Below are 57,671 nucleotides of genomic sequence, written 5' to 3'. Positions count from 1 at the left end.
CGCCACCGCCGCTGAAACCAAGGCCAACGGATCACCTTCGTCGTCACTGACATAGGCGGTGCGCAACACCTCATGACGGCGGATCACCTCGGCAAGGCTGGCGCGCAATAACGGCACGTGCAATTCGCCTTGCAAGCGCAAGGCCAGTGGCATCCCATAAGCACCACTGCCGCCGGACAGTTGCTCGACGACCCACAAGCGTCGCTGGGCCAACGACAGGATGGTCTCAGGTTGCTCACCCTGAGCCACCAGCACGGGCAATGCCGGCGCCGGCAGCTGTGTCGACTGCGCCTGCAAGCGCTGGGCGAAAGCATCCAGACGGGGGTGATCGAACAGGTCACGCAAGCCGATCCGCACGGCCAGTTGTGCTTGCAGGCGCGACACCACCTGAGTAGCCAGCAGCGAATGCCCGCCCAGTTCAAAGAAGTGGTCGGCCAGGCCCACCCGTTCAACCTCCAGCACCTGCTGCCAGACCTCAGCGATCTGCTGTTCGAGGGCACTACGCGGCGCGGCGAAGGCCACGCTGGCGGGCTGTTGATCGGCTGCCGGCAAGGCCTTGCGATCCAGCTTGCCGTTCGGCGTCAATGGCAGGCTCGGCAGGAACACCACAAACGCCGGCACCATGTAACCCGGCAGTTGCTCGCCCAGACGCGCCTTGATGTCGGCGCGCAAGGCGGCCTGATCATCAACCTGGTCAGTGTGTTGATGCGCGGCCACGTAGGCGACCAATTGCGCGCCCCCCTGGTACTCGACCGCCAGCACCGCCGCCTCGCGCACGGGCGCCAGGTTCAACAGGCGCGCCTCGATTTCGCCGAGCTCGATACGAAAGCCACGAATCTTCACCTGATGGTCAATACGCCCGAGGTACTCGATGACACCCTCGGGGCGATAGCGGGTCAGGTCACTGGTGCGGTACAAACGCTCGCCCAGCGTTGAGAACGGATGGGGCACGAAGCGCTCGGCAGTCAGCGCCGCACGCCCCAGGTAACCGCGGGTCAGACCAGCGCCCGACAGGTACAGCTCAGCCGCCACACCCTGCGGGGCCGGCTGCAGACTGGCGTCAAGCAGGTAACTGCCGGTCCCGGGCAGCGGCCGGCCGATACTCGCCGTACCACCGGCTTCGCGGCGGGTCCAGGTGGAATAGGTGGTGTCTTCCGACGGGCCATAGAGGTCGTTGACCTGAACCACGCCCGGCAGTTGATAAAGCTGGTCAACCAGTGCCTGCTTCAGCGGTTCGCCCGCGAGGTTGATGATCCGTACGCTGGCTGGAATCTGCCCGGCCCGCAACAAGGCGGCAATTGCCGAAGGCACGGTGTTGATCAGCCGCACCTGGTCACGGGCGGCCAGTTCGGGCAACGCCAGGGCATTGCGCGCCAGCACCAGCGAACCGCCACTGGCGAGGGTAACGAAGATCTCCCAGACCGACAGGTCGAAGCACACCGAGGTAGAGGCCAGCACCCCTTGCATGTCCTCACGGCTATAGGTTTGCTGCGACCAATCGATCAGCGCCTGAACGTTGCCATGGGTGATGGCCACGCCCTTGGGCTTGCCGGTGGAGCCGGAGGTGTAGATCACATAGGCCAGGTTGTCGGCGTGGATCTGCACCGGAGGCGCTGTGTCAGGCTGCCCAGCCAGCACATCGCCGCCCGCCGGCATCAGCAGCACCTGGGTGTTCGCTGCCGGTGTCAGCCCCTCAAGCACCGCTGCCTGGGTGATCAACACCTGGGCGCGGCTGTCTTCAAGCATATAGGCCAGGCGCTCAGCCGGGTAATCCGGGTCCAGTGGCACATAGGCCCCCCCAGCCTTGAGCACCGCCAGCAAGGCCACGATCAGTTCGCTGGAGCGCTGCAGGGCAATACCGACCCGCACTTCGGCACCGACGCCAAGGCTGACCAGTTTGTGCGCCAGGCGGTTGGCCTGCTGGTCGAGCTGGCGATAGCTCAGGCGCTGCTGCTGATCGACCAGTGCCAGTTGCTCGGGATCGGCCTGCACCTGCCGGGCAATCAATTCAGCGATGCTCGACGCTGGCGTCAGTGGCCGTGGGCTGGCATTCCAGTCATGCAGCAGGCGTTGCCGTTCGCCTGTGTCGAGCATGACCAGTTCGCCCAGCGCCGTCGGTGAAGCCAGCATGCCCTGGAGCAATTCGAGCAGATGGGCCCCCATGCGCTGCACCTGCGCTGCGGTGAAATGCTCGCAGGTGTACTGGAACTGCAAGGTCAGCGTGTCTTCCAACGCAACCAACAGGGTCAGCGGGTAACTGGTCTGCTCACGGGTCTGCACCTGGGCAAAGCGCAGGCCTTGCGGCGCTCCCTGCTGCAAAGTTTCAGACACGGGATAGTTCTCGAACACCAGCAGCGAATCAAACAGCCCCTCACCGCCCTGCCCCGCCCAACGCTGGATATCGAACAGCGGCGTGTGCTCGTGGTCGCGCAGGGCTAGGTTCTGCGCCTGCAACTTGTGCAACAGCTGCGCCAGCGGTTGCTCAGCGCTCAGGCTGACAACGACCGGCAAGGTATTGATGAACAGGCCGATCTGCGCCTCGATGGCCGGCAATGGTGCCGAACGACCGGCGACGGTGGCGCCAAAAACGACTGTCGACTGGCCGCTATAACGCTGCAACAGCAACGCCCAGGCCGCCTGGATCAAGGTGTTCAAGGTGACTTTGTGCTGGCTGGCGAAGGCTTTCAGACGCTGGGTGGCGGCCGGGTCGAGCCGTTGCTTGAACTCAGCGTAGCCGCTGTGCCCTTGTGCATTGTCAGGCAGCACCGCAGCCATCCGCGTTGGAGTGTCCACGTGTTGGAGCTGAGCCTTCCAGAAGCGCTCATCGGCCAGCGGGTCCTGCCTGGTGAGCCATTCGATGTAGTCACGATAGCGTCCTGGTGGGTTCAGCACAGCAGCGCCGCTGTAGCGCTGCAGCACTTCGGCCAACAGTTGCGCATTGCTCCAACCATCCATGAGGATGTGGTGACTGGTGTAAATCAGTTGATGGCGTTGCTCGTCCAGGCGCAGCACCTGCAAATCCAGCAATGGCGCCCGCTCCAGAGCAAAGCCGTTGCGCCGCAGCGTCGCTGCCCGAGCGTCGATGGCTGCCGCTTGATCCGGCTGTTCGCGCCAATCCTCGTAGCTGAACGGCACCTGCACGGCACGCTGCACCCTTTGCAACGGCTGGCTCAGGTTAGCGCCGGTGAGGAACGCCGTGCGCAGGATATCGTGGGCATCCACGCAGGCTTGCCAGGCGGCGCAAAAGCGCTCGGGGTCCAAGCCTTCGACCGCGACCGAGAGCTGGTTGATGTATTGGCCTTCGGCCTGCGCATAAAGGCTGTGAAAGAGCATCCCCTGTTGCATCGGCGACAAGGGGTAGAGGTCCTGCACGCCGCGTGGATCAAGGCCCAGTTGATCAAGACCTTGCTGATCGAGACCGGCCAGCGGCACGTCGGAGGGGGTCAGTGCGCCCTGGCCGAGCGTGCAACAGTGTTCAATCAGCTCAGCCAACGCCTGCGCATAGGCATCGGCCAATTGCTGCAAGGTCGCCACGTCGAACATCTGCGCGCTGAACTGCCAGTCCACCAGCAGTTCGCCGCCATAGACCTGGCCGTTGAGGGTGATCCAGTTGGGCAGCGGCGCGTCGTCATCCTGCTCTTGCCCACGCGGTTGCGCACTCGGTACGAACAGGCCGTTGGCCTGATCGAAGCCGGCATCGAGCTGACCGAGGTAGTTGAAGGTAATGCGCGCTGGCGCAAGTTCGGCAAGCACCTGACGCGAGGCATCGCTGCCAAGATAGCGCAAGGCGCCGTAGCCCATGCCCTGATCCGGCACGGCGCGCAGTTGCTCCTTGATCTGCTTGATCGACTCGGCCAAGCCCTGGGCCGGAGTGAGTTTGAGCGGGTAGAAGCTGGTGAACCAGCCCACACTGCGGGTCAGGTCGAGCGCCTGGGACAGTGGTTCGCGACCATGCCCTTCCATCAACACCGCGACGGACGCGTGGCCACTCCAGTGAGCGATGACGCGCGCCAAGGCGGTCAGCAACAGGTCATTGACGCGGGTGCGATAGGTCGCGGGCGCGTCCTGCAGCAAGCGTCGGGTCAACTGCGCATCCAGACGAGTTTGTACATGGCGAGCATCACGATTGAGCAGGCGCGTTGCGGGACGCTCACAGGGCAACTCACCCGGCACTTGCTGGGCCTGCCAGAACGACAACTGGCCCTCCAGCGCGGGGCTGCGGGCATCGGCTTGCACCTGCTCGGCCCAGGCTTTGACCGAATGGGTCTTGGCCGGCAAACGTGGCGCCTGCCCGGCCAACTGCTGCTGGTACGCCGACTGCAGGTCTTCAAGCAGAATCCGCCAGGACACACCGTCCACCGCCAGGTGGTGGATCACCAGCAACAGGCGCTGGCTGCCATCGGCCAGGGTCGCCAGCAAGGCACGCAGCAATGGCCCCTGCTCTAGATTAAGGCTGCGCTGCACGCGGTCGGCGACGTCTTGCAACTGCGCGTCATCGGCCACCGTCTGCTGCCACAACAGTAGGCTGTCATCAGCCTCGGCGAACCGCGCCTTCCAACCTTCAATTCCGGCCTGGAAACGCAAGCGCAATGCGTCGTGATGATCGGCAACAGTGGCCAGCGCCGACGCCAGCGCCTCAGCTGACAAGGGCTCGCGCGGTGTCAGCAGCAATGATTGGTTCCAGTGCTGGTGATTGTCCGTCAGGGTGTCGAAGAACCAGTGCTGGAATGGCAGCAGCAGTGCTTCACCGTGCACCGGCCCCTGGTCGATGGCTTGCACCGCGTCGCCGACTTCGGCCACTGCCGCCAGGCGCTGTACCGTCTGATGCTGGAACAGGTCCTTGGGGGTAAAGCGGATACCGGCCTGGCGGGCACGGCTGACCACCTGGATGGAGATGATCGAGTCGCCACCAAGTTCAAAGAAGTTGTCGGCCAGACCGATCTGCGCAACCTTCAGCACGTCTTGCCAGATCGCGGCGATCTGCTGTTCCAGCGCCGTACGCGGCGCCACGTAGGCTTTCTGCACACGGTTGGCATCAGGCTTGGGCAGGGCCTTGCGCTCCAGCTTGCCGTTGGGGCTCAGTGGCATCTGTTCGATGAACAGCAGCTGCGCCGGCACCATGTAGTCCGGCAGTGTCTGGCGCAGAGGTTCACGGATCGCTTCGCGCAGGACCTCCTGAGCATCCGGCGCCCACTCGCCAGGCACGACGTAGGCAACCAGGGCGCCTTCGATGGCCAACACCACCGCCTCACGCACCACGTCCTGTTCCATCAGGCGCGCCTCGATCTCGCCCAACTCGATGCGCAGGCCACGGATTTTCACCTGGTGGTCGATACGTCCACGGTAGTCGATAACGCCGTCAGCCCGCTGGCTGGCCAGGTCACCGGTGCGGTACAGGCGCTCGCCTTGGCCGAACGGGCTGGTGACGAAGCGCTCGGCGGTCAGCGCTGGGCGACGGTGGTAACCGCGCGCCAGACCAGTACCGCCCAGGTACAGCTCGCCGACCACGCCCACCGGCACGGCTTGCAGTTCGGCGTCGAGGACGTAGGTCTGCAGGTTGGCGATCGGCAGGCCAATCGGCACGCTGTCGCGGCCTTCCTCGCGGCAGGTCCAGTGAGTAACGTCGATCGCCGCTTCGGTTGGGCCATAGAGGTTGTACAACCCGGCGGTCGGCAGCTTGGCCAGGACCTGGGTCTGAGCATCCACCGGCAATGCCTCGCCACTGCAGATGATTCGGCGTAAGCCGGTGCAACCGGTGACCTGTTCGTCGAGCAGGAACATCTGCAGCATCGACGGTACAAAATGCAAGGTGGTGACCTGGTGGGCGTGGATCAGCTCGACCAGGCGCCGCGGGTCGCGGTGATCGCCGGGGCCGGCCATGGCCAGGCGCGCGCCGGTCATCAGCGGCCAGAAAAACTCCCAGACCGAGACATCGAAGCTGAACGGGGTTTTCTGCAACACCGTGTCGCCCGCGCCGAGGCCGTAGGCTTGCTGCATCCAGCACAGGCGGTTGGTCAGGGCTTTATGGTGATTGCCAGCGCCCTTGGGCTTGCCGGTGGAACCGGAGGTGTAGATCACGTAAGCCAGCTGCTCGGGGTCCAGGGTCAACGCCGGGGCGTGCACAGGGAAATCTTCTAGCGCCAAACGGTCCAGGGCCAGCACGGGCAGTTCGGCTGGGCATGGCAGTCGCAGGTGCGACTGAGTCAGGAGCAAGGCAATGCGGCTGTCCTCGATCATGTAGGCCAGTCGTTCTTCAGGGTATTCCGGGTCCAGCGGCACATAAGCACCGCCGGCCTTGAGGATCGCCAGCAGGCCGATGACCATTTCCAGGCTGCGCTCGACGGCGATGCCGACCAATACCTCAGGACCGACGCCCAAGGCGATCAGTTGGTGAGCCAGTTGGTTGGCGCGCTGATCCAGTTCGCGGTAGCTCAGTTGCTGCTCGCCCATGCACAGGGCTGGGGCATCGGGGGTGGCACGCACTTGCTGTTCGATCAGCCGGTGCACGGGAGTGTCCAACGGGTATGTGGCGGCGGTGGCGTTCCACTGCGCAACGATCTGCCGTTGCTCCTCGCCATCGAGCAACGGCAGACCGGCAATCGTGGCCTGCGGATCGGCGACGATACCCTGCAGCAGGTTCAGCCAATGGCGCGCCATGCGCTCGATACTGCGGTGCTCGAACAGGTCACTGGCGTAGATCAGTGCCGCTGACAGCCCGTGGCCGCTGTCCTGGGTTTCCAGGGTCAGGTCCAGTTGCGCAGTGCCAGCATCCCACTCCAGTGCTTCGACCGTAAGGCCTGGCAGGGCCAGGGAGCCGGCTTGGCGCACCCCATCCTGATGGTTGTGCATGACCTGGAACAACGGGTTGTGGCTAAGGCTACGGGCGACACCCAAGGCCTCGACCAGATGCTCGAACGGCAGGTCCTGATGGGCCTGGGCGTCTTGCACCTGCTGACCAATGCGCTGCAACAACGCCGTGAAACCTTCATCGCCGCGCAACTGCGCCGCCAGCACTTGAGTGTTGACGAACAGCCCAATCAGACGCTCGGTCTCCAGGCGGTTGCGATTAGCCACCGGCACGCCGACACGGATATCAGCCTGACCACTGTAGCGGTGCAACAACACCTGGAACGAGGCCAGCAACAGCACAAACAGGCTGACCCCCTGCTCTTGCGCCAGCTGACGCAAGGCGCCAACCAGTGCCGACGGCACAGCGATGCCCAGACGGGCACCGCGGTCGCTCATGGTCGCCGGGCGTGGGTGGTCGCAAGGCAGCTCGAGCACCTCCTCGGTTGCACCCAACTGGCGCTTCCAGTACGCCAGCTGACGCTCGCCTTCCCCCGACGCCATCCACTGACGCTGCCAGCCAGCAAAGTCGGCATATTGAATCGCCAGCGCCGCCAGCTTCGGTGCCTGGCCTTGCGAGTACGCCGCATAGCAAGCCATCAGCTCTTCGACCATCAGGCTCATCGACCAGCCATCGGTGACAATGTGATGCAGCACCAGCACCAGTAGGTGCTCGTCCTCGGCCAAACGCACCAGGCGCACCCGTAGCAACGGCCCGTGCTGCAGGTCGAACGGCTGCGCACTCAGCTCGGCGACGCAGGCACGCAGCAGCGCGTCGCGCTCTGGCCCCTGCGCCAGCAGGCTGGTGTGCTCGATGGCAATCGGCGCCGGGGCATCGACGACCTGACTCACCTGGCCATCGCTTTCGACGAAGCGGGTGCGCAGGCAGGCATGGCGCTCGGCCAGGGTCGCAAAGCTCTTTTCCAGGTCCGCAACGTTGACCGCACCCCGCAGTATCAGCGCGGCGGGGATGTGATAGGCACTGCTGTGCGGCTCCAGCTGCCAGAGAAACCACTGGCGTTGTTGGGCATAAGACAGTGGCGCTTGCTCCTCGGCACGGCCGGGGACGATGGGCAGCTTGGCGACATCGATACCCATCTGCGCAAGCTTGGCGAACATCTGCTGGCGCTTGTCCGCCGACAAGCCCTTGATGCGCTCGACCAACTGCTGGTTGCGACCTGATTGCTCAAACATTTTCCGTCTCCAGTTCATCCAGCACGCCGAAGATCTGATCCAGCTCGGCGTCTTGCGATTGCACCGATACATCCTGTTCCAGGTACGCCGCCAATTCGCCAAGGGTGCGTAAGCCGTGGAAATCCCTGATTTTCAGCTCCACGCCAAGCTCGCTGCGGATGCGCGACAGCAGCATCACCAGTTGCAGGGAGTGCCCACCGAGGGCGAAAAAATCGTCATTGCGGCCGACGCGATCAAGGCTCAGCACGTCCTGCCAGATCTGCGCCAGACGCTGTTCAAGGTCGCTTTTTGGCGCCACGTAGTCCTGCTGCAGCAAGTTGGCATCTGGCGCAGGCAGCGCCTTGCGATCGAGCTTGCCGTTGGTGGTCAGTGGCAGTTCGCTGAGCAACAGCAGGTGCGCCGGGACCATGTACTCCGGCAGCTCAATGCGCAGCGCACGCTTGAGGTGTTCGCGCAGCTGCGCCTGCACTTCGCTGCTGGCTGTGACCAGCGCCGCATCGCGGGGCACCAGGTAAGCCACCAATTGCAAGGCCTCGCCTTCACCCCACGGCAGTACCGCGACGCTACCCACGGCGTCATCGGCCAACAGGCGCGCTTCGATTTCACCCAGCTCGACGCGGAAGCCGCGGATCTTCAGCTGATGGTCGATGCGACCGATGTACTCGATCACGCCATCCGCCTGATAGCGCGCCAGGTCGCCGGTGCGGTACAGGCGACCGCCCTCGGCGCCGAACGGGTCAGGCACAAAACGCGTCGCCGTAAGTTCGCCGCGCTTGAGGTAGCCCCGCGCAAGTCCGGCGCGGCCAACGTAGAGCTCACCGACGCACCCCTTGGGCACCGGGTTCAGGTCGCCATCGAGCAGGTACCAGGACAGGTCGGCAATCGGCTCGCCAATCGGACTGCTCGCCTCCCGCTCAAGGTCGGCCATCGACAGCGGCCGGTAGGTCACGTGCACGGTGGTTTCGGTGATGCCGTACATGTTCACCAACTGTGGTGCTCGATCACCGAAGCGTTCGAACCAGGGGCGCAGGCTCTTCACGTCCAATGCCTCGCCGCCAAAGATCACCTGACGCAGCGCCTGTTTGCCGGGTTCGCTACAGGCCACGTGCATCAGCGCCTTGAACGCCGACGGGGTCTGGTTCAACACCGTTACCCCTTCGGCGCACAGCAATTGATAGAACTCACGTGGTGAACGACTGATCTCGTGGGGCACCACCAGCAGGCGGCCGCCGTACAGCAGTGCGCCGAAAATTTCCCAGACCGAAAAGTCGAAGCCATAGGAATGGAACAGGCTCCAGACATCCTGCGGACCGAAGTTGAACCAACGATCGGTGGCGGCGAACAGGCGCAGCACGTTGCGGTGTGGCAGCAACGTGCCCTTGGGCTTGCCGGTAGAGCCGGAGGTGTAGATCACATAGGCGAGGTTGTCCGGGGTCACCGTGGTCTGCGGGTCGTCCTCGCGCAACGTCTGCGCCCCCTCCTCCAGCAGCAACACCGGCAAATCCGCAGGCACCGGCAATTGCCCATGCAAGGCGGGCTGGGTCAGCAACAGGGCAATGCCGCTGTCCTCGATCATGTAGGCCAGGCGCTCGCGCGGGTAGGCCGGGTCCAACGGTACATAGGCGCCGCCGGCCTTGAGGATCGCCAGCAGGCCGATGACCATCTCCAGGCTGCGCTCCACCGCCAGGCCGACCAGCACATCCGGGCCGACGCCACGGGCAATCAGGGTATGGGCCAAGGCGTTGGCGCGGCCGTTGAGCTGGGCGTAGGTCAGCTGCTGCGCACCGCAGGTCACGGCCACCGCCGTGGCCGAGGCGCGCGCGCGTTGGGCAATCCGTTGGTGCAGGCAGTGCTCGACCGGGTAGTCGGTCACGGTCTGGTTCCAGTCATCAATCGTCGCCTGGTGCTCGTCAGCATCAAGCATCGGCAGTGCCGCGATACGTTGCTGCGGGGCCTCCACCATGGCCTGCAGCAGCGCTTGCCAATGGCCGGCCAGGCGCTCGATGGTCGATGCTTCGAACAGGTCGCTGGCGTAGGTGAACAGCGCTTCGATACCTTCCGTGGAGTCAAAGGTGTCGAGCATCAGATCGAACTGCGAAGTCTTGCTGGCCAGGGCCAAGCCTTCCAGGCTCAATGCGCCGAGCTGCTTAGGCAGCGCCGCCTGACGTGCTTGGGCCTGATGGTTGAACAGCACCTGGAACAGCGGGTGGTGGCTGACATCACGTTGCGGTTGCAAGGCTTCAACCAGTTGCTCGAACGGCAGATCCTGGTTCGCCTGTGCCTCCAGCGCCGATTGCCTGACCTGTTGCAGCAATGTCGACACCGCCATGTGCGAATCGATGCGTGCCTGCATGACCTGAGTATTGACGAAGAAGCCGATCAGGCCCTCAGTCTCCAACTGATGACGGTTGGCCACTGGCACACCCACACGAATCGTCGATTGCCGGCTGTAGCGATGCAGGACGATCTGCAGGGACGTCAGCAAGACCATATATAACGTGGCGCCTTCGGCCTGGGCCAGCGCTTTGAGCTGCGCACTCAGTACGGGTGTCAAGCACACGCCCAGGGTCGCGCCGCGGGTACTGGCCTGGGCCGGACGCAGATGATCAAGCGGCAGCTCCAGCACCGGGTGCTCGTTGCCCAACTGCGCCGTCCAGTAGGCCAACTGCCGTTCGCGCTCGCCGCTGGCCATTTGTGCCCGCTGCCATTGCGCGTAGTCGGCATACTGCACCGCCAGTGCAGGCAAATGCACCGGCTGTCCCTGACTGAAACCGTTATAAAACTGCAGCAGCTCCTCGACCATGCGTTGCATCGACCAGGCATCAGAGACGATATGGTGCTGGGTCAGCGACAACACATGGTCATCTGCCGCCAGGCGCAACACGCCGACACGCAGCAACGGTCCCTGTTCCAGGTCGAACAGGCGGCTGGACTGAGTCTCGATCCATGCGCTGATTTGCCCGCCGCCCTCGCCGTGACCACTCAGCGACTCTACCTCGATGGGCAGCGAGGCCGTTGGCGCAATCGACTGCAGCAACTGCCCGTCCCGCTCGATAAAGGTGGTGCGCAGGGTTTCGTGGCGGGCGACCATGGCATCGAAGGCGCGCTGCAGCGCTGCCACATCCAGCGGGCCGCGCAGGCGCAGAGCGGTGGGAATATGGTAGGCGTTGCTCTGCGGGTTCAGTTGCCAAAGGTACCACTGGCGCTCCTGGGCGTAAGACAGCAACAACGGTTGGCCACGATCGGCTGGCAGCAAGGGCGCCTGGCGAGCCGGCGCCTGCTCTTGCAAGCTGGCGGCAAAGGCACGCAAGGTGGCGTGCTCGAACAGACGCTTGAGCGGTACCTGCAGGTCCAGTGCCTGACGCAAGCGGGACACCACCTGAGTCGCCAGCAACGAGTGCCCGCCCAAGGCGAAGAAATCATCCTCAGCCCCCACCTGCGGCAGTTGCAGGACATCAGCCCAGATGCGCGCGACGGTTTCCTCAATCTGTCCTTGCGGTGCCACGTAGTCCTGCTGCAACAGGCTGGCATCCGGTGCGGGCAGCGCCTTGCGATCGAGCTTGCCGTTGGTGGTCAGTGGCAGTTCGCTGAGCAACAGCAGGTGCGCCGGGACCATGTACTCCGGCAGCTCAATGCGCAGCGCACGCTTGAGGTGTTCGCGCAGTTGCGCCTGCACTTCGCTGCTGGCTGTGACCAGCGCCGCATCGCGGGGCACCAGGTAAGCCACCAATTGCAGGGCCTCGCCTTCACCCCACGGCAGTACCGCGACGCTACCCACGGCGTCATCGGCCAGCAGGCGCGCTTCGATTTCACCCAGTTCGATACGGAAGCCGCGGATCTTCAGCTGATGGTCGATGCGACCGATGTACTCGATCATGCCATCCGCCTGATAGCGCGCCAGGTCGCCGGTGCGGTACAGGCGACCGCCCTCGGCGCCGAACGGGTCAGGCACAAAACGCGTCGCCGTAAGTTCGCCGCGCTTGAGGTAGCCCCGCGCAAGTCCGGCGCGGCCAACGTAGAGCTCACCGACGCACCCCTTGGGCACCGGGTTCAGGTCGCCATCGAGCAGGTACCAGGACAGGTCGGCAATCGGCTCGCCAATCGGACTGCTCGCCTCCCGCTCAAGGTCGGCCATCGACAGCGGCCGGTAGGTCACGTGCACGGTGGTTTCGGTGATGCCGTACATGTTCACCAACTGTGGTGCTCGGTCACCGAAGCGTTCGAACCAGGGACGCAGGCTCTTCACGTCCAATGCCTCGCCGCCAAAGATCACCTGACGCAGCGCCTGTTTGCCGGGTCCGCTACAGGCCACGTGCATCAGCGCCTTGAACGCCGACGGGGTCTGGTTCAACACCGTTACCCCTTCGGCGCACAGCAATTGATAGAACTCACGTGGTGAACGACTGATCTCGTGGGGCACCACCAGCAGGCGGCCGCCGTACAGCAGTGCGCCGAAAATTTCCCAGACCGAAAAGTCGAAGCCATAGGAATGGAACAGGCTCCAGACATCCTGCGGACCAAAGTTGAACCAACGATCGGTGGCGGCGAACAGGCGCAGCACGTTGCGGTGTGGCAGCAACGTGCCCTTGGGCTTGCCGGTAGAGCCGGAGGTGTAGATCACGTAGGCGAGGTTGTCCGGGGTCACCGTGGTCTGCGGGTCGTCCTCGCGCAACGTCTGCGCCCCCTCCTCCAGCAGCAACACCGGCAAATCCGCAGGCACCGGCAATTGCCCATGCAAGGCGGGCTGGGTCAGCAACAGGGCAATGCCGCTGTCCTCGATCATGTAGGCCAGGCGCTCGCGTGGGTAGGCCGGGTCCAACGGCACATAGGCGCCGCCGGCCTTGAGGATCGCCAGCAGGCCGATGACCATCTCCAGGCTGCGTTCCACCGCCAGGCCGACCAGCACATCCGGGCCGACGCCACGGGCAATCAGGGTATGGGCCAAGGCGTTGGCGCGGCCGTTGAGCTGGGCGTAGGTCAGCTGCTGCGCACCGCAGGTCACGGCCACCGCCGTGGCCGAGGCGCGCGCGCGTTGGGCAATCCGTTGGTGCAGGCAGTGCTCGACCGGGTAGTCGGCCACGGTCTGGTTCCAGTCATCAATCGTCGCCTGGTGCTCGTCAGCATCAAGCATCGGCAGTGCCGCGATACGTTGCTGCGGGGCCTCCACCATGGCCTGCAGCAGCGCTTGCCAATGGCCGGCCAGGCGCTCGATGGTCGATGCTTCGAACAGGTCGCTGGCATAGGTCAAGGCCGCATGCAGTTCGCCGCCCTGCTCATAGGTGTCCAGCGTCAGGTCAAACACCGTGGTGCGGGTTTGCCATTGCAGTGGCTCTAATGTCAGCCCGCAGGCCAGCGAGTAAGCACCAACATCCGCCACCTGCGGCTGATGGTTGTACATGACCTGGAACAGCGGTGTGCGACTGGCATCGCGTTCAAGCTTGAGCGCCTCAACCAGTTGCTCGAACGGCAGGTCCTGATGCGCCTGAGCCCCCAGCACCACAGCCTTGACCTGCTCCAGGAAACGGATGACGCTCATCTGCCCGTCAACGTGATTGCGCAACACCTGAGTGTTGACGAAGCAGCCGATCAGGCCCTCCACCTCGGCGCGGTTACGGTTGGCGATAGGCGAGCCGATACGGATGTCCTGCTGACCGCTATAGCGCTGCAGCAGCAGGTTGAAGCCTGCCAGCAGCAGCATGAACAGGGTGACGTTGTGCTGGCGGGCGAAGCTGCGCAAGCGCTCGACCAGCGCCGGGTCAAGGGCGAACTCATGACGGCGGCCACGGTAACTGGGCTGCGCCGGGCGCGAATGATCGAGCGGCAGTTCCAGCGTGGGGTGATCATTACCCAACTGGTCCAGCCAGTAGGTCAACTGGCGCTGCTGCTCACCTGCTTCCAGCCAGCGCCGCTGCCACAGCGCGTAGTCGCTGTACTGGATCGCCAGGGCCGGCAAGGCTGGCGCCTGTTTGCCCAGATGCGCCGCATACAGCTGGCTGAACTCCTCGATCAGCACATTCATCGACCAGCCGTCCGCGACACTATGGTGCAGAGTCAGCAGCAGCACATGCTCATCAGCCTTGAGCTTGAGCAGGGTGATGCGCATCAGCGGCCCACGTGCCAGATCGAAGGGCTGCAGCGACTGTTGCTGGGCAAGCTCGCGCACCTGCTGCTCGCGAGGCAACTGCGCCATCGCCGTCAAGTCCAGATGGTCAACCTGTGGCCACTGCGGCGCGGCGCTTATTACCAGCCGTTCGTCAGGCTGCTGGACGAACACGCTGCGCAAGGTTTCATGACGCTGCACCAGGCTGGCGAATGCCTGCTCCAGCGCCGCCACCTCCAGCGTGCCACGCAGGCGTACCGCACCGGGCAGGTTGTAGGCCGGGCTGGCTGGCTCCAGCTGCCATAACAGCCACATCCGCTGTTGCGCATAGGACAGCCCGTCGCGCTCGGCCACCGGCACCTGCGCCGGGATCGGAAACTGGGCAAAGTCGACCCCTTCGCGGGCCAGCCCCTGGAGAAAGATGCGGCGCTTTTCCAACGGCAACTCTATGAATCGGCGGGCAAGCTTGCGGGCATCTTCGGCATTCATCGACTTTCATCCGTCCAGAGAAACAACGAGCCTGCAGGCCCGGTAGTCAAAGAAAAACGGATGAACGCGAATGAAAATTAACGACAAGAGGTATATCGTTTCGAAAGCTGAAACATTTGCTTTCAACTGAAGGTTAGGGATTTGCAATTCTCGTTCGTCTTAACTAATGCAGTCCCAAGGCTGAGCATCGGTTCGACCTCAATTTCTCTGAAAAGACACCTGCAATGTCCCAAAAAGCGAAAAAATCCAAATCCAGGCTGTGGTTCCTGGTGCACAGCTGGCTCGCCCTGCCGATCTGGTTTTTCGTCCTGATCGTCTGCGTTACCGGCACCCTGGCCGTGGTCAGCCAGGAAATCGTCTGGCTGGCCAACCCGGATGTACGCGCCAGCAAACCCAGCGACGATGCCCAGCCGCTGAGTTTCCAGCAGGTGCTCGATGCCTTGCACAAGGCCGAACCGGACATGGCGGTGCGCTTTCTCAGCCAACCGGACGGTTCGCACTTCGCCCTCAATGCCTCGGTGACCTACCCCGACGGCAGCGCCCCGACGCTCTATGTCAACCCGTACACCGGGGCGATCCAGGGCAAGGTACCGGACTTCAACTTCGAAGCCTTTACCCGTGCCCTGCACGGCTGGTGGCTGGTGCCCTTCACCAATGGCTACAGCTGGGGCTGGTACCTGGTGTCGTTGCTTGGCCTGCCGATGCTGGCCTCGCTGGTAACCGGGCTTGTGGTCTATAAACGCTTCTGGAAAGGATTCTTTAAGCCGACCTTGCGCGTTAACCATGGCGCGCGGATTTTCTGGGGCGACTTTCACCGCCTGAGCGGGATCTGGTCGATCTGGTTCATCGCGGTGATCTCGATCACCGGCACCTGGTTCCTGATCCAGGCAATCCTGGCGGACAACCATGTGACCATCTCTACCGAGCCGGTGGTGCCGGTCATTGCCCGTGAAGACGTGCCGCGCACCGACTCCGGTGAACCGGCGCCGCGCATCAGCCTGGACGACGCCACGCGCATTGCCAAAGAACAGATCGCCGGCCTCGACGTGAGCTTCATCGTCATGCCTGGCAATGCCTATTCGCACGTTTACCTGGGCGGCCGTGGCTGGTACCCGCTGATGTTCCAGACGGTCAACGTCAACCCCTACAACAGCAAGATCGAATCGCAGTTCCTGCTCAGCGACCGCTCGCCCCTGGAGTTCGTCACCGAATCCATGCGCCCGTTGCACACCGGTGACTTCGGCGGCCTGATCATCAAACTGATCTGGGCCTTCTTTGGCCTGCTGCTGTCGATGATGGTGCTCAGCGGCCTGTTGATCTGGACCAAACGCACTGCCCAGGCCACCGCCGCTGCACTCAAGCGCAGCGAACGTGCGCCGCGCAAGAGGGCTGAATCCACTGCCGATACCGCTACGGAGGTCAGCCTATGAGCAAGGCAGCCGTTGTGCCACAAAGCCTGCTGAGCCGTTTCTGGTACAAGTGGCGCTTCCACTTGAACATCCTCTTGCTGCTGATCCCGTTGGGGTTCATGCCCAAATACTTTGCCGATGCGGCGCTGTTCCGTGGCGACAGCGGTCTGGGCGAACGCGAACTGGGCGAAATCCAGGTCGGCCCGTGGAGCCTGCAACTGGCCGAGCTGCGCGACCAGGCGCCGCTGGCTGACGGTCCGGCTGGGCACTTCAAGGCGTTCAACGCCAGCCTGTGCAAGGCCTGCATCAACCAGGTCAAGGCCGCCTACCTGCGGATCGGCAAACCGCGCAGCCTGCGCGCCGCCGGGACGATCTTCTTCGGCCCGCCGTACCGTATGGCGACCAACCTGCCCATCCCGGCCAAGACCCGCCCCGACGCCGAGATCTGGATCACCCTCGAAGGCTGGGACGGCAGCATGCACCAGGCCGCCGTGCCACTGGCCAAGGCCTCCCCGGCCACCGTCGCCTGGCTGAACACACAAGGAGGCAAATGATGAAGTTCACTGCCCGCAGGCGGCTCCTGCCGCTACTGCTACTGGGCATCGCCTGCCCGGCGGTTGCGCATAACCCGATGTGCGAATGCAAGCCGATCGACGGCGAGCAGATCGAATGCACCGGTGGCTTTTCCGATGGTAGCGGCGCGCCAGGGGTGACCCTTGATGTGATCGGCTACAACGAAGAAATCCTCGTGCCTGGCAAGCTTGGGGAAAACTCCAAGCTGACCTTCAAACGCCCCGAAGGTGAGTTCTACGTGCTGTTCGACGCCGGCCCCGGTCACGTTGTGGAAATCGACTACGCAGATATCGAGCAATGAGCCGGGTCCAGGTGGTGCGCCCGGCCGGCGCGGGGCATGAAACCTTGTACGTGCTGCTGGTCAGCCTGCTCATTCTGGCCGTGGCTGCGGGTATCGTCGCCCTGCGCGGTGAGCGCCATGACGAAGTCAGCATCGAAGCCCATCAACTCGATGCCCGCCGCGACCTGAGCGCCGCCGAGCAAGGGGTGTATGCCGACCTGCGGGTGGCGTTCGAAGAGATCCAGCTGCGCCGTGAAGAAGACCCGGCCCTGATGGCGGTGACAGTACTGGCCGAAGAAGGCTTCCCGCCCTTTATCAAGGATGCCAGCAGCGCCAGTCGCGGCGAGCATCAATGGCAATTGCTCGGCGATCAGGCCTACCTGGGCCTGAGCCAGGCCGCGAGCGTGGCCGGCAGCTTCCTCATGTTGGTGCCAACGGCCCATGACGGCGCCGCCGACGTCTGGCTGCTGCGCAAGGCTGACGCCAGTGTGCCGACCGACCGCAGCCCAGCCGCCCTGATCGCTGCCGGCTGGCAGCAGATCGCCGCCCACTACGACGCTGGCGTCACCCGCCAACATCGCCACTGAGACAAGGACACCCCATGCTTCGCTCTGCCCTCGCCCGCCGTGTTTTGAGTGTATTGATTGCCTTGGTCCTGCCCTCCCTGGCGCTGGCTGAGATCAATGGCAAGCCGCTGCGTATCGGCATCACCCTGCACCCGTACTACAGCTACGTGAGCAACATCGTCGGTGACAAGGCGCAAGTGGTGCCGCTGATTCCCGCTGGCTTCAACCCTCACGCTTACGAGCCGCGCGCCGAAGACATCAAGCGCATTGGCAGCCTCGATGTGGTGGTGCTCAACGGCATCGGCCATGATGACTTCGCCGACCGCATGATCGCCGCCAGCGAAAAGCCGCAGATCACCGTGATCGAATCCAATACCAACGTACCGCTGCTCGCCGCCACCGGGGTCGCCGCGCGGGGCGCTGGCAAAGTGGTCAACCCGCACACCTTCCTGTCGATCAGCGCCAGCATTGCCCAGGTCAACAACATCGCCCGCGAACTGGGCAAGCTCGATCCGGACAACGCCAAATACTACAGCCAGAATGCCCGCGCCTACGCCAAACGCCTGCGCAAGCTGCGCGCCGAGGCCCTGGCCCAGGTTACCGAAGCGCCCGGCGCTGAATTTCGCGTGGCCACCATCCATGCGGCCTACGACTACCTGGTGCGTGAATTCGGCCTGGAAGTTACCGCCGTGGTTGAACCGGCTCACGGTATCGAGCCAAGCCCGAGTCAGTTGAAAAAGACCATCGACCAGCTCAAGGCCCTGGATGTCAAAGTGATCTTCTCGGAGATGGACTTCCCCTCGGCCTACGTCGAAACCATCCAGCGTGAATCCGGGGTGAAGATCTATCCGCTGACGCACATCTCTTACGGCGACTACAGCAAAGAGAAGTACGAAGTCGAGATGAAGCGCAACCTCGACACGGTGGTTCGGGCGATCAAGGAGTCCAAGGCATGACCGTCGCCGAACCCATCATCACCCTGCCCTGTGGGCCGGACATCGAGTTTGCCGGTATCGACCTGACCTTGGGCCGTACGCGGATTCTCGATCAGGTCAGCTTCAAGGTCGCCGCCGGTAGCGTGCACGCTCTGGTCGGCCCCAACGGCGGTGGCAAAAGTTCGCTGGTCAAGACGTTGCTCGGACAGATGCCACACCAGGGCCAACTGACCCTGACCTGGCCGGGTGAACATCAGGTGATCGGCTACGTCCCGCAGGCACTGGAATTTGACCGTGGCCTGCCGATGACCGTCGATGACTTCATGGCCGCCATGTGCCAGCGGCGTCCGGCCTTCCTCGGCCTGTCACGTAAGGTGGCCCCGGCCATCGATGCGGCACTGGGTCGGGTCGGCATGCTCGATAAGCGCAAGCGGCGCATGGGCGCCCTCTCCGGTGGCGAGCGCCAGCGCGTGCTACTGGCCCAGGGTCTGATCCCGGCGCCACACCTACTGGTATTGGACGAACCGATGTCGGCATTGGACGAAGCTGGCATTCAGGTGTTCGAGCGCTTGCTGCTGGACTGGCGCGCAGCCGGCACCACGGTGCTGTGGATCGAGCATGACCTGCAAGCGGTGGCGCGCCTGGCCGACAAAGTCACCGGCCTCAGCCGCCGAGTACTGTTTGACGAGCCGCCAAAACAGGCCCTGACCCCGGAGCGTCTGCTCAGCCTGTTCTCCATCCATCCGCGCAGCGAGAGCACCGTCTGATGAACTACGAAGAATTTCGCCTGCTGATCCAGGGCTGGGCCAGTTCCGGCTACCTGCCGGAGGCCCTGGCCTATGGCTTTGTGGTCAATGCCCTGCTGGCCGGCCTGATGATCGGCCCGGTGCTCGGCGGCCTTGGCACCTTGGTGGTGGTCAAGCGCTTTGCCTTCTTCTCCGAAGCCGTCGGCCATGCGGCACTGACCGGGGTGGCCATCGGTATCCTGCTCGGCGAACCCTACACCGGCCCCTACGGCAGCCTGTTCGGCTATTGCCTGCTGTTCGGCATCCTGCTGAACTTCCTGCGCAATCGCACCGGGCTGTCGCCCGACACCCTGATCGGCGTGTTCCTCTCGGTATCCCTGGCCCTGGGCGCCAGCCTGCTACTGATGCTGGCCGGCAAGATCAACGTGCACATTCTCGAAAACGTGCTGTTCGGTTCGGTGCTCACCGTCAGTGGCCAGGACTTGCTGGTGCTCGGCATCGTCGGCAGCCTGGTGCTAGCCCTGGCCCTGCCGCTGTACAACCGCATCATGCTGGCCAGTTTCAACCCGCAACTGGCGGCGGTGCGTGGCGTGGCGGTAAAGAGCCTGGACTACCTGTTCGTGATTCTTGTCACCCTGGTCACGGTGGCGGCGGTAAAAGTCATCGGCGCCATTCTGGTCGGTGCCCTGCTGGTGATTCCAGCGGCGGCGGCGCGGTTGATCAGCCAATCACTCAAAGGCTTCTTCTGGGCGTCGGTAGTAATCGCCACCTTGAGCACCCTCGTCGGCATTCTGCTGCCGATCGTTTTCGACCTGCCGGTGCCGTCGGGCGCGGCAATCATCCTTGTCGCCGGCTGCTGCTTCGCCCTCGCCGCCCTGGCCCGCGGCCTTGTTCCACGCCTGCAAGGAAATCCGGCATGACGTTCGACCTCAAACATCTGTGCCTGGCGCTGGCCCTGGCTGGCCTGCCCACGCTGAGCCTGGCTCAGACCGCCTCGGCTGCGGCCGAGCAAACGCCAGGCGTTACCGTCCTCGCCTCGCTGCCGGTGACCCACGCGCTGGCCAGCACGCTGCTCGACGGCACGGCGGTGAAACTGCAGCGCGCAGCACCGGCCAATATTCCGGCTTCGCGCCAACCTTCGTACTTCAGCGGCCGCGGTGGCCCGAGCCTACAGAAAGCGGCGAGCCAAGCCGATGCGGTCATCGCCCTGCGTTCGATCTGGAGTGATGATCCGCTCTACCCGATCGCGCGGCGCAGTAACATCCGTATCGTTGAGATCGACGCCGCGCGCCCGGTCGACGGCGCCCTGCCGGGGATCGCTGTGCAGGGTAACAATGCCTTTGCCGCCTACCCCTGGCTCAACCCCACTAACCTTGGGCGCATGGCCGATGTGCTGGCCAACGATCTCGGCCGCTTGAGCCCCAGTGAGCAGCCGAAGATCCAGGTCAACCTGGCCAGCTTCAAGCGCCAGCTGCTGGAACTCAGTGCTGGCAGCGAAGCGCGCCTGGCCGAGGCGGACAACCTCAGCGTGATCAACCTGTCGGATCGTCTGGATTACTTGATTGGCGGCCTCAACCTCGACCTGATCGACCACCCGCGCGTGGCGGATGATCAATGGGATCGCGCCGCACTCAAGCGTTTGGGTGATGAACTCAAGGGCCAGGATGTGGCACTGGTGCTGCACCACAAGCAGCCGAGCAAAGAGGTCGCCGACGTGATCGCTGCGTCCGGTGCCACGCTGCTGGTGATCGATACCGATCCCCAAGACACCCTGTTGGGGCTCAGGGCCAGTGTTGAGCAGGTGGTGGCGGCGCTGGTGGCGGGCAATAGCTGAGAACGCGCGGGCCTTATCGCCGGCAAGACCGGCTCCCACAGGTGTGTGGCATGCACCTGCCTCTTGGGGGCGCCGGCCTTGCCAGCGATACAGTCACTCCAGCGATCAGCGCTTCATGCAACGCTGATAGCGCTCATCCACTCGATTGGCAAACCAGGCGGTGGTCAGTTTGCGAGTGATCTTCGGGCTCTTCAGTTCGATCCCCGGCAGCTGTGCCCGGGGCAACGGTTTGCCTGCCTTGCCGTCCGCCAGGGCATAGACCCCGCTGTACAGCCGGGTCTCTTCAAACGCCAGGCTGTCGCCCTTCTCCAATTGATTACGAATGCTTGGATTGCGCAGGTTGAGCTGCTCGCCCAGGCGCCTTGCCGCCTTTTCGGTGTTGCCCGGCAGAATTGCGCCCGGTGCGATCAAGTCGCCATCCAGGGCCAGCTTGACCCCACTGGCACGACTCAAGGCACTCTGGAATGCCGCGTTGCGGCTTGCATACCAGCCAGCGTTGAAGTCAGCAAAGCGGTACAGCTGACGTTCATAGTGGCTGGGGTACCCAAGCAGGTGGGCAATACCAAAGTACATGCCGCCACGCCGCGTAAACACTTCCTGACGGATCGTCCCCTCATGACGGTAGGGATAGTCGCGGGCATTACGCTCGGCAAAGGCAATGCTGACCTGCATCGGGCCACCGGTGCGCACCGGGTTCAAGTCGCCCAGCAAGCTGCGGCCCAGCGGCAGGCTGCCGATCAGGTCATCGAAGATCGCACTGAGCTGCTTTTCACTGCGCACTGCGTCGAGCCGTTGGCTGTAAGTCTTGCCATTGGGTGACTGAGTGTTCAGCGCTCCCTTAACCAGCATTTGCGGGATATGCAGGCTGGCGGCGCGGCGGTCGATCTCCTGGCGGGCGATACGCCCCAGGCCCGGCACCTGCGGGTCGGCCTGGAAGGTCGATTCCTGTTCGGTAACCGCCAGCACGGCACAGACATTGGAGCGGCTGGCGGTGATCTTCTGCGTGGTGAAAGCGGTCTGGATATCACGGGCCCAGCCTTCGCGATCCTTGGTGGCAGCAGGCAGCAAGCGCTGGATCTGCGCCCGTACCTTGGCCGGATCTGACTCAGACTCTTCACGCTGCGTAACACAACCTTGCACCGTCAACAGCACGGCAAACCCAAACGCTAAACCTCGAACGTGCATGCAGCTCCCCGAACGCTCACTTGGCAGTCACTGATGGAAATTGAAAATGTAAGAGACCGCCAAATGATCAGACTGTCCCATACCACTTACAGTACCAAGATTTGTAGGCCCTGCAGTACCGTTGCAGATCGCGTAGTCCAGCATGGTCACTGGCGCAACACTGGGATGCGTGTTGCCGTTCGCCAGGACAACCTGAGCAATGTCCGGAGGTGAGACCCAATTGCCGCGATTAGCCTGCTGAGCATCAGGTTGTCGCGGGTCGCGATTGAAATCGCCGAGCAATACATAAGGCACGTCGGTATGCCAACTAATTTCCCTCAATATCCGTGGCGCATTAGGACCTCCGCCTGAAATAGCGTGAAGATTCGCCACAACAACATCATTGACCATCCCATTCAAACGCAAACGTAGGCCTAGCACGGGCCGACTCGTGAATGCGTTTGCATCGCGGGGTACACCATCGGCAACTACCATTACGGACTGAATGGTCAGAGGGGCTGCATCGGCGACAATGATTGCCAGATTGACCCGCAGACGCTGCACATCGAGGACAAATACTTGGTAGTTTCTCGGTTTTCTTGAAGTTCCCATTGCCCAGATGTAGTGATTTACCTCATGTTCACCACCAAATTGGTCAATGATGTGCATTTCCTCCAGATGCCGACAAGAAGCAGGTGGCGTACCCGCCTCCTGCAACACAATTACATGATTTCTGCGAGCTAGCTGAAATATGCTCGTGTGCCATTTATGGTCAGTCGATGCAGAGCTGCCTTGAAGATTCCAAGTGGCCACCTGCAGGTCAATCGATCGGCCGCCCCGGTTAAACCGACCTATTTCAATTTGCGCACCGCCGCCACTGATGTCCGCCCTGGCATGGTGATATTCGCTTATCGCGCCACTCAACTGAACATGTGCATGCCACGGCCCAATTGCCGCCCCAACGATAATCTGCAACATGCGCAGAGCATCGAAGGCATCTAATGTGGTAGCGCCATCGCCGCTACGCAAGCCGTTCATTAACAAAGCGTGGTGAAAATGATAGATATTGACCAAGACTGCCAGGCTTTGCGCACGAGGGGCAGCAAGAAACACATTGATCACGCCCCGCTCATTATAATTTCGTCGCAGCAACTCCGTCACATAGTAAGCATACCTTGCTTGCCGCGCCTGATTACTGCTACGCATAAACAGAAAAGAAATTTGATAGGCCAAGAAAGCGGACGTTGGCGGGGCATCATTCGGCGACCGTGCTAGCAAATCAATGATATCAGTGAAAATTATATCCAACTGATTCTCAAAAATCCTGGGCGGCAAATCAAGCGTCAAGTTTTGCTCAATATAGCTGCGAATAGTTTGATCCAATGGCATGAAGATTTACTCTTATAGGAATTATACAATTCGGCGCTACACCTCAACTCCGACCTCTGTAAACCACGTATAAATAGTCATCTTGAACAGCCATAGAAACCTGAAATTGCGCGCCCAGCTCAAAACTAGATTCCGGCGAACTCAACGAATTCCCGTCGTAAGCGTACAAATCGAGACCCCTGCTCCCATTGGGCCTCGTATCACTGAACGCTACTTTCAACAGGCCATTATGGATCGCTACGCCAGGAGAACTTGGATGGTCTTTTCCTATAAATGTCCTGGTACATGCCCAAGCGGATTCGCCATCAAACCTCATCAACTCCCAGCCAGGTTGAGTGCCACTTTTGACTATCAGATGGATCAGCCCATGATAACTGATCACGGCTGGCTCCACTGCCGGATGGAGATCTCGCACTCCATCAATCTTAACTGACCGCGGAGTACTCCAGGTCGCCATATCACCTGTGGATCTTCATAGAAGCGCAGTGGTTCCCGGCGCTTTATAGAACATATAAAGTCGACCATTATTCTCCACAAAACTAGCACCCCGTCGGTAGTCCGTTGAAAAGTTCGCAACCGTAAATGCCCCGGTTAATTCATCGTATTCCGCCAGCCGGGGTGGTGTCACCAGATCATACGAAGGTGCGTCGCCACTACAGAGCACATAGAGTTTATCTTTAAAAGTAAAGACGCTCATCGCTTCATGTAAAAAAGTACCAAACTCGATACCAACAGGATCACTCCACGCATCGGCAACCGAGACCTTGGTCATCAACCTCGCACCACCATCAGTGCCACCATTGCCTTCGGCAACATAAAACAGAAACAGCACCCCCTTATGATTTATTATCTTCCCCGGATATTCCATGTTCACCGAAAAAGAAAATTGATTACTTAATATCCCGGAACGACTGTATGTGTACCAACACTTCATAGCAACTGATCTCCCTGCATGGAAGTCCAGTACACACTACGTTAAACCATATAAGCACATGGAAATAATACACATACCTTTAATGACCCACGTCGTCTTATCATCACGCGTAGATCAAGCACTCCCCGGCACAATGTAGGTCTTACTGATATGGCGGAATTGTTCGTGTGCCGAACTTTCCATCAGCTCGAACAGCACCATCTCGCGAGTGACGATCTGGGCCCCGGCGTCGCGCATGCGGGCAAGGCCCGCTGCCTGGTTGTGGGCGCCGCGACAGTCGCAGGCATCTTCGACCACAAACACCTGCTTACCCAGTTCACGCAGGCCAAGCACGGTTTGCAGCACGCAGATATGGGTTTCCATGCCGCAGACAATCACCTGTTCGCGAGCAAGCAAGGATGCAGGCAGGCACTGAGCGGCCACGCAGGAAAAATGCAGTTTCTCCACCACCTGAGCATCCGGCGCGGCCTGCAGGAGGGCCGCGACGGTCGGGCCGAGGCCCTTGGGGTACTGCTCTGAAATCACCGTCGGCACACCAAGCTCGGCAGTCGCCGCCAACAGCCAGCGGGTCCGGGCCAAGGTGCCTGTTGGATCGCTGACTGCGCCAATGAGTTTTTCCTGCACGTCGATGACCAGCAAGCTGGCCTGATTCGCCTTGATCAACATTCCTTGCACCTGCGTCATGGTTGAACCGTCAAGGCTCACCCAACGCTGGTAGTCACGTCAATGGCCAGTTCAGGCCGACAACCGATGAGGTTCCAGGACGGCGCTAAGCACACCCAGCACCCGCTCTTCCTGCTCATGGATAAAGAAGTGACCACCAGGAAAAGTCTCCAGGGAGAAATCACCCAAGGTCTCCCGACGCCAGGCCAACAACTGCGCTTCACTGGCACGATCATCTTCGCCGCCCAGCACATGCAGCGGACACTGCAGTGGCGGACGCTGACGGTAGGCATAGCGGCCGCACAACAGAAAGTCACCACGCAGCACCGGCAAGGTCAGGCTCATCAACTCCTGGTTGGCCAGCACCTCTTCCGGCGTACCCTGCAGCCTGCGCAACTCATCGATCAGTTCGGCATCGCTTTTGGGCACGCGCCAGTTGTCGCCGTCATAATCCTCGCGCCGGGTCGGTGCTGCCGTGCCGCAGGCAACCAGCGCCACCGGCGACGGACAACCCAGCGCCTGCAGCTCGTGGGCCAGCTCGAACGCCAACAAGGCCCCCAAGCTATGGCCAAGCAAGGCATAAGGCTGGCTGGCAGCCAAACGCTGTTCGCTGGCCAGTTGCCGGGCCAGGGCCTGCATGTCGGTTTGTACCGGCTCGCCCATGCGCGCCCCACGCCCGGGCAATTCCACCGGACGCAGGTTCAGCCAGGCCGGCAGCTTGCGCCGCCAGCGGCTGTAAACCATGGCACTGGCCCCAGAATAAGGCAGGCACAACAGGTTCAGTGACGACACCAGGGGCCCCTTACTGCGCCGCTGCGGTTTCGGCCATCTTCTGGCGCAGACTCAAAGGACGCATGTCGGTCCAGACTTCGTCGATGTAGGCTAGGCATTCCTTTTTCAGGCCGCTTTTGCCCACGGTTCGCCAGCCGGCTGGAACCGCTTTGTAGTCCGGCCAGATGGAGTACTGTTCTTCATGGTTGACCACTACCTGGAACACGATGTCGTCGCGGTCGAATACGGATGTCATTGCCTGTCTCCTGGATTGAATGGGCCCGCCGCGCAGCGGGCGAGCGGTGGCTACCAAGAGAACGAACGACTGCGCGAATAAATTAATCCCGTCACACAGGGCTGGATAAAAACGCTGCAAAGCGCCATCCTCCCCGGTTTTTTTTACGCTCACCTCGCCAAGGAACCTCTTTATGCACATTCACCCCCTCAGCCCCAGCGAGTTCGAGTTCATCGAAGACACGTTGCTTAAGTACGGTAACGACCACTCCGTGCTCAACCCCTCCGAGCTTGAAGGCTACTTCACTGCCCTGGTGTCGAGCCCGGCGCAGATCGACATTGCCGAGTGGTTCCCGGCGATCTTTGGTGGGCAGACCCCGCAATGGCAGACGCCTGAAGAATGCCGCACATTCATCGACCTTTGCGTGCGTCTCCTCAACACCCTGGCAGCCCAACTGGCCACTGAACCGCAAGCCTTCAAAGCCCGCTTCGAACAGACCGAGCACGCCGGCCAGCCGCTGGCCTTGGCGCAAGAGTGGTGTTTTGGCTACCTGCGTGGCGCCGCCGTCGGCAACTGGCCGGCTCTGCCGGAGCCACAAGCACTTCAATTGCAGAAGATCAGCGACTGCGCCGAGCAAGATAACTTCGACCTGCCGGTAGATCTGGATGTGGTGCTGCATCGTCAGCAAGTAGCCGCGATCGAGCCCGCAGCACGGGCACTGCACGGGTATTGGGTAGCGCAGCGCTAGCGTTTCCAGCGATGCAGACGCCCCATCCCGGCAGCAACAGATGAAGCAGCCACCTCTAACAAAAGGATTTAACGTCGTGTCAGCGCCTCGCATTCGCGCCCTCGCCCTGTGCGTTTTTCATCATCAAGGAAAGATTCTGGTCAACGCGTTCTACGACGACGAAAAACAGCAGACGCTCTTTCGCCCTGTCGGCGGCGGCATTGAATTTGGTGAGCGAAGCGTTGAAGCCATTGCCAGGGAAGTGCAGGAAGAACTGGGCGAACGCATCACGGCTGTTCACTTGCTCGGCACGCTGGAGAGTATTTTCACCTACGCCGGTAAGCCGGGGCATGAGATCGTCCAGGTTTACGACGCAAGGTTCATCGACACCAGCCTATACGAACAACCGTGGCTCGACGGTCACGAAACTGATGGTGCCGCGTTCAGGGCCCAGTGGCGCGATAGCTCAAGCTTTACCGCGACATCACCACTGGTACCTGAGGGGTTGCACGATCTACTCAAGGCTGCGTCGTTACTTGAATGATCCGCACCTTTGGGCCAGCCTTGCTTTGGCCCCTCGTAGCCGCTGCCGTCAGGCTGCGATCGGCTGCGAAGCAGTCGTCATGATGACCCCAGAGGCGGCCGCTTCACGCCCGATCGCAGCCTGACGGCAGCGGCTACGAATACGCCATACCCCAGACCGCGCGATGCGCAGTCCAGGGCAGCACGACCTCAGGGCTTGAGTTCGAACAACGCGGGCATCGCCGGCCGCTCGGAAGGCACCTTACGGAAGCGGCTGAAGCCTGCGGCTTCGGCCATCTGCCGGGCGCGTTTCTCACCCATGAACGCGCCAATACCGGCACCGCCGTGCGACAATGAACAGGTCATGCAGTAGAGCGTGCTCTGCGGGTACATCACGCGACCGAACAGATTCATGTTTTCGTGGAGATCTTCCGAGAGGTTGAGTTCCACCATAAGGTAGGTGCCGTCGTCAGCGGTCGACTCACGCAAGTCCTTCATCATCTGTTGCGGGTCGGTGGCGTCGTGGATGACCACGAAGGTGGTCACAAAGTCGAACTTCTTACCCACCAGTGCATCGGAGTCACTGACCTCGAACTGCACCCGGTCTGCGACCCCGGCCGCCTCGGCGTTCGCCCGTGCACGTTCGATGGACGGCGGATGGAAATCACAGCCGACGATACGCGCCTCGGGAAATGCCTTGGCCATGGTGATTGCCGCCAGGCCGCTGCCGCAGCCAAAATCAAGGACGCTGCCACCAGTCTCAAGTTTTGCTTTGACGCCGTCCAGTGACGGGATCCAGTGCTGGACCAGGTAGTGTTTGTACCAAGGCATGGTCATGCGCTCCATGCCCTCCCAGGTCTCGATGGGGAAGGCTTCTTCCGGGCAGCCGCCACCGTTACGGAACGCCTCGATGACACGGGGCGCCATGCTCACGAACGGAACGCTTAGCTGGATGATCCCACCGGCAAAGTAAGGTGAATCTTCGTCGGCAAGCACCGGGGCAAATTCGGGCGGCATCCGATAGCGCTTGGTTTGCGCATCGTAGGTCACGTAATTGCCGGTCGCCATGCTGCCTAACCACTCGCGCAGGTATCGCGCATTGAAACCGGTCTGGTCCGCCAACTCCTCCAGGGTCACCGCCTCACCGTGCGCGAGCGCTTTGAACAGGCCCAACTGGTCGCCGATGTACAGCATCGCGCCGCGCAGGGTGTTGCCGTAGTCTTCCATGATCCGCGCGGAAAATTGCTCGACCTTCGCCTTATCCAACTCAATAGCTTTTGACATTTGCCTCTCCATGATTTGCCGTACGGCCGTAGTTTGCGATGGGTAACTCAGTGATGGCTGGCAACCTTGCCCAGCACGTTGTCGACGATCTCTTGCGCCATGCCCAGATGACTTCTGGGTTCAAACAGCCTGGCCAGCGTCTGCGCAGGCATGACGGTGTTTACCCGCGGGTCGGACTCGATCGCCTCACGCATCGAAACGCGGTTGCGCTGGCAGGTTTGCGTAATCTCGAAAATGATTGCGTAGGCGCTGCTCTTGCCCAGCTTTTTCGCCATTTCGAACACAAACGCCTCGGTGCAGATGGCATCGCTGAACGCGTCTGCCGTACGCGCCATAGTCTTGTCGTTGACCGTGAGGCCGCTGATGGTGTCTGTCAGCAACGAAAAGGCCATCAATGCGTAGTGAGAGACGTCAGCTACCGCACACCACTCAAGGCGCGTACCGCGATAGTCGCGTTCATGCTCCAGAATCATGGCATCGAGGGCGAGCATGACCTGGGCCTTGGCCAGGCGGGCAAGCACTACCACCTGTTCGCAGCCCTCAGGATTGCGCTTGTGCGGCATCGTGCTGCTGCCAATCTGTTGCTGCGTCCAGCCCACCTCGACCTCGCCGATTTCCCAGCGATTCAAGGTGCGGATCTCGTCTGCCACGCGGGCTAGCGAAGCGGTGACCATGGCCAGTGTACTGACGAACTCGGTGACCCGGTCGCGCGATACGTGCCAACCCGCCAGCGGCACCTCCAGCGACAGCCGCTGGGCAAATTTCTCCAGCATGGCCATGGCCTCACTGCCAAAAGCTGCCATCGTGCCGACGCCACCGAACAGCTGGACCACCAGAATCCGCTTGCGGGCTTCGCCAAGGCGATCGCGGTGGCGCAAGAGCTCGTCGATCCAGCCGGCGACCTTCAGCGCGAAGGTGGTGGGCAAGGCTGGAATCGAATGGGTTCTGGCAACCATGAGGCTATTGCGTTGCCCATCCGCCAGCACCGCCAGTTTGGCCAGCAGCGCATCCAGTGCGTGCTCCATCGCATCCAGCACGTCGCGCATTTCCAATGACTGGGCGGTGTCCTGGATGTCCTGGGTGGTAGCGCCGAAGTGCACGTACTCGCGGGCGCTCGGGCTGCAGTTCTTCTGCAATGCACCGAGCAGCGGCATCAGTGAATGCCCGGTGCTGGCCACACCCTCGGCAATCTGGTGTAGATCGACCGCTGAAAGCTGCGCCGCCTTCTCAATATCGAGCGCGGCCTCGCGCGGGATAATACCGACATCCGCCTGAGCCATTGCCAGCGCGGCTTCCACGTCGAGCCAGCGCTGCAGGCGACAGTGGCTGCAGAATATCCTCCGACTCACGGGGCCGGCGTAGCCTCCCCCGTGGGTTTTCGAGTCCAGAATGTGGCTGTGTTCGTGTCGGCACCCCTCTTCGGCGTGTTCAGCACCGATGTGCTGCGAAGGTACAGTGCACGCCGCACGGGCTACCCGTTCCAATGTTTGCTGATCCATCACATACCCTCCATCACGTGCTGAGACTGATTGGGTTGTCCTTGCGTTGACTGCGCGCCTTCACGCTCATCGCGTAAAGAATCAAGTTGCGGATTGCCAGCGACCCGGTCGACCATGGCCGCCGCCAACCCTGTGTAGGTCGTAGGGTCGAGCAGGTCTTCCAGTGCCTGCGCGGTGAAACACCCCTGCAGGCGCTGATGATTGAGCAAGGCGGCGCGGAACGACACACCGATTTGCCGCGACGCCAGGGAGACCTCATGGACCAGCTCATGGGCCGTCTGCTTGCCTACCTGCGCCCCCAGCGCGAGCATCACCCGCTCCGACAAAATCTGGCCGCCGAGCAGGTCGAGGTTGGCGCGCATGCGCTCCTCGCGAACCTCAAGCCCGGCCGCCAGCAAGTCCTCCATGCGCGTGAGCAGTGCACCGGCGTAGATGAACAGTTCCGGTAAAGCCGCCCACTCGATACGCCAGGTGGTCCCGTCGCGCTCATGCAACTGAAAAGCCGCGTCCGTGAGCGCCACCATCTGGCCCCGAACCAGGCGCGACAACGCGCTGATCAGATCGACCGTCGACGGATTTTGCTTGTGCGGCATGGTGCTGCTGCCGACCTGCCCTGGCCGCGAAGCTTCGCGCACTTCGTCTATTTCGCTGCGCTGCAGGTGATAGATTTCGTTAGCGACCCGGCCCAGCGTCAGGGAGGCCTGGACCAGCAGCCAGGCGGCCTCCAACACCCGGTCCCGTGCACTGTGCCAACTGGTCAGTGGCGCGCCGAGCCCGAGCCTGGCCAGCGTGCGCCGCTGGATCTCGAAACCCTGCGCACCAAACGACGCCATGGTCCCCACCGCGCCCGTCAGATTGCCGACCAACACCCGTTCACGCGCCTCATCAAAACGTGCCAGGTGCCGGTCAATTTCATCGACCCAGACCGCGACTTTGTAGCCAAACGTGGTCGGCAGTGCCTGTTGACCATGGGTGCGGGCAACCATCGGCGTGTGCTGGTAGCGCAGGGCCAGCGCGAGCAGCTGCTTGCGGATCGCATGCAGGCGACTCAGGGCCCGACTCCAAGCTTGCTTGATCTGCAGAATCAACCCGGTATCGAGGATGTCCTGAGTGGTCACGCCGTAATGCACGTACTCACCCCACCCGCCTGAACAGGCCCTGGCCAAGGCGCGGATGGTGGGCACCAGGATGTGCCCTGTCTCCATGCTTTCCCTGCCCAGTGCTTCGAGGTCGAATCGCCCCACCTCAGCCACACGGGCAATCTCCTGCGCCGCCTGCTGAGGAATAACACCCATCTCTGCCTGGGTTAGCGCCAGCGCCAACTCGACATCAAGCCACTTCTGCACCTGATTGCTATCAGAGAAGATCGCGGCAAATTCCGGGGACGAGTAGGCCCCCCCGTGGATACGGGATTCTGTTATATGACTCGGCATGTTTTATCGCTCGCTTTGTCCCAGGGGCGGTTACTTCACGCTCTGCAATTCTTCCCAGACCGCGTCGTAGTAAGCCCTTTCCAAACGGAAGTGTTGCGCCAACGAGGTCAGGAACGAATTCTGGAACGTCAGGTCTGGAATGCGCCGCGAGATAAGCTGCCACTCACGCTTGGCCCGAGGCGGCACGAGGCTGATGTGAATCTTGTAGTACTCGGCCGCCTCTTCGCTGATACCAGCCTGGAGCAGCGCGTGATAGAGCTTTTCGTGGTTGCCCGGCACCACCAGTTCGGTAATGTAGAAAACCGCCAGGCCCCAGCCGGCATCCGGGTTGCGGAAGCTGCGTGCGCGGTTGTTCAGGTAGGCGATTTCTTCAGGCATCGTCGAGACGGCCGCAAAGTCCGCTTCCAGATCAACGGCGCTTAGCAGCTTGGCCAGCAACCGTGGATGCGAACGCTGCTCGTCCTCTTCGCCCAATTCGCCATAGAGGTAGCGGCTGAGCGCGGCAGCTTCGTCGACATCCGCCAGGTTGACCAAAAGGTCCGCCGCATCCCGATACAGGCGAAAGGTCCGGAACCATTGGTGGCGCAGAAAGACCTGCAGTTGCGCAGGGGACGCTGAACCTGCGAATACATACTGCGACATCGGGTGCTTTTCGCGAGATTGCGAAGCAATCTCTTGTTCGAGCCGTTTCTGGAAATCCGCCTCGGACAGTGGCGAGGACAGATCGGCAGATGGCATGAAGCGCTCTTCCACGCGATAGATGGCATTGGCCAGCCAGCGTCGGGTGAGCGCTGTGTCAACGTCATCGCTCAGCGAAAGGATATAGAGCAGCTGCTGATACTCAGCGTAGGCCGTGGCGTTACCCTGGTGGGCCGTCTCGGTCAGATCGCCAAGCACCTTGGCGGCGATTTCGATTTGGCTGTAGGTGGCATTGGCTGCCAGCGCATCAGCGACGATACGTGCCTCACGGCTGTGAAGGTGTTGCAGTTGCTGCAGAGAAAAATTGCGAGTACTCATCCTGTGTGCTCCTTATTTTGTTCTACGTGCACCCTGACGGCTCAGGCTGTGTGGGTGGACTGCTTCTGCATTTCCTGCCACAACATATCGAAGTAGGCCTTGTTGATTTCGAAGTGACGTGCCAGCGCCTGCAGGAAGGTGCGCTGGAACGCTTCGTTCGGCGCGAACTTGGCAATGAGCGCCCACATCTCCTCGGTATCGATCTCGTCCTGAGTACCGTGAAGGCGGTGAAACTCGCTGGGCTGCTCTGGAACATCCAGGCGTTGCAACAGTTCGTAGATGCGCCGATGGTTGACGCAACTCACCGACTCGACCGCGTACAGCAAGGCAAGCCCCCAGGCGACATCGGTGTGACGCACGCAACGGATGCGGTTATTCAGATAGGCCTTTTCCAAGGGTTGCAGCGCTGGGAAATCGATACGCAGCGGAATATCGAAATAGGTCATCAGGTGAGAAAGCAGCGCTGGGTGCGAACGCTCCGGCGTCTCCGCCCCTGCTTCGCCATACAAGTTGCGATAAAACACCGAGGCGTCTTCGATGGCTTCGAAGCGAAAGGCAAGCTCGGCCAGGAGGCTGTAAAAGTTGTAAGAGCGGGTCCAGTGGTGTTCCAGAAAGAATCGCACATCCTCGATAGGCGGCGTGCCTTGGAAAAGGTGGACCGACATGGGGTGATTGACCCGACTGCGTGCCGCGATCTCGTCATCGACCTTTTTGCGGAACTCATCCACGGGCAATGCAGAAAAGTCAGCCAGCTTGGGCGCGAATTGATCTTCGATCAGGTACACCTGGCTCGCCATCCAGCGCCGGGTCGGTTCTGTACGAGGTTCACCCGCATTGTGCAATTCCAGAAGCAGTGACTGATACTGCGCGTAGGCGCTGGCGTCTCCTGCCAGGCCCTTGGCGGTGAGGGCCAGAAGGGCCTCGAGCGCGAAGGTGACCTGCACATAGGCAGCGTCGGGTTTCAATGCCGCGGCCACCAACACGGATACATCGGCGGCGGGCGCTGCCGTTTGCTCGAAAAAAGTTTCTGGGTTAACAGCGTCGCGGTATGCACTGACCTTATTCATGAACATCTCCATTAGTTACCAACGAATTCCATTTCATCAACGGTTCACAAACAATGTGGCGACGCAACCCCCGAGCATTAGGTTTATGTTGCCCGCGCGGAGGCGGTAGGCGGCGTGTGCGGGAGTGTGATTATTTATAGCCACAGGAATGTCGGCGCACACTAACAGCGGGCCCGCCGAAGAAACTAAGTAAGAAGAGGTACTACAGCGATGTTGGAGCGGAACACTAACCATGTAACTGCCCTTTCTTTGTTGTTGTGGGGAAACCCTAAAGCTTCCCACCGTGGAAAGGTCAAGCCATGGACATGATTTTCTCCGCCCATAAGAACGGTATAAAAAAGTGCCAGGCGCAGTGTGTTTCAGCCCCTATTATCGGCACTTTCTGGGCAACCTGCTGAATATCCGCCGTGCGAAAGGATCGAGGCGATGGCCGAGCAGACTCTTATAGAAATACCAGCTTACAATTTCAAGTATCTGCCCCGACAATGTCGGGAAGAATGCCCGGATGACAGCAGTACCCAACGTTTCAGCGCTGCCATCATCGTTTCGGCTTACTGCTCGTGGGGATAGCCGGCCTCGCTAAGCACCTCGAGGAACGCGCGCTCATCGACCGTGCTTTGAACCTTGACCTTGCGTGTTGGCGGATCGGTTTCAATGCGCGCCTGCGGGTCGACACTCAACAGCGCTTTGGTGACAGATTTGGCGCAGCCGCCGCAGGTCATGTTAGGGATATTGAAACTAAGCATTATTTTCTCCTGATGGTTTACTACATTCAAAAATCATAGAACTTACTAACATGGCAATGTCAAATTCCGACAACCATTCATCATTAAAACCATTAGTCGTACTGTGTTGACTCATCGCGTTCACGGGCAGCTACCGAGTTATCCTCCTTTGTGCTGCGGCGCTCGATGAAGTACTGGGGATTTTTCACCAAACGACCTTCCTCCCATACGTAGAGCGGAGTTATATTTTCGTTTTGAATATCATAATTGCCATTATTCTTCGGATTACCACCCTTGGCCATAACTGCACTGGGTGCCAGCGCAATAGCGACGAAAAACAAAGCAGAAAAAGTCATTTTCATAATATGTTCCTTCATAGCGTGAATCTTTCTTTTCCCCTGATAAAAATGGATGGCCACCTGCGGGAGGCATTTACTTACCCGCTTATAGTTACAGGGGCGTAAAAAACACATCGGCATGCAGGTCCTCTGCCCGCAGCCCGCGCGACAGGGTGATCTGCATCGCGGCTTCAACCATCGCAGGCGGCCCGGCGACGTAGGCTTTCCAGCCGTCAAAATCCTGCAGGTCCGCGCCGATGGCATCTGTTACGTAGCCCGTACGCCAACGCGCCACAGCAGTGGCATCCGATAGAACAGGGATGAACACCAGGTTGGGCTGGCGTTGCACCAATCGCTCGAAGTGTTCGAGCAGATAGAGATCGCGGTCGCTGCGGGCGCCGAAGTAGCAATAGATCGGTTGTTTCATCCCTCGGGCAATGGCCGTCTCGATGATCGCCTTGATTGGCGCCAGTCCCGAGCCGCCGGCGACGCATAAAATCGGCCCACTGTGTTGTTCGCGAAGGTAGGAGGAGCCGAACGGCCCTTCCACCCCTACCGGATCCCCGGGTTTCAACAATCTGTGGATGCGTTCGCTCGCGGCCCCACCAGGCACCCGCCGAATGTGGAACTCCAGCCCCCGCTCATCGGGCCTGTTCGCCATCGAATAATCGCGCGTGGACGCGCCTGGGAACGTCAAGCGCGCGTATTGGCCTGCGCAAAAGGCCAGCGGCTCGGCACCGTCGATTGCAAGCCGTACCTGCTTGATGTCGTGGGTAACATTCTCCACCGTTTGTACACGGTAGTTCAGGCGGCGGCGGGGATGTGCTGGGGCCTGCTCATCGCCGCCTAGCCAAGTGATGACCGCATCCGTTTTGGGGATTGCCCGGCAGGCGAGGATCAGGCCCTGGGCCTTCTCCTCATCCGAAAGCGCGAAGCGACTGTGATCAAGCAGATCGACCTCACCACTGATCAACCGCGACTTGCACGATCCACAGCGACCGGAGCGACAGCCATGAGGAAAGTCTATGTTGTCGGCGAGCGCTGCTTCCAGCAGGGTCACACCCTCTGGCACGGCGAGGGTACGTCCGGCCTGGCGTATCTCGATATGTTTGATCATGGCGCGCGCCTCTCAATGCTCATTCATCAGGCGTGACGTGGAGGCTGGCGCCGCGTTCGACGATGCCTGCGCATGCGCTTCAACCGACATGGGCACCTGCAAGCCCTTGAGCCGCAGCGCATTGCCGAGCACGAAGACGCTGGAAAGCGCCATCGCTGCGGCAGCGAAGATCGGCGAAAGCAAGGTACCGTTGAACGGATACAGCATCCCTGCTGCCACCGGGATCAACACCGCGTTATAGGCGAAGGCCCAGAACAGGTTCTGCTTGATGTTGCGAATCGTCGCCTGGCTGAGGGCGATGGCGTTTGGCACACCACGCAGGTCACCTGACATCAACACCACGTCCGCCGCTTCGATCGCAACATCGGTACCGGTACCGATGGCAAGCCCGACGTCCGCTTCAGCGAGCGCTGGTGCGTCGTTGATACCGTCCCCCACGAAGGCTACCCGTGCACCTTCGCTGCGGAATTTCTTCAGGGCCGCAACCTTGCCGTCAGGCAGCACCTCGGCCGCCACTTCATCGATACCCAATTGCTTGGCGATCGCCGCCGCCGTCGCCGCGTTGTCACCGGTGATCATCGCGACCTTGAGCCCAAGCGCGTGCAACGCCTTGATTGCATCAGGAGTGGTCTCTTTGATCGGATCGGCGACTGCAATCACCGCCGCCAGGCGGCCATCGATTGCGGCGTACAGTGGGCTCTTGCCTTGCTCACCGAGCCGCCGTGCGGTCGGCAACAGGCTCGTCACATCCAGGCCAAGGTGCGTCATAAAACGGTCCGCGCCGACGGCAATGGTTCGGCCAGCGACACTGGCCGATACCCCGAAGCCTGGGGTGGCATCGAAGCCCTCGACGGGGGCGACGGTAAGGTCGCGCTGCTGGGCGGCGGCAACGATTGCTTCGGCGATCGGGTGTTCGGAGCGGGTCTCGACCGCCGCGACCAGTGCCAGGACTTCGTCATACTCAAAGCCCTCGGCGGTAATCAGATCGGTCAGCTCCGGGCGGCCTTTTGTCAACGTACCGGTCTTGTCGACGGCGACAACACTCACATCCCGTAGTGCCTGCAACGCTTCGCCCTTGCGAAACAGAACACCCAACTCGGCCGCCCTGCCGGTACCGACCATGATTGACGTCGGCGTGGCCAGGCCCATGGCGCACGGGCAGGCAATGATGAGTACAGCGACTGCGTTGACCAGGGCAAAGGTCAGCGCTGGAGCCGGACCGAAGAACAGCCAGACCAGAAAGGTCAGCGTGGCAGCCGCCATCACCGCTGGGACAAACCACATGGTCACCTTGTCGACCAGCGCCTGGATCGGCAGTTTGGAACCCTGCGCTTGCTCGACCAGGCGAATGATCTGCGCCAGCACTGTATTGGCACCGACCTTGGTCACGCGAAAACTGAACGCACCGGTTTTGTTGATCGTGCCGCCGACAACTTCGGCGCCTACGCCTTTTGCCACCGGCACCGGCTCACCGCTGATCATGCTCTCGTCAACATAAGAGGCGCCTTCCACAACCTCGCCGTCGACCGGAATTTTCTCGCCCGGACGCACGAACACGACGTCACCGGCGGTTACCTGATCGAGGGCAATTTCAATGGTTTTGCCGTCTCGCTCGACCCGTGCGGTCTTGGCCTGCAGCCCCACCAGCCGCTTGATGGCTTGCGAGGTCTTGCCTTTGGCGCGCGCCTCCAGCGTGCGCCCGAGCAGGATCAGGGTCACGATCACCGCCGCGGCTTCGAAATAGACGTTGGCGGTGCCCTGTGGCAGCACCTCAGGGACAAACGTTGCGACCAGTGAGTACCCATAGGCTGCTGCGGTACCGACCGAGACCAGTGAGTTCATGTCCGGCGCACCGCGCAACAAGGCCGGTATGCCCTTTTGGAAGAAACGCAGGCCCGGACCGAACAGCACAAGGGTGGCAAGCACAAACTGCACATACCAGTTCATCTGCTGGCCCAGAACGCCCATCACCCAGTGATGCATGGCAGGAATCAGGTGCGACCCCATCTCAAGGATGAAGACCGGCAAGGTGAGGACTGCGGCAATCAGCAACGAACGGCGCAGCGATCGTGCTTCGTGCTCACGACGTTCACTGTCCTGATCGCCAGCATCCGCCGTATCCGAGGACAGCGGTCGAGACGCATACCCCGCCTGTTTGACCGCTGCTTGAAGGTCGGACACCGCCAGGGTGCCGGCAAGGTAACGTACCTGCGCGCGTTCTGTGGCCAGATTGACAGTGGCCTCGAGCACGCCAGGAACTTGTTTGAGTGCCTTCTCTACCCGGCCTACGCACGAGGCGCAGGTCATGCCCTCGATCGACAGCTCAAGGGTCTGCTCTGGGACGCTGTAACCCGCACGTTCGATGGCGTGTACCGCTGCCTGCGGATCGGCTACGCCGGTAAAGGTCAAATCGGCACGTTCGGTGGCCAGATTGACCGTAGCCGAATGCACGCCCGGTACGGCATTGAGTGCGCGCTCGACACGACCTACGCAAGAAGCACAGGTCATGCCTTCGACCGGCAGGCTCAGGCGGCGGGTGGCGGACTTGGATGAATTGGAATCTGCTTGCGCGGCAACGGAAGTCATTGAACTACCCCTTGAGTGTTACTGTTAACGCAAAGCTTGAAGCCTCCCAAGAGGGGAAGGTCAAGGCCTTGGGGTGATTTGTTTCGCATCAGGCATGTAGGCAAGGCCGGCGGCACCAGTACAGTCGTGCTGCGCCTGGGTGCAAAGCTCCCAACCGCCGCCCAGTGCCTTGTAGATACTGACCACGGCAAGGCGCTGGTTGGTACGGGCGATAACCAGCGCGCGCCGGCTGGCGTAATCGGAGCGTTCGGCTTCGAGCACATCCAGGTACACCCCCTCGCCTTCCATAAACTGCACACGCGCCAGGCGCGCCGCCTCACGGTTGGCGGCTGACTCCAGCAGGCGCAGCGCTAACGTGTCACCTGCGGCACCGTAGCCTTTGAAGGCATCATCGGTTTCCTGCAGTGCCCGCAACAGCGTCTGGTCGTAGACGATCAACGCTTCTTGAGTACGGGCCTCGCTGGCAGCGATCCGCGCACGCACACGTCCGGTATCGAGCAGCGACCAGCGAATGGCCGGGCCGATGAAACTGGACTGCGCCCCATCACTCATCGCATCAAGACTCCCTGCGACCAGCCCGATCGAACCTCGTATCTGGATATCGGGATAGAGACCGGCCGTTTCGACCCCGATGCGGGCGGTCGCTGCAGCGAGGTTGCGTTCGGCGGCGGCAATGTCGGCACGCCGGGAGAGAAGCCCGGCCGGATCGCCCACAGCGATGCTGCGAACGGCCAGCGTTTCACGCCCAGGTTTGGCAGCAGGCGGCCTGAATGTCTGCGGCGATTCGCCCAGCAGGATTGCCAATGCGTTGAAAGAGGCGGCGCGGCGGCGCTCAAGGTCCGGCACCAGCGCTTCAACACTGCGCAGTAACGCCTCGGCACGCAGGCGGTCGAGTTCTTGGGCAGAGCCGGCACTCACCATGCGTTCGACCATTTCCAGGCTTTCACGCTGGCTTTGGCTGATGTCGGCAGCGACAGCCAGTTCAGCTTCCAGTCCACGCAGCTCGAACCAGGTAGCGGCCACCGTAGCGGCGACCCCTGCCTGCACACTGCGCAGCAATGCTTCACGAGAACCGGCCTGGGCCTGAGCCGCCTCCACGGATCGGCGCACCCGGCCAAAAAGATCAATCTCCCAGGACGCGTCGACCGCCCCGCGATAGGTTTCGATATGCCGCTGCTGGCCGGACGGTGTTTCGACTTCACTGCGGCGAAAGCTCTCATAGCTGAGTGCGGGGCCGCCGCTAGGCAGGAAGTCCTGACGATTCTCACGTAAAACGGCCTTCGCCTCTTCGAGCCGTGCGACCGCGATGCCGATGTCATGATTCGAGGCCAGGGCGCGCTGGATCAGGGTCGATAGCGCAGGTTCGTCGAAAGCCCGCCACCACTCGACCTCAACCGCCCCGGCGTTGAGGCCCGCGGCAGGTTCGCCGAAACTGGCTGGAAAGCGCGATGACGGCAGTGAAGACGGCGAATAGTCTGGGCCTACCGCCGCGCATCCGGCCAGGAGGATGAGCGCACTGAGCGGTAACAACACGGCGTGAATGGGACCTTTCATGACCTGCTCTCCTCCATGTGCGCCTGTGACGGTGAGCCGTGCCGCTCGAAGCGGGCCGCGAGGCGCCGGACCAGCACATAAAACACCGGCGTCAGGAACAACCCGAACAGCGTCACCCCGAGCATGCCGGCGAACACCGCAACCCCCATGGCCTGGCGCATCTCAGCCCCAGCGCCGCTGGCCATCGCCAGTGGAACGACACCGGCGATAAAGGCCAGCGAGGTCATCAGGATCGGCCGCAAACGCAATCGACACGCCTCGACAACCGCGTCCAGGGTGCTGGCGCCTTCGGCTTCAAGACTGCGCGCGAACTCGACGATAAGAATGGCGTTCTTGGCGGCCAAACCGACCAGCACGACAAGCCCGATCTGGACAAAGACGTTGTTGTCGCCGCCCACCCACCACACGCCAATGATCGCGCTGAGCAGGCACATCGGCACAATCAGCAGCACCGACAAGGGCAGCAGCCAACTGTTGTATTGCGCAGCAAGGATCAGATAAGCGAGCAGCACGCACAGCGGGAAAATGAACAGCGCGGAATCACCGGCCAGTTTTTGCTGGTAGGTCAGGTCAGTCCACTCAAAGCTCATGCCTTCCGGCAACACTTCCTTGGCCAGTTGCTCCATGAGTGCCACTGCTTGCCCGGAACTCACCCCGGCCATCGCACCACCAGAGATGTCCGCCGACGGGTAACCGTTGTAGCGAATCACCCGGTCTGGACCGGAACTGGGTGTGACGGTGACAAACGACGACAACGGCAACATGGCCCCTGCGGCGTTGCGCACCTGCAAACGGCCAATGGCCTCGGCCTGCATGCGGTGATCGGCATCGGCTTGAGCCATCACCTTGTAGGTGCGACCAAAGCGGTTGAAGTCGTTGATATAGAGCGAGCCGAGATAGACCTGCAGCGACTCGAACACATCCGCCAGGCGCACCCCTTGGCTTTTGACCTGGGTACGATCGATGACGACATCGAGCTGCGGTGCATTGATATCAAAACTGGTGAGCAACCCAGCCACCTGGCCTGATTCGGTCGCTTTCATCATCAGGATCTGAGTCTGCTGAACCAACGCCTCGAGCCCGGCGCCCGCACGATCCTCGACCTGCATCTTGAAACCACCGGTGGCGCCAAGGCCCGGCACCGGTGGTGGCGGGAACACCCCGAGGAAGCCATCGGGGATGCTGGCGAACTTGGCTTGCAGGCGCCCGGCAATGGCGTTCGCCCCCAGATCGGCCGTTCCGCGATCCTCGAACGGGTCGAGCATGACAAACATCACGGCGGCGTTCGGCACGTTGACAAAGCCATTGATCGAAAGCCCCGGGAAGGCAACAACGCTTTCAACCCCGGGCTCTGCAAGCGCAAGCGTCGACATTTGCTTGACGACTGTTTCGGTGCGATCCAGCGAGGCGGCGTTCGGCAGTTGAGCGATTGCCACCAGATAGTATTTGTCCTGCATCGGCACGAAGCCCGGCGGCACCGCCTGAAAGCCGAAGTAGGTCAGCCCCAGCAGCCCACCGTACACCACCAACGCCACCCCGCTAACCCGCACCACCTTGCGCACGGTGTTGCCATAGGCGTTGGGGGCGTTTTGGAACGGCCGGCCAAGTGCCTGCAGCCAGCGAGCAGCGCGTCCTCGCGGGCTATGCCGATCGACGGCGACTGAAGCTTTGCGCGGGCGCAACAAGAGTCCGGCGAGGGCCGGGCTCAGTGTCAGCGAGTTGATCGCCGAGAGAATGGTCGAGATGGCGATCGTCAGCGCAAACTGACGATAGAACTCACCTTGTAAACCACTCAGGAACGCGGTCGGGATGAACACCGCAGCGAGTACCGAGGTGATCGCAATGATCGGGCCGGTGACTTCATCCATGGCGCGTCTTGCTGCCTGAGTAGGCGGCTCGCCGTTTTCGATATGCCGCTCGACGTTCTCGACCACGACGATCGCATCGTCGACGACGATACCGATCGAAAGTACCAGGCCGAACAACGACAAGGTATTGAGCGAGAAACCCATCAGGTGCATGACCGCAAAGGTGCCGATAAGCGACACCGGCACGGCCATCAGGGGGATGAGCGAGGCCCGCCAGCTGCGCAGGAACACCACCACCACGATCACGACGAGAAAGATCGCTTCCAACAAGGTTGTGGCTACCGTTTCGAGCGAGGCGCGCACGAAGACTGTCGGGTCATAGGCGATCCGCGAGCTCAGCCCAGCAGGGAAGTTGCCTTCAAGCCGCTGTATGGTTTCCCGTACCGACTGGGCAACATCGAGTGCGTTGGCACCCGGACTTTGAATGATCTGCAATGCCACCGCTGGCTCGCCGTCCAGCAGACTGCGCAGTGCATAGGCATCGCCGCCCATCTCGATGCGGGCGACATCACGCAAGCGCGTCACCTGGCCGTTGTCGCCGGTGCGGATGATGATGTCGCCGAACTGCTGCTCGTCGCTCAAGCGCCCGAGGGTATTCACCGTGACCTGAAAGGCAGCAGTGGAGTTCGGCGCCTGGCCAACCGAGCCGGAGGCCACCTGCACGTTCTGTTCGCGTACCGCGGCAATCACCTCCCCCGCCGTCAGCCCACGTGCGGCGATCAGGTTAGGATCGAGCCACAGGCGCATGCTGTATTCACCAGCTCCCCACACCAGCACATCGCTGACGCCCGGGAGACGGGACAATTCATCGCGCACCTGCAGGTAGGCGTAGTTCGAGATATAGAGGGGATCGTAGCGTTTGTCGGGCGACAGCAGGTGCACCACCATCAGAATGTCCGGTGACGTCTTTTGCGTAATGACACCCTGGCGCTGCACTTCCTCCGGCAACCGCGACAGTACCCGCGAGACCCGATTTTGCACCTGGACCTGAGCCATATCGGCATTGGTCCCCTGAGCGAACGTGACGGTCAGGATCATTCGACCATCGGTTGCCGATTGTGAAGACATGTACAGCATGCCCTCGACGCCGGTGATTGCCTGCTCAATCGGCGCGGCCACTGTTTCCGCAATTACCTTGGGGTTGGCACCTGGGTAGGCGGCCGTTACTTGCACCGTTGGCGGTGTTACTGCCGGGTACTCACTCAACGGCAACTGGAAGAAGGCAACGATTCCGGCAATCACCATCAGAATCGAGAGCACGATGGCAAAGATCGGCCGATCAATGAAGAACCGTGGGAACGTCATGGCGCGACTCCCACAGCGTGTGACATTTCAATCGGCGTACCATCAATCGCAGCCACCTGTGGTGTGATCTGCATGTCCGGGCGTACCAGGCCTTTGACGACGATGCGTTCACCCGCTTGCAAACCTTGATTGATCACCCGCAAGCCATCGACTATCGGCCCCAGCTCCACGGGCCGGTATTGGGTCTTGTCGCCTTCGCCGACGACCAGCACATAGCGGCTGCCCTGGTCAGTGCCTATCGATTGATCGGAAACCAGCACCTGCTCTTGAGGCGCGCCCGTTTCCAGTTTGACCTTGGCAAAAAGACCCGGTGTCAATTGTCCATCGGGGTTGTCGACCACCGCGCGGACCCTCACCGTTCCGGTTCCACGATCGGCGGCATTGGCGAGGAAGTCGAGACGACTGGGGCGCGAATAGGTGGTGTCGCTGAGCAGGGCCACCATGACCTTGGGCGCTTGTGATGCCGGGGTGCCGGGCTTGCTTCGACCTTGGGCGAGCGAGCGCAAATAGGTGCGTTCATCGACATCGAAATAAACGTGCAGCGGATCAACCGAGACGATGGTGGTCAGCGCTGTTACGCCATTGGTGACATAGTTGCCCTCGGTAACGAGGGTGTGACCAACGCGGCCGCTGATGGGCGCGGTGACGCGAGTGAAACTCAGGTCCAATTGCGCAGCGTCCAACGCTGCCTTGGCGGCGTCGACCTGCGCTTTGCCGGCATTGCGTGAGGCGATGGCGGTGTCCAGGCGGTCACGGGCGACAACCTTTTTCGCAAACAGCTGCTCCGCGCGTGCATGCTCGGCTTGTGCAAGCTGTGATGTCGCCTCGGCCTCGCGCAAGCGCGCCGTCGCAGCGTTCACTGCAGCCTGAAATACGCGGGGGTCGATGAGAAAAAGCCGGCTGCCTTTCTCAACATAACGCCCCTCGGGCACGCTGACTTCCTGAATGTAGCCCGCGACCCGTGGGCGAAGTTCAACCCGCTTGACCGCGCTCAGGGAGCCGGTGAACTCGACAAAGGGCGTCACCGGGCGAACGATCACCTCGGCAACCGGAACGCTGGGGGGCTTGGCCGCAGCGTCAGTGGGCTGGGTCTCCTTGCATCCAGCGGTAATGAGGGCGACTGCTATCGTCGCCGTGATCAGGGTTATGTGTTTGCCTTTCATCATTGTGCCTTCCCGGGCTGGAGTCGACTTGGATTTGCTGAGACGAAACAGCTTCCAGATCGCTTATCCGACTTGACACATTGGGAAGGTCAACCCTTTTTTACGGCTCTTCAGGGATACCGTCGCGGGCAAACCCACTGCCCCTTATGGGAGCCAACCTTGCTGACGATGGCATCGATTGGGCTTCAGTGAGGGCACGGTGCCTGCACCGGTTGCAAGACCAGCTCCCACAAAAGCGAGTGCAACGGCTCGACGCGCCACATCGGCGACCTGTAACAGAAAAGCACTAAGCTTCAGGCAGGCATTGGTCATTGATATTTCTATAAAAAAAGTCGGCTTTCTAGAGAAAACCGACTAATTTTATCAATGCTGACGTCACTGCTGACCACACTGGAGCTTCATATGCAAATCAGATCACTTGCCGCATCGTTGTGCGTGCTTTCTTTCGCGCTGTCGGGGTGCGCCAGTAAGTATGTCGAACCCGATCAGTACTCGGGCTTTTTGAAGGACTACAGCCAACTCAAAGAAGAAACTTCGCCCTCTGGGGCATCAGTCATGCGCTGGATTCAACCCGGTGTGGATGTGAAGCGCTACACCAGCGTTTACCTTGAGCCCAGCCAGCTGTACCCGCAGCCGCAACCGACCGAAAAGCTGCCTGAAAACACCCTCAAAGGCATCACCCAGTATTACGATCAGGCCTTGAAAAACGCTTTTGCCAAAGAGTTGCCGTTGGCTAACGGCCCTGGCCCGAAAACCCTGGTAGTGCGTCCGGCCATCACCGCCGTCAGCGCTTCAACCAAAGGCCTGCGCCCTTATGAAGTGATCCCTATCGCCCTGGTGGCCGCTGGCGTCAGCGCCGCGACCGGGATCCGCGACCAGGACACCACCCTCGCCACAGAAGCCGCATTCATCGACAGCGCCAGCAACAAAGTGGTGGCGGAAGTGGTTCGCAAGGGAGCCGGCGCCGATCTTGAGAACTCCTCTCAGGTCGTACAAGCCACCGACTTCCGGGCGGTGCTCAATATCTGGGCACAGGACATGGCCAAGTCCTACCAACACCTTAAGACCCAGTAAGCACGTAAACCAGACGGACCGTCTTTGCCAGGACGGTCCGTCTCGGTGTGCTCAGCGCATCAGGCACCTTGCAGTCGCTGACCGATATCTCGCAGAGCAAGCGTAATGTATCGAATGCATCCTGTTCACCGACAATCCCTACTGGCCCTGAGCTTGAGCCTGCTGTCCCGGCAGGCATTGCTGAGCTGCAGGGCACTCAGGTCAGCGCCAATGCGCAGTTGACAACTGGGCGCAGCGCGCGCCAACGGGTTCCTGGGGCTTCGCACTGAAAGACTGACTCTATCAGCCCCCAATACTCGCGCTATTAGCCCTGGCTGTTGCCCGCGTCTAGCCTATATTTATCGCTGCACTGATCCGGCCGGATGGCTTCTGGGAAGGCGGTAACAAAGCGGCTTGCGCCGTTCTTCTCGCGGTACGTCACCTGTCCGATAATGAGATTGCCGCTGAGCTGTCCGTGATGGCCATCATCGATTCGTTGATCGAAGCGCTGGCCTTGAACCGATGTCATTGATTTCACTCATCTCTACTCGTTTGGCAAAACGGGTCGGATTGTGGGGTGAGTCCATCCAGAGGTGAAACAGTCATGTCAAACGAGTCAAAATGCCCGTTCAACCATGCTGCTGGCGGTGGCACCACCAACCGAGATTGGTGGCCCGACCAGCTGAACCTGAAGATCCTGCACCAACATTCATCCCTGTCCGATCCGATGGACGAGGGTTTTGACTACGCTAAAGCCTTCAAGAGCCTGGACTTTGCTGCCCTCAAGCAAGACCTGCGGGCACTGATGACCGACTCCCAGGACTGGTGGCCGGCCGACTTTGGTCACTATGGTCCGCTGTTCATCCGCATGGCCTGGCACAGCGCCGGGACCTACCGCATCGGTGATGGCCGCGGCGGTGCCGGCTCCGGCCAGCAGCGCTTTGCCCCACTCAACAGCTGGCCCGACAACGTCAGCCTGGACAAGGCCCGGCGCCTGCTCTGGCCGATCAAGCAGAAGTACGGCAAGAATATCTCCTGGGCCGACCTGATCGTGCTCACCGGCAACGTTGCCTTGGAATCCATGGGCTTTAAGACCTTCGGGTTTTCTGGTGGCCGCGCTGACGTCTGGGAACCGGATGAGGATGTGTACTGGGGCTCAGAAACCAAGTGGCTGGGTGGCGATACCCGTTATGGCAAGGCCCAGCCGCCCGGCGACGCGCCGCTGGTGGCCGAACCGTCCCCGCAAGAACAAGAAAGCCGCACTGGCAACGGTGAGCGCAACCTGGAAAATCCGTTGGCCGCCGTGCAGATGGGCCTGATTTACGTGAACCCGGAAGGCCCAGAAGGCAACCCTGACCCGATCGCCTCAGCCAAGGACATCCGCGATACCTTTGGCCGCATGGCCATGAACGATGAAGAAACCGTAGCGCTGATCGCCGGTGGCCATGCCTTCGGTAAAACCCACGGTGCCGGCCCCGCTGACAACGTCGGCGCCGAACCGGAAGCTGCGGGTCTTGAAGCGCAAGGTCTGGGCTGGCACAACACATTCGGCACCGGCAAAGGCCCTGACACCATCACCAGTGGCCTGGAAGTCACCTGGACGTCAACGCCCACGCAGTGGAGTAACGAGTACCTGGAAAACCTGTTTGGCTTCGAGTGGGAGTTGAGCAAGAGCCCGGCCGGTGCCAACCAGTGGCGCCCCAAAGGCGGTGCCGGTGCAGACAGGATCCCGCACGCTTTTGACCCGTCGAAGAAACAGGAACCGAGGATGCTGACCTCGGACCTGGCGCTACGCTTCGATCCGATCTACGAGCCCATTGCCCGGCGCTTCAAAGACAATCCCGAGCAACTGTCTGACGCCTTTGCCCGCGCCTGGTACAAGCTCATTCACCGTGACATGGGCCCGCTGTCGCGCTACCTCGGCCCGGAAATGCCTGGCGAAGAACTGCTCTGGCAAGATCCGATCCCGCCAGTCGATCATGCCCTGGTCAACGATGCTGACGCCACAGCGCTCAAGGCCAAGGTGTTGGCTTCGGGGCTGTCCGTGCCGCAACTGGTATCTACTGCCTGGGCGGCAGCGTCGAGCTTCCGCGGCTCGGACAAGCGCGGTGGTGCCAACGGCGGACGCCTGCGTCTGGCACCGCAGAAAGACTGGGAAGCCAATCAGCCAGCACAACTGGCCGAAGTGCTGGGCAAACTGCAGAGCATCCAGAACGACTTCAACGCACAGGGCAGCGGCAAGAAGATCTCCTTGGCTGACCTGATCGTGCTGGCCGGTAATGCGGGTGTCGAACAGGCGGCGAAAAACGCCGGTTTTAACGTTACGGTGCCGTTCTCAGCCGGTCGTACTGACGCCTCCCAGCAACAAACCGATGTCGAGTCGTTTAGCCTGCTGGAACCGGCTGCCGATGGTTTTCGTAACTTCGTCAAAGCTGGGGTCAAGGTCAGACCTGAAGCCTTGCTGTTGGACAAGGCGCAACTGCTTACCCTCAGCGCGCCAGAGATGACCGTGTTGATCGGCGGCCTGCGAGTGCTGGGCAATAACGTCGGCAGTAACGCCCAAGGCGTATTCACCCAACGCAAAGAGCAGTTGACCAACGACTTCTTCCAGAACCTGCTGGACATGAGCGTGGAATGGAAACCAACTTCCAGCGCCAATGACAGCTACGAAGCCCGCGACCGCAAGACCGGCGAACTGAAATGGAGCGCGAGCCGCGTCGACCTGATGTTTGGTTCCAATGCCCAATTGCGGGCACTGGCCGAGGTGTATGCCAGCAGCGATGCCAAGGACAAGTTCGTCAACGACTTCGTCGCCGCCTGGACCAAAGTGATGAACCTGGACCGTTTCGACCTGGCGTAAAGGAGCGCTAATACGCCCCGCCCTGCCGCTTCAGGGCGGGGCGTTTTTATTCTGCTCCGTATTTTTCTGCGCTATCTGCATCTGTAATGGAAAACCTGAGACTCCGACAATAAAGGCACCACAAGGCATGTGCCTGTTTCCTGTTCAATTCGGAGTGCTTATGGGCAAGCTTGCTCTTTTCGTCGTTGGCTTTCTGGTACTGGCCATTGGTATTGGTGCATTAGGGACCATTTCGCCGCTGTAGAAGCAATAGTCCTCCGGCCGTAGCGCTGCCGCCAGGCTGCGGTTACAAATCAACCTGTCATCTTCACGTCATTTATCGGGTGGAAAATCATCGCGGGCGCTTTAGAGCGCTAACCGATGAACGTGCAAGGACCACCCGATGAAAAGCGACACCTCTCTGTTTGCGGCCATTGACCTGGGGTCCAATGCGTTTCGCATGATGATCGGCCAACCGGTCAAACGAAACCGCCAATGGCAGATCGAGGAAGTGAAATCCTTGCGTGAGCCTGTGTGCCTGGCTGAGGGCCTGCATGACGGCGCCCTTGATGAATTGGCGCTGGACCGCGGTTGGCAGGCGCTCGCACGCTTTGGCAAGAAACTGCGCGGTTTCGAACCTGGACGCGTGCGCGCCGTGGCCACCAGCGCCGTGCGTGAAGCGGCCAACGCCAAACGCTTCTTGAGTGATGCCCAACGCCACCTGGGCTTCCCCATCGATGTCATCTCTGGCGAGGAAGAAGCGCACCTGGTATATGCCGGCGTCAGCCATCGCATCCCGTCTGCCGATACCATGCGCCTGGTGGTGGACATCGGCGGTGGCTCCACCGAACTGATTCTCGGCTGTGGTAGTCAAGCGCTGCTGACTGAAAGTCTGTGCATTGGCAGCGGCACCTGGAGCACGCGCTTTTTCCCCAACGGCCAAGTGTCGGCCCAGGCGCTGTTGAACGCCGAGCGCACCGCCACCTTGCAGTTCGAAAAAGTCGCCCGCCGTTACCGGCATCTGGGCTGGCAGCAGGCGATTGGCTCATCAGGTACGGCACGGATGCTGGCCAAAGTACTAAGGGCCAATGCCTTGAATGACTGCGGTGAAGGCGGTATTACCTACCGTGGTTTGTTGCGCCTGTCGGTACTGCTGCTCGAAGCCGGGCACGTCAACAGCAGCCGCTTCGCTGTCTTGCAGCCCCATCGCCAACGAGCGCTACCGGGTGGTCTGGCAATCATGTTGGCAGCGTTCAAGGCCTTCGGCATTACCGAGATGATGCCGTCCGAGCCTGGATTGCGCGTGGGTGTGCTGCATGGCTTGATGCTCAGTCGCGCCTGAGCCTCACTCCTCCTCCATCAGTGCCCGGATTCGCCCGGATTTTTCCGCACTCAGCAGCGCGGCATAGTCTTTGGCATTTTGCTTGGCGTAAGCCACGGCAAAGCTGCCGATGGCCTGGTCGAAGCTGTCGGTTTTTCCCAGGTAGCCACTGATCAGTGCCGCATCGCCTGATTTGGCATGGGCCCGTGCCAAGGTGCTACCGCACCACTCGGCGTACATTTTCAGGCGCGGTGCGGAGATGCCTTCGATCGGAGCCGACATTTTCATGTCGCGCAACTGACGTACAAAGTAATCCCTGCCCTGTTGCCCTCGGGTCCAGCCGAGAAAAATATCGCTGGACGACTGCATCAGCCGCTGCCCGGTCACCACACGCTGGCCTTGGTTGTCATACTCACTCTTGCCGGCATAGGGCGCCAATACCGAGGGGCAAGCTTCTTTGAATTGCAGCAACAGCGGGTGGTTTTCTGCTGAAAAGAACAGACCGACAAAGCAATAGGTACCCACGCTGCCGATGCCGACAGCTTTGACAGCAATGTCTTCAAGCCGGTAACGATCGAAGAGCACCCGCCGCTCATGTGGCAGCGACAGTCGATAGTCTTGCAGTGCCTCACGGGCGCGCTCGACGAAATTCTTTTCATCGACATGAAAAAGTATCGGCGGCTGGTCGATCAACCGTCTGCGCCCCGCCACTTCACTGCTGATCTTGGGATAGAGGTAATCACCGACCCGCACTTTGGCCTTGGCTACGATTTGCTCACGGAACTTCTTGATCTCAGCCGTGGGCGCCATATCAATGATCATTTGCGCGTCCAGGCGGTCGTACCAAACTTCGAGCGGGCTCAATTTAGACAGTTTGCGAAGGCGCTCGCGATACGCTCGCACACACTCCATTGCGGCAGCCCGCGCTGCCTTTTCGCTAAGCCGGTTATCCTGTGCTGCGACCACAAAACTGATTGCCAGACGTTTTACATCCCATTCCCAAGGAGCGGGAAGGGTTTCGTCGAAGTCGTTGATATCAAAAATCAGGTTGCGCTCAGGCGTCGCGAACAAGCCAAAGTTCAACAGGTGACAATCACCACAGGCCTGTACGTGAATACCCGTAGTCGGGGTCATGGCCAGGTCGTGCGCCATCAGACTCGCCGAACCGCGCAAGAAAGTGAACGGGCTGCGCACCATACGCCCATAACGCACGGGTATCAGATTGGGCAACCGATAGCGGTTGGACTTTTCCAACAGCTCAATCGGGTCACGGTGCTTGCGCGCAGGCTTCCACTCAGCGTGCAACGCGTGTGGCAGGCGCGCGCGGAGTTGCTCACCAGCGCTCAGGCGCTCCTTGCGCGAACGAAACACCACCTCCTCCCTGTTGGCGGTGGATTTTTTCGTTGAAGCGTTGGCAGGCTTACTTTTGCGCGGGGACATGTCCGCTCCTTTGCTCAACGCTGGTTTTTACAAGCGTAGCACCACTCTTTTCGCAAGATCTGCTGTCGCACAAGCGCAAAGAATCGAATCGGATGAACGTATTCGCCACCGGGCACATCCCTGTGCTCCAGGGCGAATTCCATCAAGCGCTAAGCTGCTCCAACAGCACCTCCAACGGGTGACGCAAGGTGCGGTCCGCCTGGCGCTTGACCTGGCTGCGGCACGAATATCCGGTTGCCAGTGCTTCACCCTCTTTATCCAGCTTACCCGCCCAGGACTGTTCGAAAATGGTCTTCGAGGTGTCCTGATTGCGCGCTTCGTGGCCGTAAGTACCAGACATGCCGCAGCAGCCGGTGGCTTCGGTGGCCAGTGTCAGACCCAGGCGGGCAAACACCTGCTCCCACTGCCGGGTACTGGCTGGCACGTTGGTCTTCTCGGTGCAGTGAGCCATCAGCCGGAAAGTGGTAGTGGCTCGGGTCGACTGCTCGGGCAGCACCTCCATCAGCCATTCCTGAGGCAACAATACTTTCGGACAGACCTCCAGACCGGGGACCTTCTGATACTCCTGGCGGTAGACCAATGTCATGGCAGGGTCCAGGCCCACCAACGGCACGCCGCATTCAGCCAATGCAGTGAGTTGACGGGCATTGCGGATCGCCGCCTTGTTGAAAGCGCCGAGGAAGCCCTGGACGTGCAGCGGCTTGCCGTTGGCACTGTACGGTGCCAGGTAGATACGATGCCCCAAGCGATACGCCAGGTCGATGAAAGCGGCCAACACCGGGGTTTCAAAGTAACGGGTGAAGGCATCCTGGACCAGCACGATGCTGCGCTCACGCTGCGCCGGCGTCAGCTCGCGCAGGGCTGGAATGCTGGCCATGCGCACATTGCAGCGGGTCAGCGTAGCCTGCAGGTTGAAGCGACTGATCAACGGGCTGTCGAGCATGCCGACATGGCGCTCCAGCAGGTGGCTGACCCATTTCGAGCCCATCACCGCGTTGTACAGCCCAGGTGCATAGGCCAGGTACGGGATGCTGAACTCCAGCGAACCGATCAGGTAATCGCGCAGCGGCCGCTGGTAACGTCCGTGGTAAAGCTCGAGGAAGCGCGAACGAAATTCCGGCACGTTGACCTTGATCGGGCACTGGCCTGCGCAAGATTTACAGGCCAGGCAGCCGGCCATGGCATCGTAAACTTCATGGGAGAAATCAGCTTCGCCTTTTTGCCGCGACAGGTTGTTGCGCAGACGCGCCGGCAAGCCTTTAAGCCAGGCGAGCTTGCCCTGGGCAGTGGCCAGCACGTCGATGTTGGCAGCCCCCTGCAGGCGCAGCCATTCACGGATCAGCGACGCGCGGCCCTTGGGTGAATGTTGACGCTCGCGGGTCGCCTTCCATGATGGGCACATGGCGTCGTTGGGATCGTAGTTGTAGCAGGCGCCGTTGCCGTTACAGTGCACGGCGCTGCCAAAGCTCTGCCAGACGCGCTCGTCGATCTGCCGGTCGAAGTCGCCGCGCATGGGCGCTTCGTTGACCTTGATCAGGCCCTGGGCGCTGTCCGGCGGGGTGCAGATTTTGCCCGGATTGAGCTGGTTGTTCGGGTCGAACGCACCCTTGAGCGCTTGCAGCGAGGGGTACAGTTCACCGAAGTACTCCGGCACGTATTCCGAACGCAGACCCTTGCCGTGTTCGCCCCAGAGCAGGCCGCCATAACGCAGGGTCAGCGCTGCCACGGCATCGGAGATCGGCTTGACCAGCGCCGCCTGGGCCGGGTCTTTCATGTCCAGGGCTGGGCGCACATGGAGCACCCCGGCATCGACGTGGCCGAACATGCCGTAGGCCAGGCCATAGCTGTCGAGCAAGGCACGGAAGTCGGCGATATAGTCGGCCAACTGCTCTGGCGGTACAGCGGTGTCTTCCACGAACGGCTGCGGTCGCACTTCGCCCTCGACGTTGCCGAGCAGGCCCACCGAGCGCTTGCGCATGGTATAGACCCGCGTCACCGCCTCGGCGCCTTCAGCCAGGGTGTGGCCCAGACGCTCGACGCTGGTGTCGCTCTGCAGGTGGGCGACGAACGCCTGTACCCGCGTGTTGACCTCAGCCGGATCATCACCGCAGAACTCCACGAGGTTAATGCCCAGGGTTGGGCGCTCGGCGTCGGCGGGGAAGTATTCGGCGACGCTGTGCCAGACGATGTCTTTCATCGCCAGCATCAACACCTTGGAGTCCACAGTCTCGATCGACAGCGGCTTGTGCGCCATCAGCGCATTGGCATCGCGCAGGGCGTCCATGAAGCTGGTGTAGCGGACGTTGACCAGCACCGCGTATTTCGGGATCGGCAGCACATTGAGCTTGGCCTCGACCACATAGCCCAGTGAGCCTTCAGCGCCGCAGAGCACACTGTTGAGGTTGAAGCGGCCCTGCTCGTCGCGCAGGTGCGCCAGATCATAGCCGGTCAGGCAACGGTTGAGTTTGGGAAAGGTTTGCTCGATCAGTTCGGCCTGGGTTTCCTGGATCTGCCGGGCAGTGCGGTACACCTCGCCAGCTCGACCGGGCTCGGCACAGGCCGCATCCAGCTCGGCGTCACTCAATGGCCGGGTGTGCAGACGTTGGCCGCCCAACAGCACGCTGTGCAGTTCCAGCACGTGGTCGCGGGTCTTGCCATAGGTGCAGCTGCCCTGGCCACTGGCGTCGGTGTTGATCATGCCGCCGACAGTCGCGCGGTTGGAGGTCGACAGCTCCGGGGCAAAGAACAGCCCATGGGGCTTGAGCGCCGCATTGAGCTGGTCTTTGACCACTCCGGCCTGAACCCGTACCCAACGCTCCTCGGCGTTGATTTCGAGGATGCTGTTCATGTGCCGCGACAGGTCAACGACAATGCCGTCGGTCAGCGACTGGCCGTTAGTGCCGGTACCGCCACCGCGCGGAGTCAGCTTGACCGCGCTGAAGCGCGGCTCGGCCATCAACGCGGCGATGCGCGCGACATCTTCGGCGTCCTGAGGGAATACCGCGGCCTGGGGCAGGCGCTGGTAGATCGAGTTGTCGGTGGCCAGCACGGTGCGGGTGGCGTAGTCAGCGCTAAGCTGGCCACGAAAACCGGCACTGCGCAGGGCTTCAAGGAAATCAGGGTAGAGCGTGTCCGGGGCGGTGCCGGTCAATCGGGCGATCATCGGGGGATGGCCTCATTTATGTCAGGCTAATCATGAATACTTGCTGAAACGGTATGGTCAGTACACCGCCAGGTAGTGGATGATGCCAATGATCCCGCAGCCTTGAGCCAGGCACAAACGGATATTCCCGCAGCCTTTGATGACTTTTACGAATGAATTACCGCAACCTCACCCCATCCATGTCCTTGCTGCTGGCCTTTGAAGCCGCCGCGCGTCACGAAAGCTATACCCGCGCCGCCGTAGAGCTGGCACTGACCCAGAGCGCGGTCAGTCGTCAGGTACAGGCCCTGGAGCAGCAATTGGGGGTGACATTGTTCCGCCGCGAAGGCCGCACGGTCAAGCTGACCGAGGTCGGACGGCTCTACCAGCGCGAGATCAGCGAAGCCCTGGGCCGGGTGCGCAGCGCCACGTTGCACGCCATCGCCCACCAGGCCGGTGGCGGTAATCTGCGCCTGGCGACCCTGCCGACGTTCGGCTCAAAATGGTTGCTGCCGCGTCTGCACGAGTTTTATCGCAGCCATCCCGAAGTGCTGGTGCACATCAATTCACGGATTGAACCGGTGGACTTCGCCACCAGCGGCATCGACGCCGCCATCGTGGTCGCCACCAACGACCTGCCAGGGCTGATCTGCCATCGTTTGCACGCCGAAGAGCTGATGGTGATCCTGTCGCCGACCCTGGCGGCGAGCAAACCGCAGTGGAGCCCCAAGGACATCAGTCAGCAAGTGCTGCTCAGCGTCGCCAACAATGCCAATGCCTGGGGCGAATGGTTCACTCACCACGGCCTGGCGCACCAGGCCATGCGCCTGGGGCCGAGCTTCGAACTGACGTCACACTTGATCCAGGCGGTGCGTGCCGATATCGGTATTGGCCTGGTGCCAAGGATCCTGATCAGCGATGAACTGGCCAGTGGCGAACTGAGTAGCCCCGCCCTGCCCTTTGCCAGTGCACGCAGTTACTACCTGGTGTACCCGCCGCGCAACCAGGCATTGCCCGCACTGGAAGCGTTCCGGCGTTGGCTGCTGGATAAGGCGGGCAATGAATTGAATGGTTGAGGGCGAGCGCGACGTCATGACGCCGCGCTCGCAGGCACTCAGTGCGGGGCGCGGGGGATGGTTTTGAGCAGGTCTTCAGGGCTGATATGGCCGACAACCTGTTGCACGCTGCCCGGTTGCGGCAAATCGAAGATGTGCCCCTTCATCTTGCCGATCACATGCATCTCGCACGGCTTGCAGTCGAACTTCAAGGTCAGCACTTCATCGCCATGAATCAGCTGCATCGGCGCAACCTTGGTGCGCACACCAGTGACGCCCTTGGCCTGTTTCGGGCAAAGGTTGAAGGAGAAGCGCAGGCAGTGCTTGGTGATCATCACCGGCACTTCGCCCTTCTCTTCGTGGGCCTCATAGGCCGCGTCGATCAGCTTGACCCCGTGACGGTGATAGAAGTCGCGTGCCTTCTGGTTGTAGACGTTGGCCAGGAACGACAGGTGCGACTCCGGGTACACTGGCGGCGGCGTCGTTTCCGCTTTGCGTCCACCCCGCGGGTGGGCGTTGATGCGCGCAGCAGTCAGCGCTTCGATGACCTCGCGACGCAAAGCCTTGAGCTGCGAATTAGGGATGAAATACGCCTGTGGCGCATCCAGCTCAATGGCCGTTGCGTGGTACTGGGTGGTGCCCAATTGACCGAGCAGGTCGTGCAATTGCTCCAGCGCTTGCTCTGGCTTGTTCGCCACCCCGAACGGACCGTCGAGGACGACGCTGGCACTGATGCCCTCTTCGCTGGTGGCCGTCAGTTGCAAACGCTCCTCACGCAAGCAGGCAACCCACGACAGGCCAACGCGGCGTTCGGCTGAAGTTTTCTGCAGGGCTTGTTGCCAGTTGTGGTCGAGGTTCCGGCTTAGCGGGTGGTTTGGCCGTAGCTGGTACATCTCTTTGGGCATTTCGTTGGGCTCGACGCGGTAGCGGTAGCGCTTCTCACCGTCTTCCTCGAACTCGCCCTTGGGCTCGGCGATGTTAGCGCGGAAACCCACGACTTCACGCTTGACCAGCACATTGAGGCCGTCGCCGTTGGACAGCGGCTCATGGCTGACCACCTGCAGGTCACGCTTGCCAACCTTCTCCACCACACCCACGGCCAGACCGGTGAAGGTCGGCGAATCGAAGGCACCGATATCGATCTTGCGCTCACTGACGAAATAGTCGGTGCTGCCGCGATGAAAGGTCTTGTCCGGATCGGGCACGAAGAAGTGCGCGGTACGGCCACTGGAAGCACGAGCCAGGTCCGGACGGTCTTCGAGGACTTCGTCCAGGCGCTGGCGGTAGTAGGCAGTGATGTTCTTCACATAACCCATGTCCTTGTAGCGCCCTTCGATCTTGAACGAACGCACACCGGCTTCTACCAGCGCGCGGATGTTGGCGCTCTGGTTGTTGTCCTTCATCGACAGCAGGTGTTTCTCGTAGGCGATCACCCCGCCCTTTTCGTCTTTCAGGGTGTACGGCAGGCGGCAGGCCTGGGAACAGTCGCCACGGTTGGCACTGCGGCCGGTCTGGGCGTGGGAAATGTTGCACTGGCCGGAGAAGGCCACGCACAACGCACCGTGAATGAAGAACTCGATCGCCGCATCGGTTTCGTCGGCGATGGCGCGGATTTCCTTGAGGTTCAGTTCGCGGGCCAGAACCAGTTGCGAGAAACCGGCCTGATCGAGGAACTTTGCCCGAGCCAGGGTGCGGATGTCGGTCTGGGTACTGGCATGCAGCTCGATCGGCGGGATATCCAGCTCCATCACCCCCAGGTCCTGGACGATCAGCGCGTCAACACCAGCATCGTACAGCTGATGGATCAGCTTGCGCGCGGGCTCCAGCTCATTATCGTGGAGGATGGTGTTGATGGTGGTGAAGATCCGCGCATGGTAGCGCCGGGCAAACTCCACCAGCTGAGCGATTTCGCTCACCTCGTTACAGGCATTGTGGCGCGCGCCGAAGCTTGGGCCACCGATGTACACAGCGTCGGCGCCATGCAGGATGGCCTCACGGGCGATGGCCACATCGCGGGCGGGGCTGAGCAGTTCCAGGTGATGCTTGGGTAAGGACATGTTTTTTTAGTCAGGCTTGTCACGGTCAAGGCGCGCATTGTAGCGCGAAACGCATGACGAGCACTCACAGGCCGCCGAACTGCTGGGAACACCTGCCTTGATAGCCTCTGTAGCCGCTGCCGCGAGGCTGCGATCGGGCGTGAAACGGCCGCCAAGCCTGTCCACCGTGATTCGTCAGATCCAACGAAGTGCCCGCGTTGCGACTGCTCAGCAGTCGATCGCAGCCTCGCGGCAGCGGCTACAAGGGCTGTGGTTGCTTTATGCCTTGGCAGCCATCGCCGTTACCTCTACACGCATGCCTTCCACCGCCAACGACGCCACGCCAACAGCAGCACGCACGGGCCAGGGCTTGGCGAAAAAGCGCTGGTAGACCTCGTTGAAGGCTGCGCGGTCAGCCATGTCAGTGAGGTAGATGGTCAGGTGCAACACCC

At 61.3% G+C, this 57,671-nt stretch carries 39 protein-coding genes (2 of these 39 cut by a window edge); 14 read left to right on the top strand and 25 right to left on the bottom strand.

Features of this window, described 5'->3' with window-relative positions; all coding sequences use genetic code 11:
• Positions 1-8,058, bottom strand: the 5' portion of a protein-coding gene (locus CX511_RS09680) for a non-ribosomal peptide synthetase (RefSeq protein WP_409077860.1). Its footprint begins 2,214 nt before the window's first position; only the first 8,058 of its 10,272 coding nucleotides appear in the window; its start codon is at positions 8,056-8,058; the stop codon falls past the left edge of the window.
• Complete coding sequence (locus CX511_RS09675) at positions 8,033-14,629, bottom strand: non-ribosomal peptide synthetase (RefSeq protein ID WP_220639116.1); 6,597 nt, start codon at positions 14,627-14,629, stop codon at positions 8,033-8,035. The genes CX511_RS09680 and CX511_RS09675 overlap by 26 nt, the downstream gene beginning before the upstream one ends.
• A 224-nt stretch (positions 14,630-14,853) precedes the next feature.
• On the opposite strand from CX511_RS09675, the gene CX511_RS09670 reads away from it, so the two are divergent.
• The 8 genes from CX511_RS09670 to CX511_RS09635 are packed head-to-tail and all read left to right on the top strand — an operon-like array spanning position 14,854 to position 20,972.
• Positions 14,854-16,059: a PepSY-associated TM helix domain-containing protein gene (locus CX511_RS09670; protein WP_045180318.1), complete on the top strand. Its 1,206-nt coding sequence runs from the start codon at positions 14,854-14,856 to the stop codon at positions 16,057-16,059.
• Positions 16,056-16,592 carry a PA2404 family protein gene (locus CX511_RS09665; RefSeq protein WP_101292074.1) on the top strand — a complete coding sequence of 179 codons (537 nt, stop codon included), beginning with the start codon at positions 16,056-16,058 and terminating at the stop codon, positions 16,590-16,592. Before CX511_RS09670 ends, CX511_RS09665 begins: the two co-directional genes overlap by 4 nt.
• A complete protein-coding gene (locus tag CX511_RS09660; protein ID WP_101292073.1) occupies positions 16,592-16,912 on the top strand; it encodes a hypothetical protein in 321 nt (106 codons plus the stop codon). Before CX511_RS09665 ends, CX511_RS09660 begins: the two co-directional genes overlap by 1 nt.
• Positions 16,909-17,478 (top strand): DUF6162 family protein, encoded by a 570-nt coding sequence (locus tag CX511_RS09655; RefSeq protein WP_045180311.1) that lies wholly within the window; start codon positions 16,909-16,911, stop codon positions 17,476-17,478. The genes CX511_RS09660 and CX511_RS09655 overlap by 4 nt, the downstream gene beginning before the upstream one ends.
• 14 nt (positions 17,479-17,492) lie before the next feature.
• The gene (locus tag CX511_RS09650) at positions 17,493-18,413 is read left to right on the top strand and encodes a metal ABC transporter substrate-binding protein (protein WP_101292072.1); all 921 of its coding nucleotides are present in this window, start codon (positions 17,493-17,495) and stop codon (positions 18,411-18,413) included.
• Positions 18,410-19,159, top strand: coding sequence for a metal ABC transporter ATP-binding protein (locus CX511_RS09645; RefSeq protein WP_045180308.1), 750 nt, complete (start codon positions 18,410-18,412; stop codon positions 19,157-19,159). Before CX511_RS09650 ends, CX511_RS09645 begins: the two co-directional genes overlap by 4 nt.
• Positions 19,159-20,058 carry a metal ABC transporter permease gene (locus CX511_RS09640; RefSeq protein ID WP_045180306.1) on the top strand — a complete coding sequence of 300 codons (900 nt, stop codon included), beginning with the start codon at positions 19,159-19,161 and terminating at the stop codon, positions 20,056-20,058. The genes CX511_RS09645 and CX511_RS09640 overlap by 1 nt, the downstream gene beginning before the upstream one ends.
• Positions 20,055-20,972: a metal ABC transporter solute-binding protein, Zn/Mn family gene (locus CX511_RS09635; protein WP_101292071.1), complete on the top strand. Its 918-nt coding sequence runs from the start codon at positions 20,055-20,057 to the stop codon at positions 20,970-20,972. The genes CX511_RS09640 and CX511_RS09635 overlap by 4 nt, the downstream gene beginning before the upstream one ends.
• 105 nt (positions 20,973-21,077) lie before the next feature.
• Here CX511_RS09635 and CX511_RS09630 read toward each other — a convergent pair whose 3' ends face one another.
• From CX511_RS09630 to CX511_RS09605, 6 genes are all read right to left on the bottom strand, one after another.
• Positions 21,078-22,157: a DUF1615 domain-containing protein gene (locus tag CX511_RS09630; RefSeq protein ID WP_101292070.1), complete on the bottom strand. Its 1,080-nt coding sequence runs from the start codon at positions 22,155-22,157 to the stop codon at positions 21,078-21,080.
• 27 nt (positions 22,158-22,184) lie between these two features.
• Positions 22,185-23,525 (bottom strand): exonuclease/endonuclease/phosphatase family protein, encoded by a 1,341-nt coding sequence (locus CX511_RS09625; RefSeq protein ID WP_101292069.1) that lies wholly within the window; start codon positions 23,523-23,525, stop codon positions 22,185-22,187.
• A 472-nt stretch (positions 23,526-23,997) separates the two neighbouring features.
• Positions 23,998-24,459 (bottom strand): hypothetical protein, encoded by a 462-nt coding sequence (locus CX511_RS09620; protein WP_101292068.1) that lies wholly within the window; start codon positions 24,457-24,459, stop codon positions 23,998-24,000.
• A gap of 114 nt (positions 24,460-24,573) precedes the next feature.
• A complete protein-coding gene (locus CX511_RS09615; RefSeq protein ID WP_045180298.1) occupies positions 24,574-25,125 on the bottom strand; it encodes a hydrolase in 552 nt (183 codons plus the stop codon).
• Positions 25,126-25,194: 69 nt separating this feature from the next.
• On the bottom strand, positions 25,195-25,914 hold the full coding sequence (locus CX511_RS09610) for a thioesterase II family protein (protein ID WP_045180293.1): 720 nt from the start codon (positions 25,912-25,914) through the stop codon (positions 25,195-25,197).
• Positions 25,915-25,924: 10 nt separating this feature from the next.
• Positions 25,925-26,149 carry an MbtH family protein gene (locus CX511_RS09605; protein ID WP_045180291.1) on the bottom strand — a complete coding sequence of 75 codons (225 nt, stop codon included), beginning with the start codon at positions 26,147-26,149 and terminating at the stop codon, positions 25,925-25,927.
• Between the two features lie 172 nt (positions 26,150-26,321).
• Here CX511_RS09605 and CX511_RS09600 point away from each other — a divergent pair, with 172 nt between their 5' ends.
• Together CX511_RS09600 and CX511_RS09595 are read left to right on the top strand one after the other, a co-directional pair.
• Positions 26,322-26,876 (top strand): UPF0149 family protein, encoded by a 555-nt coding sequence (locus CX511_RS09600; RefSeq protein WP_045180289.1) that lies wholly within the window; start codon positions 26,322-26,324, stop codon positions 26,874-26,876.
• Positions 26,877-26,952: 76 nt separating this feature from the next.
• Entirely contained in the window at positions 26,953-27,399 is a 447-nt protein-coding gene (locus CX511_RS09595) for an NUDIX hydrolase (protein ID WP_101292067.1), read from the top strand.
• A gap of 188 nt (positions 27,400-27,587) precedes the next feature.
• Here CX511_RS09595 and CX511_RS09590 read toward each other — a convergent pair whose 3' ends face one another.
• The 12 genes from CX511_RS09590 to CX511_RS09535 all read right to left on the bottom strand — a co-directional run bounded on the left by CX511_RS09590 (position 27,588) and on the right by CX511_RS09535 (position 44,333).
• Positions 27,588-28,661, bottom strand: a complete 1,074-nt coding sequence (locus CX511_RS09590) for a class I SAM-dependent methyltransferase (protein ID WP_045180286.1) — start codon at positions 28,659-28,661, stop codon at positions 27,588-27,590.
• A gap of 47 nt (positions 28,662-28,708) precedes the next feature.
• Positions 28,709-30,160: a class-II fumarase/aspartase family protein gene (locus CX511_RS09585; protein ID WP_045180284.1), complete on the bottom strand. Its 1,452-nt coding sequence runs from the start codon at positions 30,158-30,160 to the stop codon at positions 28,709-28,711.
• On the bottom strand, positions 30,160-31,593 hold the full coding sequence (gene purB, locus CX511_RS09580; protein ID WP_101292066.1) for an adenylosuccinate lyase: 1,434 nt from the start codon (positions 31,591-31,593) through the stop codon (positions 30,160-30,162). Before purB ends, CX511_RS09585 begins: the two co-directional genes overlap by 1 nt.
• Positions 31,594-31,623: 30 nt before the next feature.
• Entirely contained in the window at positions 31,624-32,610 is a 987-nt protein-coding gene (locus CX511_RS09575) for an HOASN domain-containing protein (RefSeq protein WP_045180282.1), read from the bottom strand.
• A gap of 41 nt (positions 32,611-32,651) precedes the next feature.
• Positions 32,652-33,677 (bottom strand): HOASN domain-containing protein, encoded by a 1,026-nt coding sequence (locus CX511_RS09570; RefSeq protein WP_082071286.1) that lies wholly within the window; start codon positions 33,675-33,677, stop codon positions 32,652-32,654.
• A 551-nt stretch (positions 33,678-34,228) separates the two neighbouring features.
• The gene (locus CX511_RS09565) at positions 34,229-34,423 is read right to left on the bottom strand and encodes a heavy-metal-associated domain-containing protein (RefSeq protein ID WP_101292064.1); all 195 of its coding nucleotides are present in this window, start codon (positions 34,421-34,423) and stop codon (positions 34,229-34,231) included.
• A 92-nt stretch (positions 34,424-34,515) separates the two neighbouring features.
• Positions 34,516-34,764: a hypothetical protein gene (locus tag CX511_RS09560; RefSeq protein WP_143527696.1), complete on the bottom strand. Its 249-nt coding sequence runs from the start codon at positions 34,762-34,764 to the stop codon at positions 34,516-34,518.
• A gap of 88 nt (positions 34,765-34,852) precedes the next feature.
• On the bottom strand, positions 34,853-35,857 hold the full coding sequence (locus CX511_RS09555; protein ID WP_101292062.1) for a 2Fe-2S iron-sulfur cluster-binding protein: 1,005 nt from the start codon (positions 35,855-35,857) through the stop codon (positions 34,853-34,855).
• A 12-nt stretch (positions 35,858-35,869) separates the two neighbouring features.
• The gene (locus CX511_RS09550; protein ID WP_045180276.1) at positions 35,870-38,443 is read right to left on the bottom strand and encodes a heavy metal translocating P-type ATPase; all 2,574 of its coding nucleotides are present in this window, start codon (positions 38,441-38,443) and stop codon (positions 35,870-35,872) included.
• A 60-nt stretch (positions 38,444-38,503) separates the two neighbouring features.
• Positions 38,504-39,997, bottom strand: a complete 1,494-nt coding sequence (locus CX511_RS09545; RefSeq protein WP_045180274.1) for an efflux transporter outer membrane subunit — start codon at positions 39,995-39,997, stop codon at positions 38,504-38,506.
• Positions 39,994-43,170 (bottom strand): efflux RND transporter permease subunit, encoded by a 3,177-nt coding sequence (locus CX511_RS09540; protein ID WP_045180272.1) that lies wholly within the window; start codon positions 43,168-43,170, stop codon positions 39,994-39,996. Before CX511_RS09540 ends, CX511_RS09545 begins: the two co-directional genes overlap by 4 nt.
• Positions 43,167-44,333 carry an efflux RND transporter periplasmic adaptor subunit gene (locus CX511_RS09535; RefSeq protein ID WP_052675457.1) on the bottom strand — a complete coding sequence of 389 codons (1,167 nt, stop codon included), beginning with the start codon at positions 44,331-44,333 and terminating at the stop codon, positions 43,167-43,169. The genes CX511_RS09540 and CX511_RS09535 overlap by 4 nt, the downstream gene beginning before the upstream one ends.
• Before the next feature lie 402 nt (positions 44,334-44,735).
• Here CX511_RS09535 and CX511_RS09530 point away from each other — a divergent pair, with 402 nt between their 5' ends.
• Positions 44,736-45,407 carry a DUF3313 domain-containing protein gene (locus CX511_RS09530; RefSeq protein ID WP_045180269.1) on the top strand — a complete coding sequence of 224 codons (672 nt, stop codon included), beginning with the start codon at positions 44,736-44,738 and terminating at the stop codon, positions 45,405-45,407.
• A gap of 304 nt (positions 45,408-45,711) precedes the next feature.
• Here CX511_RS09530 and CX511_RS09525 read toward each other — a convergent pair whose 3' ends face one another.
• The gene (locus CX511_RS09525) at positions 45,712-45,915 is read right to left on the bottom strand and encodes a hypothetical protein (RefSeq protein ID WP_045180267.1); all 204 of its coding nucleotides are present in this window, start codon (positions 45,913-45,915) and stop codon (positions 45,712-45,714) included.
• A 75-nt stretch (positions 45,916-45,990) separates the two neighbouring features.
• Here CX511_RS09525 and katG point away from each other — a divergent pair, with 75 nt between their 5' ends.
• Positions 45,991-48,246, top strand: a complete 2,256-nt coding sequence (gene katG / locus CX511_RS09520; protein ID WP_101292061.1) for a catalase/peroxidase HPI — start codon at positions 45,991-45,993, stop codon at positions 48,244-48,246.
• 382 nt (positions 48,247-48,628) lie between these two features.
• Positions 48,629-49,567, top strand: a complete 939-nt coding sequence (locus CX511_RS09515) for a Ppx/GppA family phosphatase (protein WP_045180263.1) — start codon at positions 48,629-48,631, stop codon at positions 49,565-49,567.
• 3 nt (positions 49,568-49,570) lie between these two features.
• Here CX511_RS09515 and CX511_RS09510 read toward each other — a convergent pair whose 3' ends face one another.
• Both CX511_RS09510 and ydiJ read right to left on the bottom strand, forming a co-directional pair.
• The gene (locus CX511_RS09510) at positions 49,571-50,743 is read right to left on the bottom strand and encodes a DUF2252 domain-containing protein (protein WP_409077880.1); all 1,173 of its coding nucleotides are present in this window, start codon (positions 50,741-50,743) and stop codon (positions 49,571-49,573) included.
• A 385-nt stretch (positions 50,744-51,128) separates the two neighbouring features.
• Positions 51,129-54,149 (bottom strand): D-2-hydroxyglutarate dehydrogenase YdiJ, encoded by a 3,021-nt coding sequence (ydiJ, locus tag CX511_RS09505; RefSeq protein WP_101292059.1) that lies wholly within the window; start codon positions 54,147-54,149, stop codon positions 51,129-51,131.
• Positions 54,150-54,301: 152 nt separating this feature from the next.
• Here ydiJ and CX511_RS09500 point away from each other — a divergent pair, with 152 nt between their 5' ends.
• Complete coding sequence (locus tag CX511_RS09500) at positions 54,302-55,204, top strand: LysR substrate-binding domain-containing protein (protein WP_045180259.1); 903 nt, start codon at positions 54,302-54,304, stop codon at positions 55,202-55,204.
• A gap of 38 nt (positions 55,205-55,242) precedes the next feature.
• Here CX511_RS09500 and CX511_RS09495 read toward each other — a convergent pair whose 3' ends face one another.
• Complete coding sequence (locus CX511_RS09495) at positions 55,243-57,240, bottom strand: peptidase U32 family protein (RefSeq protein ID WP_101292058.1); 1,998 nt, start codon at positions 57,238-57,240, stop codon at positions 55,243-55,245.
• Between the two features lie 258 nt (positions 57,241-57,498).
• Positions 57,499-57,671, bottom strand: the end of a protein-coding gene (locus CX511_RS09490) for a RidA family protein (RefSeq protein WP_045180255.1). Its footprint extends 208 nt past the window's final position; only the last 173 of its 381 coding nucleotides appear in the window; the start codon falls outside the window, past its right edge — the gene reads right to left on this strand; it ends in the stop codon at positions 57,499-57,501.

This window comes from Pseudomonas sp. S06B 330 (assembly GCF_002845275.2).
GTDB lineage: Bacteria > Pseudomonadota > Gammaproteobacteria > Pseudomonadales > Pseudomonadaceae > Aquipseudomonas.
Note: the sequence above shows the minus strand (reverse complement) of the source record. Positions and strands in the feature narration are given on the sequence as shown.

Bases quoted from the DNA above. Each gene is read 5' to 3' on its own strand.
- CX511_RS09675 (WP_220639116.1), bottom strand. From the start codon at position 14,629: ATGAATGCCGAAGATGCCCGCAAGCTTGCCCGCCGATTCATAGAGTTG.
- CX511_RS09670 (WP_045180318.1), top strand. From the start codon at position 14,854: ATGTCCCAAAAAGCGAAAAAATCCAAATCCAGGCTGTGGTTCCTGGTG.
- CX511_RS09665 (WP_101292074.1), top strand. From the start codon at position 16,056: ATGAGCAAGGCAGCCGTTGTGCCACAAAGCCTGCTGAGCCGTTTCTGG.
- CX511_RS09660 (WP_101292073.1), top strand. From the start codon at position 16,592: ATGAAGTTCACTGCCCGCAGGCGGCTCCTGCCGCTACTGCTACTGGGC.
- CX511_RS09655 (WP_045180311.1), top strand. From the start codon at position 16,909: ATGAGCCGGGTCCAGGTGGTGCGCCCGGCCGGCGCGGGGCATGAAACC.
- CX511_RS09650 (WP_101292072.1), top strand. From the start codon at position 17,493: ATGCTTCGCTCTGCCCTCGCCCGCCGTGTTTTGAGTGTATTGATTGCC.
- CX511_RS09645 (WP_045180308.1), top strand. From the start codon at position 18,410: ATGACCGTCGCCGAACCCATCATCACCCTGCCCTGTGGGCCGGACATC.
- CX511_RS09640 (WP_045180306.1), top strand. From the start codon at position 19,159: ATGAACTACGAAGAATTTCGCCTGCTGATCCAGGGCTGGGCCAGTTCC.
- CX511_RS09635 (WP_101292071.1), top strand. From the start codon at position 20,055: ATGACGTTCGACCTCAAACATCTGTGCCTGGCGCTGGCCCTGGCTGGC.
- CX511_RS09630 (WP_101292070.1), bottom strand. From the start codon at position 22,157: ATGCACGTTCGAGGTTTAGCGTTTGGGTTTGCCGTGCTGTTGACGGTG.
- CX511_RS09625 (WP_101292069.1), bottom strand. From the start codon at position 23,525: ATGCCATTGGATCAAACTATTCGCAGCTATATTGAGCAAAACTTGACG.
- CX511_RS09620 (WP_101292068.1), bottom strand. From the start codon at position 24,459: ATGAAGTGTTGGTACACATACAGTCGTTCCGGGATATTAAGTAATCAA.
- CX511_RS09615 (WP_045180298.1), bottom strand. From the start codon at position 25,125: ATGTTGATCAAGGCGAATCAGGCCAGCTTGCTGGTCATCGACGTGCAG.
- CX511_RS09605 (WP_045180291.1), bottom strand. From the start codon at position 26,149: ATGACATCCGTATTCGACCGCGACGACATCGTGTTCCAGGTAGTGGTC.
- CX511_RS09600 (WP_045180289.1), top strand. From the start codon at position 26,322: ATGCACATTCACCCCCTCAGCCCCAGCGAGTTCGAGTTCATCGAAGAC.
- CX511_RS09590 (WP_045180286.1), bottom strand. From the start codon at position 28,661: ATGTCAAAAGCTATTGAGTTGGATAAGGCGAAGGTCGAGCAATTTTCC.
- CX511_RS09585 (WP_045180284.1), bottom strand. From the start codon at position 30,160: ATGGATCAGCAAACATTGGAACGGGTAGCCCGTGCGGCGTGCACTGTA.
- purB (WP_101292066.1), bottom strand. From the start codon at position 31,593: ATGCCGAGTCATATAACAGAATCCCGTATCCACGGGGGGGCCTACTCG.
- CX511_RS09575 (WP_045180282.1), bottom strand. From the start codon at position 32,610: ATGAGTACTCGCAATTTTTCTCTGCAGCAACTGCAACACCTTCACAGC.
- CX511_RS09570 (WP_082071286.1), bottom strand. From the start codon at position 33,677: ATGAATAAGGTCAGTGCATACCGCGACGCTGTTAACCCAGAAACTTTT.
- CX511_RS09565 (WP_101292064.1), bottom strand. From the start codon at position 34,423: ATGCTTAGTTTCAATATCCCTAACATGACCTGCGGCGGCTGCGCCAAA.
- CX511_RS09560 (WP_143527696.1), bottom strand. From the start codon at position 34,764: ATGAAAATGACTTTTTCTGCTTTGTTTTTCGTCGCTATTGCGCTGGCA.
- CX511_RS09555 (WP_101292062.1), bottom strand. From the start codon at position 35,857: ATGATCAAACATATCGAGATACGCCAGGCCGGACGTACCCTCGCCGTG.
- CX511_RS09550 (WP_045180276.1), bottom strand. From the start codon at position 38,443: ATGACTTCCGTTGCCGCGCAAGCAGATTCCAATTCATCCAAGTCCGCC.
- CX511_RS09545 (WP_045180274.1), bottom strand. From the start codon at position 39,997: ATGAAAGGTCCCATTCACGCCGTGTTGTTACCGCTCAGTGCGCTCATC.
- CX511_RS09540 (WP_045180272.1), bottom strand. From the start codon at position 43,170: ATGACGTTCCCACGGTTCTTCATTGATCGGCCGATCTTTGCCATCGTG.
- CX511_RS09535 (WP_052675457.1), bottom strand. From the start codon at position 44,333: ATGAAAGGCAAACACATAACCCTGATCACGGCGACGATAGCAGTCGCC.
- CX511_RS09530 (WP_045180269.1), top strand. From the start codon at position 44,736: ATGCAAATCAGATCACTTGCCGCATCGTTGTGCGTGCTTTCTTTCGCG.
- CX511_RS09525 (WP_045180267.1), bottom strand. From the start codon at position 45,915: ATGACATCGGTTCAAGGCCAGCGCTTCGATCAACGAATCGATGATGGC.
- katG (WP_101292061.1), top strand. From the start codon at position 45,991: ATGTCAAACGAGTCAAAATGCCCGTTCAACCATGCTGCTGGCGGTGGC.
- CX511_RS09515 (WP_045180263.1), top strand. From the start codon at position 48,629: ATGAAAAGCGACACCTCTCTGTTTGCGGCCATTGACCTGGGGTCCAAT.
- CX511_RS09510 (WP_409077880.1), bottom strand. From the start codon at position 50,743: ATGGTGCGCAGCCCGTTCACTTTCTTGCGCGGTTCGGCGAGTCTGATG.
- ydiJ (WP_101292059.1), bottom strand. From the start codon at position 54,149: ATGATCGCCCGATTGACCGGCACCGCCCCGGACACGCTCTACCCTGAT.
- CX511_RS09500 (WP_045180259.1), top strand. From the start codon at position 54,302: ATGAATTACCGCAACCTCACCCCATCCATGTCCTTGCTGCTGGCCTTT.
- CX511_RS09495 (WP_101292058.1), bottom strand. From the start codon at position 57,240: ATGTCCTTACCCAAGCATCACCTGGAACTGCTCAGCCCCGCCCGCGAT.